This is a genomic window from Raoultibacter timonensis, from assembly GCF_022845715.1.
GTDB lineage: Bacteria > Actinomycetota > Coriobacteriia > Coriobacteriales > Eggerthellaceae > Raoultibacter > Raoultibacter timonensis.
In genome coordinates this window covers 461,374-519,044 of record NZ_AP025564.1, presented here as the reverse complement: position 1 = coordinate 519,044, position 57,671 = coordinate 461,374, and the positions used below count along the sequence as shown (strand labels likewise).

39 protein-coding genes, 1 tRNA gene and 1 riboswitch (2 of these 41 only partly in view) are annotated in these 57,671 nt (G+C 59.0%); of the genes, 11 read left to right on the top strand and 29 right to left on the bottom strand.

What is annotated here, in order from left to right; genetic code table 11:
* Positions 1 to 98 carry the end of a GGDEF domain-containing protein gene (locus MWL89_RS02025; RefSeq protein WP_244411565.1) on the top strand. It extends 1,300 nt beyond the left edge of the window, so only the last 98 of its 1,398 coding nucleotides appear in the window; its start codon lies beyond the left edge, outside the window; the stop codon is at positions 96 to 98.
* Positions 99 to 227: 129 nt separating this feature from the next.
* On the opposite strand, the gene MWL89_RS02020 is transcribed toward MWL89_RS02025, so the two are convergent.
* The 6 genes from MWL89_RS02020 to MWL89_RS01995 form a co-directional block, all read right to left on the bottom strand.
* Positions 228 to 1,541 carry an NCS2 family permease gene (locus MWL89_RS02020; RefSeq protein WP_244411564.1) on the bottom strand — a complete coding sequence of 438 codons (1,314 nt, stop codon included), beginning with the start codon at positions 1,539 to 1,541 and terminating at the stop codon, positions 228 to 230.
* Positions 1,542 to 1,774: 233 nt separating this feature from the next.
* Positions 1,775 to 3,004: an ornithine cyclodeaminase, nickel-pincer nucleotide-dependent gene (locus MWL89_RS02015; RefSeq protein WP_102379261.1), complete on the bottom strand. Its 1,230-nt coding sequence runs from the start codon at positions 3,002 to 3,004 to the stop codon at positions 1,775 to 1,777.
* Between the two features lie 73 nt (positions 3,005 to 3,077).
* A tRNA-Leu gene (locus tag MWL89_RS02010) sits at positions 3,078 to 3,164 on the bottom strand.
* 193 nt (positions 3,165 to 3,357) lie between these two features.
* Positions 3,358 to 4,503, bottom strand: coding sequence for a GGDEF domain-containing protein (locus MWL89_RS02005; RefSeq protein ID WP_244411563.1), 1,146 nt, complete (start codon positions 4,501 to 4,503; stop codon positions 3,358 to 3,360).
* Between the two features lie 273 nt (positions 4,504 to 4,776).
* Entirely contained in the window at positions 4,777 to 7,584 is a 2,808-nt protein-coding gene (locus MWL89_RS02000) for an InlB B-repeat-containing protein (protein ID WP_244411562.1), read from the bottom strand.
* A gap of 744 nt (positions 7,585 to 8,328) precedes the next feature.
* Positions 8,329 to 8,694 (bottom strand): hypothetical protein, encoded by a 366-nt coding sequence (locus MWL89_RS01995; RefSeq protein ID WP_102379264.1) that lies wholly within the window; start codon positions 8,692 to 8,694, stop codon positions 8,329 to 8,331.
* A 198-nt stretch (positions 8,695 to 8,892) separates the two neighbouring features.
* On the opposite strand from MWL89_RS01995, the gene MWL89_RS01990 reads away from it, so the two are divergent.
* The gene (locus tag MWL89_RS01990) at positions 8,893 to 9,327 is read left to right on the top strand and encodes a hypothetical protein (RefSeq protein WP_102379265.1); all 435 of its coding nucleotides are present in this window, start codon (positions 8,893 to 8,895) and stop codon (positions 9,325 to 9,327) included.
* A gap of 90 nt (positions 9,328 to 9,417) precedes the next feature.
* Here the strand turns inward: MWL89_RS01990 and MWL89_RS01985 are convergent, their stop codons facing one another.
* Positions 9,418 to 10,893 (bottom strand): helix-turn-helix transcriptional regulator, encoded by a 1,476-nt coding sequence (locus tag MWL89_RS01985; protein WP_180995159.1) that lies wholly within the window; start codon positions 10,891 to 10,893, stop codon positions 9,418 to 9,420.
* 266 nt (positions 10,894 to 11,159) lie between these two features.
* On the opposite strand from MWL89_RS01985, the gene MWL89_RS01980 reads away from it, so the two are divergent.
* The 6 genes from MWL89_RS01980 to MWL89_RS16280 all read left to right on the top strand — a co-directional run bounded on the left by MWL89_RS01980 (position 11,160) and on the right by MWL89_RS16280 (position 17,951).
* Positions 11,160 to 13,067: an FAD-dependent oxidoreductase gene (locus MWL89_RS01980; RefSeq protein WP_244411561.1), complete on the top strand. Its 1,908-nt coding sequence runs from the start codon at positions 11,160 to 11,162 to the stop codon at positions 13,065 to 13,067.
* Between the two features lie 223 nt (positions 13,068 to 13,290).
* A complete protein-coding gene (locus MWL89_RS01975; RefSeq protein WP_244411560.1) occupies positions 13,291 to 13,767 on the top strand; it encodes a universal stress protein in 477 nt (158 codons plus the stop codon).
* A 24-nt stretch (positions 13,768 to 13,791) separates the two neighbouring features.
* Complete coding sequence (locus MWL89_RS01970) at positions 13,792 to 14,862, top strand: YdcF family protein (protein WP_244411559.1); 1,071 nt, start codon at positions 13,792 to 13,794, stop codon at positions 14,860 to 14,862.
* 211 nt (positions 14,863 to 15,073) lie between these two features.
* Positions 15,074 to 15,427, top strand: coding sequence for a demethoxyubiquinone hydroxylase family protein (locus MWL89_RS01965; RefSeq protein ID WP_102379270.1), 354 nt, complete (start codon positions 15,074 to 15,076; stop codon positions 15,425 to 15,427).
* 21 nt (positions 15,428 to 15,448) lie between these two features.
* The gene (locus MWL89_RS01960) at positions 15,449 to 16,261 is read left to right on the top strand and encodes a family 1 encapsulin nanocompartment shell protein (RefSeq protein ID WP_244411558.1); all 813 of its coding nucleotides are present in this window, start codon (positions 15,449 to 15,451) and stop codon (positions 16,259 to 16,261) included.
* Positions 16,262 to 16,526: 265 nt separating this feature from the next.
* Complete coding sequence (locus tag MWL89_RS16280; protein ID WP_279611950.1) at positions 16,527 to 17,951, top strand: helix-turn-helix transcriptional regulator; 1,425 nt, start codon at positions 16,527 to 16,529, stop codon at positions 17,949 to 17,951.
* Between the two features lie 128 nt (positions 17,952 to 18,079).
* Here the strand turns inward: MWL89_RS16280 and MWL89_RS01950 are convergent, their stop codons facing one another.
* The 3 genes from MWL89_RS01950 to MWL89_RS01940 all read right to left on the bottom strand — a co-directional run bounded on the left by MWL89_RS01950 (position 18,080) and on the right by MWL89_RS01940 (position 22,943).
* Positions 18,080 to 19,972 (bottom strand): FAD-binding protein, encoded by a 1,893-nt coding sequence (locus MWL89_RS01950; RefSeq protein WP_102379272.1) that lies wholly within the window; start codon positions 19,970 to 19,972, stop codon positions 18,080 to 18,082.
* 187 nt (positions 19,973 to 20,159) lie between these two features.
* Entirely contained in the window at positions 20,160 to 20,792 is a 633-nt protein-coding gene (locus MWL89_RS01945; RefSeq protein ID WP_244411557.1) for a TetR/AcrR family transcriptional regulator, read from the bottom strand.
* Positions 20,793 to 21,194: 402 nt separating this feature from the next.
* Positions 21,195 to 22,943 carry an FAD-dependent oxidoreductase gene (locus MWL89_RS01940; RefSeq protein ID WP_244411556.1) on the bottom strand — a complete coding sequence of 583 codons (1,749 nt, stop codon included), beginning with the start codon at positions 22,941 to 22,943 and terminating at the stop codon, positions 21,195 to 21,197.
* A gap of 262 nt (positions 22,944 to 23,205) precedes the next feature.
* Here MWL89_RS01940 and MWL89_RS01935 point away from each other — a divergent pair, with 262 nt between their 5' ends.
* Positions 23,206 to 24,696 (top strand): LuxR family transcriptional regulator, encoded by a 1,491-nt coding sequence (locus MWL89_RS01935; RefSeq protein ID WP_244411555.1) that lies wholly within the window; start codon positions 23,206 to 23,208, stop codon positions 24,694 to 24,696.
* Between the two features lie 45 nt (positions 24,697 to 24,741).
* Here the strand turns inward: MWL89_RS01935 and MWL89_RS01930 are convergent, their stop codons facing one another.
* The 8 genes from MWL89_RS01930 to MWL89_RS01895 all read right to left on the bottom strand — a co-directional run bounded on the left by MWL89_RS01930 (position 24,742) and on the right by MWL89_RS01895 (position 38,239).
* Positions 24,742 to 25,620, bottom strand: coding sequence for a DUF4430 domain-containing protein (locus tag MWL89_RS01930; protein WP_244411554.1), 879 nt, complete (start codon positions 25,618 to 25,620; stop codon positions 24,742 to 24,744).
* Positions 25,621 to 25,625: 5 nt separating this feature from the next.
* Positions 25,626 to 31,094 carry a DUF4430 domain-containing protein gene (locus tag MWL89_RS01925; protein WP_244411553.1) on the bottom strand — a complete coding sequence of 1,823 codons (5,469 nt, stop codon included), beginning with the start codon at positions 31,092 to 31,094 and terminating at the stop codon, positions 25,626 to 25,628.
* A gap of 29 nt (positions 31,095 to 31,123) precedes the next feature.
* Positions 31,124 to 31,253, bottom strand: a riboswitch (adenosylcobalamin-variant (AdoCbl-variant) riboswitch).
* Positions 31,254 to 31,714: 461 nt separating this feature from the next.
* A complete protein-coding gene (locus MWL89_RS01920; RefSeq protein ID WP_244411552.1) occupies positions 31,715 to 32,680 on the bottom strand; it encodes an acyl-CoA dehydratase activase in 966 nt (321 codons plus the stop codon).
* On the bottom strand, positions 32,677 to 34,137 hold the full coding sequence (locus MWL89_RS01915; protein ID WP_244411551.1) for a hypothetical protein: 1,461 nt from the start codon (positions 34,135 to 34,137) through the stop codon (positions 32,677 to 32,679). The genes MWL89_RS01920 and MWL89_RS01915 overlap by 4 nt, the downstream gene beginning before the upstream one ends.
* Positions 34,130 to 35,302: an acyl-CoA dehydratase activase-related protein gene (locus MWL89_RS01910; protein WP_244411550.1), complete on the bottom strand. Its 1,173-nt coding sequence runs from the start codon at positions 35,300 to 35,302 to the stop codon at positions 34,130 to 34,132. The genes MWL89_RS01915 and MWL89_RS01910 overlap by 8 nt, the downstream gene beginning before the upstream one ends.
* Positions 35,303 to 35,998, bottom strand: coding sequence for a TetR/AcrR family transcriptional regulator (locus MWL89_RS01905; RefSeq protein WP_244411549.1), 696 nt, complete (start codon positions 35,996 to 35,998; stop codon positions 35,303 to 35,305).
* Between the two features lie 159 nt (positions 35,999 to 36,157).
* Complete coding sequence (locus MWL89_RS01900; RefSeq protein ID WP_244411548.1) at positions 36,158 to 36,526, bottom strand: cytochrome c3 family protein; 369 nt, start codon at positions 36,524 to 36,526, stop codon at positions 36,158 to 36,160.
* A 3-nt stretch (positions 36,527 to 36,529) separates the two neighbouring features.
* On the bottom strand, positions 36,530 to 38,239 hold the full coding sequence (locus tag MWL89_RS01895; RefSeq protein WP_244411547.1) for an FAD-dependent oxidoreductase: 1,710 nt from the start codon (positions 38,237 to 38,239) through the stop codon (positions 36,530 to 36,532).
* Positions 38,240 to 38,528: 289 nt separating this feature from the next.
* On the opposite strand from MWL89_RS01895, the gene MWL89_RS01890 reads away from it, so the two are divergent.
* A complete protein-coding gene (locus MWL89_RS01890; RefSeq protein ID WP_244411546.1) occupies positions 38,529 to 39,020 on the top strand; it encodes an RrF2 family transcriptional regulator in 492 nt (163 codons plus the stop codon).
* On the opposite strand, the gene MWL89_RS01885 is transcribed toward MWL89_RS01890, so the two are convergent.
* The 7 genes from MWL89_RS01885 to MWL89_RS01855 all read right to left on the bottom strand — a co-directional run bounded on the left by MWL89_RS01885 (position 38,998) and on the right by MWL89_RS01855 (position 51,669).
* A complete protein-coding gene (locus MWL89_RS01885) occupies positions 38,998 to 42,972 on the bottom strand; it encodes a cell wall-binding repeat-containing protein (RefSeq protein WP_244411545.1) in 3,975 nt (1,324 codons plus the stop codon). The two genes, MWL89_RS01890 and MWL89_RS01885, sit on opposite strands and share 23 nt — an antisense overlap.
* Before the next feature lie 406 nt (positions 42,973 to 43,378).
* On the bottom strand, positions 43,379 to 45,031 hold the full coding sequence (locus MWL89_RS01880) for an ABC1 kinase family protein (RefSeq protein WP_244411544.1): 1,653 nt from the start codon (positions 45,029 to 45,031) through the stop codon (positions 43,379 to 43,381).
* Between the two features lie 258 nt (positions 45,032 to 45,289).
* A complete protein-coding gene (locus MWL89_RS01875; protein WP_102379287.1) occupies positions 45,290 to 45,568 on the bottom strand; it encodes a molybdopterin-binding protein in 279 nt (92 codons plus the stop codon).
* Positions 45,569 to 45,577: 9 nt separating this feature from the next.
* Positions 45,578 to 46,390, bottom strand: a complete 813-nt coding sequence (locus tag MWL89_RS01870) for a molybdopterin-dependent oxidoreductase (protein ID WP_244411543.1) — start codon at positions 46,388 to 46,390, stop codon at positions 45,578 to 45,580.
* 11 nt (positions 46,391 to 46,401) lie between these two features.
* Positions 46,402 to 48,060, bottom strand: coding sequence for a molybdopterin-dependent oxidoreductase (locus MWL89_RS01865; RefSeq protein WP_244411542.1), 1,659 nt, complete (start codon positions 48,058 to 48,060; stop codon positions 46,402 to 46,404).
* Positions 48,061 to 48,194: 134 nt separating this feature from the next.
* Entirely contained in the window at positions 48,195 to 49,796 is a 1,602-nt protein-coding gene (locus MWL89_RS01860) for a Fic family protein (RefSeq protein ID WP_244411541.1), read from the bottom strand.
* A 226-nt stretch (positions 49,797 to 50,022) separates the two neighbouring features.
* Positions 50,023 to 51,669: an FAD-dependent oxidoreductase gene (locus MWL89_RS01855; protein ID WP_244411540.1), complete on the bottom strand. Its 1,647-nt coding sequence runs from the start codon at positions 51,667 to 51,669 to the stop codon at positions 50,023 to 50,025.
* A gap of 256 nt (positions 51,670 to 51,925) precedes the next feature.
* On the opposite strand from MWL89_RS01855, the gene MWL89_RS01850 reads away from it, so the two are divergent.
* A complete protein-coding gene (locus MWL89_RS01850; RefSeq protein WP_244411539.1) occupies positions 51,926 to 53,383 on the top strand; it encodes a helix-turn-helix transcriptional regulator in 1,458 nt (485 codons plus the stop codon).
* A gap of 93 nt (positions 53,384 to 53,476) precedes the next feature.
* Here the strand turns inward: MWL89_RS01850 and MWL89_RS01845 are convergent, their stop codons facing one another.
* From MWL89_RS01845 to MWL89_RS01830, 4 genes are all read right to left on the bottom strand, one after another.
* A complete protein-coding gene (locus MWL89_RS01845) occupies positions 53,477 to 54,112 on the bottom strand; it encodes a hypothetical protein (protein WP_244411538.1) in 636 nt (211 codons plus the stop codon).
* A 105-nt stretch (positions 54,113 to 54,217) separates the two neighbouring features.
* Entirely contained in the window at positions 54,218 to 54,568 is a 351-nt protein-coding gene (locus MWL89_RS01840) for a 4Fe-4S dicluster domain-containing protein (protein ID WP_102379294.1), read from the bottom strand.
* Between the two features lie 9 nt (positions 54,569 to 54,577).
* Positions 54,578 to 57,100 carry a molybdopterin-dependent oxidoreductase gene (locus MWL89_RS01835; protein ID WP_244411537.1) on the bottom strand — a complete coding sequence of 841 codons (2,523 nt, stop codon included), beginning with the start codon at positions 57,098 to 57,100 and terminating at the stop codon, positions 54,578 to 54,580.
* Positions 57,101 to 57,239: 139 nt separating this feature from the next.
* On the bottom strand, positions 57,240 to 57,671 hold the 3' end of the coding sequence (locus MWL89_RS01830) for an SLC13 family permease (RefSeq protein ID WP_102379296.1). It continues 966 nt past the right edge of the window; only the last 432 of its 1,398 coding nucleotides appear in the window; the start codon falls outside the window, past its right edge; its stop codon occupies positions 57,240 to 57,242.

Sequence of the window (57,671 nt, the reverse complement as noted above, 5' to 3'; positions counted from 1 at the left end):
CCGTTTGGGACGACGGCAATTGCGCTCCCCGCGATCTCGTCGCGCAGGCGGATGCACTCATGTACGAAGACAAGAGGAATTACCACTTCAGGCGGTAGCGACGCAGAGGGCAAAGCAGCGGTAGCCGCCGGCCGTGTATCCTCTGTTCCGAAAACAGAGGATACAGCAGTGCACCCGGCCGAAGCGACCGGGTGCACACGCATGAGAATGGCAGCGGAGCGAACCGTTTAGGCGAAGATGAACGCCGCCAAGAACGCAAGCGCCGCGACCCACATAAGCGGTTTGACGTCTTTCGGCTTGCCCTGAACCACCTTGATGATGCAGTAGGAGATGAAACCGAACCCGATGCCGTTGGCGATCGAGTAGGTAAAGGGGATGCCGATGATCGTGACGAACGCCGGAAACGCCGAGGCGATATCCGACCAATCGATCTCGCCGATCTCGGTCATCATGAGATACCCGACAACCACGAGCGCGCCGCATGTTGCCGAGCCGCTCACCATGCCGATAACGGGAGCAAGGAACGCGCACACGGCAAACGCGATGCCGATCACGATGTTCGACAAACCGGTACGAGCGCCGGCCGCAGCACCGGAAACCGATTCGACAAACGACGTGATGGAGCTCGCACCCACGAAGCCGCCCACAGCCGCCGCAGCGGAGTCGACCGTAAGGATGGGCTTGATGTCTTCGACATCGCCTTTTTCGTCAACGAATTCGGCGCGGCTGCCAACAGCCACCACGGTGCCCATGGTGTCGAAGAAGTCGCTCATGAGCAAGCTGAACACGAACAGCAGCAAGATGGGCTGCATGAACACTTCCACGATGCCCATAACGCCGTTGGGCGTCATCTGGAACGGTGCCGCGAAAGCAGAGAAGTCCGGTACGAACGTGAAGTCGGTGATCGGGGGCGTCACGCCGAGCGGAATGCCCACAACGGTAGCAACGATGATCGAGATGAGCAGGCCCGCTTTGAACTTGAGTGCTGTGAAGATCACCGCGACGATGAGCGAGACGACGGCGACGATCGCAGCAGGGCTCGTCAGATCGCCGAGCACGATGAACGTCGATTCGTCAGCAGCGATGAATCCGCCGCCCTTGAGGCCGATAAAGGCGATGAACAGACCGATGCCGATGCCAATCGCCCGACGCAGCGAAACGGGGATGGCATCCATGACCGCTTGGCGCAAACCGCAGAGCACCAGAACGAGGATGAGGATACCCTCGAGGAAAATAACGCCCATCGCCACGCGCCAGTCGACGCCAAGACCCAAGCAGAGCGTGTAGGCCACGATCGCGTTGATTCCCATACCTGAAGCGAGCGCGATGGGCCGGTTGGCAAACAGGCCCATCGCGACCGTCATGATAGCAGCGCCGAAGCATGTTGCAGTCAAACCGGCGTTGAACGGAATTCCCGCCGCCTCCATCATTGCCGGATTCACGGCGATGATGTACGACATGGCGAGAAACGTCGTCAAGCCACCGATGATCTCCGTGGAGACCGTGCTACCCCTCTCTGAAATCTTGAAAAACTTATCCACCCAGAATCACCCACCAATCCTTCGTCCCGCCTGCGACAGCGGGAATAAGCCAACAATGCGAAAATGATAGCACCGAAAGCAAAATTTGGGCCGACAAAGAGGTAAGGGAATGCCTTTTTCTGCCGACCCCCGCATCGGAAAGGCGGCGGCGTGCGATTCCATGTGTTTCTGCAGGCTACCGCCTCCTTTGCCCATGCAGGCACCACGGGCGGCAGCTCTGCGTGGCGAGAGCCTCAGCAGCCCAGCTCGTCGGCGAGCTGCTTCAGGAACAACCCGACATCGGTTACCACGCCGATCGTCTGCAAGCTGCCCCGATCGGCGAGCTTGGTGACGACCGCGGGGTTGATGTCCACGCACACGGTAGTAACCGAAGCGGGCAGGAGGTTGCCGGTGGCGATGGAGTGGAGCATGGTAGAAAGCATGATGCACGCACCCGCTTCGCGACACCAGGCACGCATCGCATCCTGCGCCTCGATAACATCGGTGATAACGTCGGGTAAGGGACCGTCGTCGCGGATGGACCCCGCGAGGATATAGGGGGTGCCGGTCTTCACGAGCGTGTACATGAGCCCGCTTGCGAGCACGCCCTTCTCAACCGCATCGCGAATGCCTCCCGCAGCCCTGATCCGGTTGATGGCGCGCAGATGATGCTCGTGACCACCGGGGACGGGAACTCCGCTCTTCATGTCGATGCCGAGCGAGGTGCCGAAAAGAGCGACCTCGATATCGTGCGTCGCAACAGCGTTACCGCCGAACAGGACGCTCACGTACCCCGCGTTCACCAAACGCGCAAGGTGCTCGGCCGCACCCGTATGGATCACCGCAGGGCCTGCCACGGCAATGGTCTTGCGCCCATCGTCGCGCACCTCCCGAATGAGCGATGCCACTTGCTTGATGGTCTGCGCTTTGGGCTTTTCGCTGCTCACCGTTGAATTCATGAACTCGAACGCCGTTTTCTCACGGGGCCGCTCCTGCGAGATCACGCGGAGCCCCGCCTGGCCGACCACATAGCGGTCGCCCGCACGCACCTGAGAGATCGGCACGCCGCAGGCCGTCTGCGTCACTTCGTCGACGCGGATACCCAGATCCATTTCGGTGCCCTCGACGTGCACCCAATGTCCGCCGATGCGGATATACGTTTCGAGGTTGGTGGTGGAATAGAAGCCTTCGGGAAACACGCCGTCAGCCGGGGCGGGCTCCACGTGGGCGTTCTCAAGGTGGACGGGCACGACACCGTGTTCGTGAATGCTTCTCAATATCTCGTAGAGGTGCTGCTCGTCGCGCCCGAACACGCGCATCGTCAGCTTGGAGGGATTTTCGTTGCCGCGTCCGATATCGAGCGAAAGCACCTCGAACTCGCCGTCGAGCTCGACGATCCCGTTCATGATGCTCGACAGGATGTTAGAATCGATCAGATGCCCTTGGGCGGTCACGTCTTCGTACAGGCGTCGTTGTTCTGGCATAGCTCATCCCTCCCGCAACGGTTGCGAACCGTACAGAAAAAGCCAGGTACGAGACCTGGCTTTTATCCTTGAATGGTGCGGGTGAAAGGACTTGAACCTTCACGGGGTTGCCCCCATACGGACCTGAACCGTACGCGTCTGCCAATTCCGCCACACCCGCATGCGCTCTCCGGCCTCAGCCGAAAGCAAGTGAAAATGATACCCCAGTTGACCTTCGCTGGCAAGCGGAAACAACGATGCAATTCCAGATGCGATTCCGATCGGTCCGTCCTCTGCAAGATTCGAATCGCCGCCAAATTTTCCCTCTCAAGCAGCAAGCCATCGGAAAACCGCCTGAAACCGCGAAAAACGTCTCACGCCCCATCCCGCGTCTCCATGCCCGTCTTCTTTCGCCGCTTCTCCTCGTACATGCTTTCATCGAGCTGTCTGAGAAAACTATCGGCCCCGTCGCAGTCGAAGGCCGCACACTCGATCGCACCTATGCTGAAGTCGATACTCCCCCACGGCGCAGGATGTTCGTTCGCCTTGGCCTTGCCCGCCTCCAAGCGGGCGATCACCTCAGACGCCATCGGCCCATCCCCCGCATTCCAAGCAATGATGAACTCGTCTCCGCCGTAGCGCGCCGAAACGGCCTCCTTCGGTTCGCTTGCGCGGATGATCGCCGATAAGGTCTTCAGCGCCTCGTCGCCGCACGCATGGCCGAACGTGTCGTTGATGCGCTTCAAATCGTCGAGGTCGATCATAACGCCGCGCAACGTCGCATGCCGCGCGCCTGAAAACCACTTGTCCAGCCGATCCGCGAGAGCACGGCGAGTAGCCAGTCCGGTCAGTTCATCCGTGTACATCAGATCGCTCTGCGAAACCTGATAGATCATGAGCGCCGATACCGCATATGCGCAGGCAAGCGAGACGCTCCGATCAAACAGCTGCACCACTTCGGCGACAAACGGAACCAGCGGGAACAAAGCGAACGGCACGATGATTCCACGCTTAACCCGTTTGCGCTGCGAGAAGAGCACCGCGATTACGGCGAGCGCACTCAGGTAGTTGAGCAGCGTGAACACCCACATGAGCGCAAATCCCACAACAAAGCTGCCGTCTTGGCCGATAAAAAACATGTCTTTCGAGGCCAGATTCACCAGCACGATGCCCTCGTTTATCACCAGCACGCACGTGTAGAATGCCCTGAACGCACGATTGCCGCCTCGCCCGAACAGCGTGCAATCGACATAGCGCGCCCATATCCAAACGATTGCGGCATTTACGGCAAAGTACGCGCTTTTCGCCGCGAATGCGACATCCCTCGAAAGACCTTCGGACGACCCCGAAAAAACAAGATAGAGCATATCGAGCAAGAGAAACGCCATAACGAATACGACCAGCCCGAAGTACAGGCGGCCCGACGTTTTCCTGGTACGCGAAGCTTTCAGACCTCCCATCGTCACAAGCATGAAGACGATGGAAAGAAGATCGAGCGCTATGCTGCTATCGATATTCACGAGCGGCGTTTCACCCCTTGCTACGCAGGCTCTCATCGCGCGGGAGAACCGTACCATCGGATCCGCCCAGAAGAAACGCGCACAGCCGAACTCCGAGAAGCCGCAAGCGAACGCGCTTCCTTCCGAATTCTACACCCATGCCGCATTGAATATATCTTAACCGGTCATCTTTACGGTAAACGCAAGGGCTTTCGCACTTAGCAATGCAGCGAGCACGCCGAATGCCCGAGCAATCAAAGCAGCCCCGATCGCATCGGTCGGGGCTGCTTGCGGCTACCTGTTCATGCGACCTGCCCTTTTGGAGTTCGCTGCAAGGGCGAGAGCAACGCCGCCCGCACCAAGCAGCACGGCACCTGCAACGATCGGCAGAACAGGGCTATCCCCCGTACGCGCCAGGGTCTTGCCGGTCGACGCGGGCTTCGCATCAACCGGTTTCGGGTCGATCGGCTTCGGGTCTTCGGGATCGGGATCCTCCGGCCCCGGAGGCACGGGCACATCGTTTTCGATCCACTTGGCATGCAGCGTCATATCGTCCATGACCGCTTCGGCAAAACTCCATTTCGTCGTCAACGCCTGATCGGTATACCAGCCTTCGAGCGTGTACCCCTCGAGCTCCGGCTTTTCGGCTCCGGTCGGCTCGACGGCTACCGAACCACGCGCAACCGTCTGGTCGGCTGGCTTCGGCGCACCCCCGTTCGGCTCGAACCGCACGAGGTACTTCACCGTATCCTGGGGCTTGATGTCGCCGAGCAAAACCACGTTGTGCGCCGAACCCTGCGGGCCGAGCACCACCTTCTCACCTGTTTCAGGCGCGGTCCTCGTAGCGGTCAGCGAAAGGCCGGTTTCGGCATTGCCCGTCCCCGACGTCGTATACACGCCACTCTCGTTCGATGCCAGCAGTACGGCGGGATGGTCGGCTGTCCACGAATAATGCGCAGGGCTCGCCATGTGCCATGCCCCGGCATAGGGGTTGAAGGCATCGGCCTCGTTGTCGGCTATCGCTTCGCTCACCGGAACAACGTAGCGCTCGGTCACCGTGCCGCCGTCGGCCTTGATCTCGTTTTTACCCGCCTTGTAGTTCGAGATCGCGATGGCTGCAACATCGTTTGCTTCCGGCTCGTAGGGGTCGGTCAGACGGGCGGTTCCCGTAACGCTCGCGGCCGATGTGGCTGCGAGAGAGCCCGCTAGCGCAATGCCCGCGATATCGCCTTCCGCATTCACGCGAGAACCGTTGTGCACAAAGATGCGCGTATTGCCCCAGTCCCACTCGTCGTCGCCGTCTTCGTCGCCGACATCGTAAGGATCGTAGGGAATTTCGGGCTGCGTGTAGTTTATGCCGAGCCACCCATAATAGGTGCCCAGGGCGTCGACCGTCGTATTGGAGAGGTCGATCTGCCCCTCGCTGCTGCGAATGGCGGCAGACGGGTAGGTCGCCGGGGTCGCCAGCGGCGCAACAAGACCCTCGAGGGCGTCGCCCGAGGCGACCGCTTCGATATCGGTGTCGGAGATCAGGAATCGCTCTCCTTCGGTTTCCAAACCAACCTCGGTCCCATGTGCGATAATCGTCGAGTTATCGATGGTCACCGTCGGTATTTCAGGCTCGGGTTCGGCTTCATCGCGCAAATCGATGCCTGCGGTGGCCATCGTTGGAATTATCTGCCTATTGCACGAAATCAGCAGGCCAACCGCCTCTTTCGAAACGATACTGGACGATATTTTCGTATCGGCGATGCGAGCGCCCCGCAATATGCCGCCGATCCAACCGTACTCTTCAGGATCGCCCGCCGCAACGGTAATCGACGTGTGCTCCTTGCCTGCGCCGAATATCTCCGTCGATTCGGTAACTTCCAGACCCGTTCCGATAGAACTCACTGAAATGGTCCCCCTGCTCGGAGCATCCTCGGCACCGATCTGGAGAGTGGCGAGGGCAATGCCGCTATACCCGGCAGTCACTTCAACCGATGCTTCCGTGCCGAGGACCATATCGTAAAGGGAAGCGCCGCTCCCGTTCGGAACATCGATGTTCACGCTCCCACCGTCGACGGTAAGCTTGCTGCTGTATCCGCCGATACCGCTCATATTCGAGCTGTCCGAAGCCGCCAGAGAAAGGGAGCCGTTCTCGATCAGAAGATCGGCATTGTTCAAAGAAAGGAGATTGCCCCATCCTTCGCCTTCCATATTCGCGACCGAAAGACTGCCGCCGTTCGCAATACGAGACTGGGGGACAACGGGCTCGTCGTAATCGAGCCCGTATCCCGAATCGACGCTCACAACCGGATCGACGTTGACCGAACCCTGCTTAACCGCCACGTCGATCGATCCGCCATCGATCACCAAAGCCCCGTAGCACCCAACGGCGTACCAGCGATGATCGTCACCCGAAAACGACCATTGGGATCTCAGCGTTCCGTATACGGTCAGGTTCATGCATTCCACCACGTCGCCGAAGGCAACCGACGCGCCCGCCGCAACGACGAGGTTGAACCCGGCAGGCTCCCATCCCATGTTGGGCCACTCCATCAAGGTTGCGCTCGCAAGCGAGCCCGTACCCTTGAGGGTCACGGTTCCCGCCGAATCGGAAGCCATTGCAAGGACGGTCGATGCGTCGTACGAACCCGACCCCGTAACCGCTCCCGTCAGCTCGTACGTTCCGTCGTCTTTGAGCTCGAGCATCGTATCCCCCGAAGCATCGATCGAAATAACGGCATCGGGCTGCTCGCGAAGATCGGCAGCCTGCGAGGAATCGTCGGTCTTTTCACCCTGGGTCGAAAGGGAGTCGGCGGGCATCGCATCGCTCGCCTCCGCACCGCTTTCGCCGTTCGGTGCTCCGGTATCGCTCTGCGCGCCCTCGCCGGACGCCCCGCCCTCAGCATCTGCTCCGCTTTCGCTACCGTTCGGCTCGCCTGCCTGCGGCGCCACATCGGAGCCGTCACCTGATTCGGCCTGAGCACCTTCGGCTCGCTGCCCTCGTGCGGAATCAGCAATTCCCTCCGCAGCGGCAGCCAGAGGCAAAGCCGCCACGAGAAGCAACGCCAGCAATGCCGCCACCAGGGCATTCGATATGCCTCTCATCGTTCGCATACGCAATCCTTTTTCTCGCATAACCGTTCTACACCCGTGCTTTGGCGCATCAGGTATGTAATAAGTTCTCATAATACGTGACCAAACTAGTACTGTAATATATTCCACAATTATTATGTAATATATTCCTTTATGATACCGACAAGATCGCAATTTGAGAGCTTGTTATTTGGTTATTTGGTTATTTGGTTGTTGGATTGATCGCAAAGCCGGATTGAGCCACCGCAAGGAGGAACTGGGCGAATACCGCCTGCCGCAAGCGAAGGAAGCCGAAGATGCCGCGCCGCTGCGAGTGCGAAGACCGACGGTACTGCGCTCTTGCGAGCATACTCCAGAAGCCGCCCTTTCGCTGCCAAAGCAAAACCGACAAGGCTCCCGCTGCCTCACCGGAACACGCACAACGGGGGTTTTCGGTAAAACCACTCGAGTTTGGCAGAGATTTTCGATTTTTTCCTCGCAACGCGTCCATGCCAGCAGCGGTGCGAAAGCCGATTCTCGGCCTGCAGGGTTTGGTAGCGGCACCGTACCGCTCGGCGGGTTTGCCTTCGACCCGAACGAGTGCTGCATCCCAACCGACCTCGGGTCGAGTTGCCTCTTCTGCTCGACCTCATGGCAATCCGACCGACAGGGTCGTAGGTGAGACGGGCCTCTGGCAACATCAAACCCGCGACCCCAACTCCGATCGAATGCCGCACGCCCACCTGCCAACCAGCAAGCGCGCGGACGCCGTCAACAGCCTCGAAGCTATCCCATCTTCATGAAACCGAGCGAGTACGACACGATCCAGAACACGAGAGCGATAGCCGCGTAGATGCGCATCGGGCTCGACGCCTTGCCATCTGCGCGATGGCGTATCACGAACACGAGATCGACCACCATGAGCGCGAGCGCGGTATAGCCGATCCATCCGTGGAAATCCGCCGGAATAAGACCTTGCGCCTGGATCATCATGCAGACCGTCGCAATCGCATCGCATACGACGGCGATGGTCTGCATGATGACGTTGCGTTTCTTCACCTTCCCGGTTATCACCGTCATCAAGATGCCGACGGTGTACAGGATAAGCGCTGTCGTGGCAAGCAGCGCTCCGATCATTACGGGTACGGGCATGTTCGATTTCTCCTCGCTTCTCGATATGCAAGCGCAAAGATCATGTTTGCGCGACGAAGCACTCTACCCCCATGACGTTACGTCATGGCAAGGGTAAATCCCGATGAATGATGTGTTTTTCGCGGATATCAGACGAGCGGCGCATGGAACAAAGCCGAAAAAGGGTATATCTTCTCTGATCGACAAGAAAGGGATGACATGGCCGATTTACCACGCACCACGAACACAGGCCTTGCGCTGTTCGCACTTGCCGCGCTGCTCACGTTCGGTTTCATTACCTTGCTCCAGTTTACGCCCATGCCCTGGTTCTTCGGTGCGCTTATCGCCATGCATTGCGGTATCGCGCTGTTCATTATCAGCAAACGCCTGTTCAAGAACTGCACCTACATCGTAGCCCGGTACTACCGGTTCGAATACCTGCTGCTGGTTCCCTATCTGCTGATCATGGCGTACGCCTTCGCCAGCAAGGCGAACATCGTCCCGCTGTTCGAAACAGAGAAGAGCATCGTCACCCTCGCCTATACTTTTACGTGCCTGGTGCTGACGATCTGGAACTTCCAGCGCATGCGCAAAGATGTGCTGAACCAGCAAGACGAAGTGCTCGCATCTCGCAAAGCGCTCGGAGCTTTCTAGCCCGATCCGCTCCCCCCGGCCTTGGGGCCGAACTGGGAATTCAAGCCATCACAACGCATCGGACCTACGGACCTACGGGCTTACGGGCCGTCAAACCTGCGCGGCATCGCTTTTGCCCGCAGGCTTTTTGCTGCCGTCGACCGCACCGTCATAGGCCTCGACCTCGATCAAATCCATCATCTCCTGACGGCTGTGCACATCGAGCTTCTGATAGATGCGACGCGTATGAGATTTGAGCGTACCCGTTGCAATGTAGAGTTCTTTCGCTATTTCGGGAAGCGTCTTCTCGGAAGTGAGCAGCCAGAACACTTCCTTCTCGCGCGGCGAAAGCCGATAGCGGTCGGCGATCTCGGCGCAGCGCAGCGCAAAGCGGCTCGCCTCGTCGCCGTCTTCGGCGATCTTATCGGCGCCGAAGAACGCGAGGCCCCATTCCTCCGATGCCTTCCGCTCGAACAGGAGCGCTACCGTTGCAATGACCACGAGGATCGTCAGCACCACGATTACGATGGTGTCATCGGCGCGCACGGGCAGAAGCCCTGCGTTCATCGAGCTTTCGAGCAGATCTCCCCCCACCACGGTTACCGTCGCAACCTCCTGGATGCCGCACAGAACGAGCACCGATATGCCGTAGCGATGCGATATGTCGCACAGGAGAATCGTGATTACCAAGAACATCGACGTGTAGGCTGTCGATATGAAAAGGCTTCCCACCACATTGCTTTTCGAGAAGGCGAGCAGGGTTATGAGCAGACCGCACGTCATGAGAACGAACGGCGTACGGTAGATGAACGTGAAGTCGAAGCGATGAGACAAGAGGTACGTGGCCAGAAACAGCGCGCCCGCCGCGATGATAGTGCCCCATACCGAGGGGCTCACCATCGAGATATCGTCGGCCGCATGGAATCCGAAGATGAACTGGTAGATGCCGAGCACGACGATAAGGCCCCACGGGAAGCGCATCTTGCCCCACGTCCGCTTCGGCAGATCGGCCTTCGGGATCTTCGCAAACCCGATCTTCAGGCAAACGAGCGAGAGCAGCGGGAGTACAACCAGCACGAACGATAGCCGCTCAAGGCCCATCCCCACGAAGAGCCACCCCATGATGGCGCCGAGGAAGAACGCACCCGACACGTAGATCACCACACGGAACGGGTTGAAGCAGCTCTGGAGCTCCGCCCACATAAGAATGGAGAGCGACGCGCCCGCACCCGCGCATACGATCGAGGCGATCATGAGCGCGAATCCCGCATCGCCGCCAACGCCGCTTGCAACCCAAAGCACCGTCGACGCAATGAGCGCAGCCGTTGCCGTAGGCATAGACCACGGCTTCTCGTAGAGCGGTGCGACCTTGCGCGCGAAAACGGCCAGCGGCGCGAACACGGCGATCATCGCGAGGAGAAACAGATCCTGCCCGATCCACGCCTGACCGGGCACCAGCGCTGAAAATCGGTAGAACGCCATATCGTCCCATGCGCGGATGAAAGCGAATCCGAAAAAGCACAGCGACAAGTGCTTGAGATCGCCGAGCTTTCGCCCGGTAGCGAAAGGCCGATCATCATTGTTCACCGCTCTATCGTCTTGCACTGTCTCGGTTCGCACGCTCCCACCCCCGCAAGCATTATATACAGAGGGATGGGTTTTCGAGCAGCGGTTTACATGCGGGTTACAAAAATACACCCCACGCTGTGCCATGGGGAGATGTGCGCAATTCGATTTGTCTGCATACTGCGGCTTGCCGATGCCGGCCGTTCGGCTGAGGCAGGAATTGCACCGCATCAACTTGGGAGGACATTATGGAATCAAACCATTCATCAGCTTCAAACGGAACGCCGATGAGCCGTCGCACGTTCATGAAAACAGCAACGATAGCCGGCGTATCGATAGCCGTGTTCGGGCTTTCCGGCTGTGCGCCCGCCGCAACGAGCGAGCAGCAGACGAGTTTCACGGCGGGCACCTACACCGCTTCGGCCCAGGGCAAATTTGCACCCGTTACCGTCGAGATGACGTTCGAGAGCGACAGCATCGCAAGCGCCAAGGTAGCCAAGCACGAAGAAACCGAGTACATCTCGGATCGCGCCATCGAGGAAATCCCCGCACTCATCGCCGAACACCAAACGCTCAACCTCGACACCATCACCGGCGCAACGCTCACGAGTATGGCGATTCTGACCGCCGCCGAAGACTGCGTGAAGCAAGCGGGCGGCGATGCGAAGGCCCTCAAGGCCAACTACGAAGCCCCCGCGAAGTCGACCGAGGTCGTCGATCTCGAAGCCGACGTCGTCGTTGCCGGCGCCGGCGCCTCGGGCATGGCGGCAGCAGTCTGTTGCGCGCAACGGGGCGCCAAGGTGATCGTCGTGGAGAAGAGCTGCAACATCGGCGGCAACGGCCTCGTCTGCGGCGGCTACCTCGAGTACCCTGAAACGCCCGTCGAGTTGCGTCCGACCATGACCGACGCGCAGAAAGCCGAGGTCGACGCGAAGATCGCAGCCGCCGAGCAATCGGCCATTCCCGCGACCTACCTCGACGAGCTCAAGCAGCAGTGGGCCGACTGGTTAGCATCCGGTGAAACGCGGTGCTTCGATTCGACGATCCTCGAATCCGTCGAATACAACCTTCCCGACTGCGAAGATTTCGACAACTCCCATCAGGTGACGGTGCGCGAGAAGGAGTTCGGCGATTGGCTCGTCGATTCGGGCTTCAAGTTCAAAGAAGCTGTCGGCATCGTCGGGTACCCGTGGCCTCGCTGGGCGGTTCCCGCCGAAGGTCGCTGCGGACAGAGCTACTTCCAGTTCTACGATAAGGCCATCCAAAACGGCTGCGACGTGCAAGTCATGCTGACCACGCCCGCCACCGAGCTCATCACCGAAGGCGATGCGGTCGTCGGTTTGGTAGCCGTCGGCGAAGACGGAACCACCTACAACATCCGCACCTCGCAGGGGGTCGTCCTGGCAACCGGCGGATTCTCGGGCAACCCCGATATGCTGCGCGAGTACAACCAGATCTGGAACTGGTCGGACACCCAAGCCATCCCCACGACCAACTGCTACGGCCACGACGGCGACGGCATCACCATGGGCCTTTCGGTTGGATGCGGGCTTGCGCTCATGCACCTGCAGATGCCCTTCCCGTTCGCCGACTGCCAGAACGCCACCGATGAGACCACGGTCGGCGATGACATTGATTGCGTGATCGTCAACAAAGAAGGTAAGCGCTTCATGGACGAAGTGCTCGACCGCTACACCATGACCGAGAACATCATGGCCCAACCCGACCAGATGATGTTCATGATATCGGACGCCGACACGAGCCGCGTCGAGGGCGACAAGAACCGCTACGGCCGCGACATGCAGAATCTTATCGATCAGAAGCAGCTCTACGTGGCCGACACCATCGAGGAACTCGCCGAACAGATCGGCTGCGACCCGCAAACGCTTAAGGCGACGATCGACCGCTACAACGAGATCGCGCGCGCAAAGGAGGATCCCGATTTCGGAAGAACGGTCTTCTCGGACCTGAGCCCGATCGAGAATGCTCCTTTCTACGCTTCGCCGCGCACCTGGGCCATGCACATCACCACAGGCGGCATCACCACCGACGTCGTAGGCGGTTACCGTGCGCTGCGTGAAGACGGCACGGTAATCGAGGGACTGCGCGCACTCGGCGAATGCGCATGCGGGATGGCCGGCGTGGCCGTCATGTCACAGGGCCTCGCCCTTGCCAAGGACATGTTCGGCGAATAGAGCCATCGCCGACGCTTCGCACGAGCGCACAACGCAAAGAAGGCCGAGCACGTCATCGGCCTTCTTTGCGTATCGGCCGCCGAGGTGATCGGCCTTCCGCGCACCTCGGCCTTCCGCGCACCTCGGTCCTCGTTTCGAGTCGGTAACCGAGCACGACCGCGAACTCCGATGGCATTCCGTTCGCTATAATGAACCCATCGGCCTACGCGGGAAGAGGAAACGCATGCTGTACAAGACCATCGTCGTCCCCTACGACAACTCGGAATCGGCCCACGCGGCCCTGATCGAAGCCATGAAGATCGCGACGCTCGATTCCGACTCGACCGTTCGCATCCTGCACATCGTCGACACCGAGCAGCGGGTGATCGACAAACTCGAAGCGAAAAGCGGAACGCCCGATGCTCCGAAACCCTCATCCGTTGCCCTGCGGGCCCTCTTCGACGAAGTGATCCACGAAGCCGATACTGAACTCCATGAACATATCGATCCGGTGATCGCCGTCGGCGGCAGCCGTGTGGGTATCGATATCGTGGAGGAAACGCTTCCCGGCGACCAGATCGTCGCCTACGCCAAAGATCACGAAGCAGGGCTCATCGTCATGGGATCGCGCGGCCTCGGTGCGCTGCGCGGCATTCTCGGCAGCGTAAGCAGCCATGTGCTCCGCACGGCCCCCATGCCGGTTATGATCGTCAAGCAATAAGACCGCAGCCGCCGACTCGCCGCCATGGAAGTAATCGCCGCATCCTGCATAGTCACAGCCGTGCTGTTCGGCGTCTTCTTTCTCATATACCGCACGAATAAGACCAGCCTTATGTCGGGATTCACCTTCGGCATGTTTTTGTTTGCACTCGTAGCAACGTATACGATTGCCGTCGGCCAGCATCCCGCAAACCCGTTTTTGCTGTATCCGCTTATCGCGCTAGCAGGCATTGCGCTCATCGTTCCCCTGTTCGGAATATATATCCTCGTCGGCTATCTTCTCCACAACGCACGCGTCGTATTCCGCAAAGAAGGCAGGTCTCTGTCTAACTCGCTTACGCTTATCGCAGCCATCGGCATCATCGCACTCGTCATCGTGTCATGGTTCGTCGCGTCGGAATCCATCCCCATCTGGCTTCAAGCCATCTGGGCTGGCATCACGTCCATCGTGGCGATCTACACCTTCGTCGTCTTCGTGTTCCTCGTTACAACGGCTCTGTGCTCGATAGCCCGCCCGAAGAGAGATAAAGACTACATCGTAGTGCTGGGAAGCGGGCTCATCGAGGGTCGCGTGACACCGCTGTTAGCCGGCAGGATACGCCGCGCCATCCAGTTCGCCCGCAAGCAGCGCGACAAAACCGAGAAGCTTCCCGTACTCGTTATGTCAGGGGGGCAAGGCCCCGACGAGCCTCTGGCAGAGGCTCGGGCCATGGCGCAGTTCGCGATCGACGCAGGATACGATCCCGCCCACGTGCTCGTCGAAGACAAATCGACCAACACCGCCGAGAACATGGCTTTTTCAAAATCCCTGATGGACGCTCGCTCGCCCGGGGGATACAAAGCGATTTTCTCCACAAGCAGCTACCATGTGATGAGAGCGGGCATCTACGCGCGCAAAGCGGGGCTGAGGATCGACGGCATCGGTGCGCCCACCGCACTGTACTACCTTCCAAACGCGCTTCTTCGCGAGTTCATCGCGCTCGTCGTGATGCGCAAGAAACGATTCATCATCGTTGTCGTAATCGTGTTTCTGCTGACCGCAACCTCCTACGGCCTTCCCTATTACCTCGCTCAAATGATCTCTTCCACCCTGTAGGAAAAATCTGCCGTCCAGCGACCCTGGCGCTTTCGCCGCCCACCGCCTATAGCACACGCATATGCACATCAGATCACAAAACGGTATCGATGTGCGCACTGTTTGACAACGGTCTTCGCACACCCGTCTTCACGGGCGTATGATTGCGAAACGACAACAGAACCCGGAGCTTCGAAGCCGTACGCCCGAAGCGGGAAAGAAGGAGATCACCATGCCGTCATTCGCAAACCCCTTTGCAGGCAATGTCGATCGCAAGATGTCGAACGCCGAGCTCATGCAAGCGCTTCGCCTCGATATCGCAGGAGAACTCGAAGCAATCTATCTGTACGAATCGCACTACCTCGCAACCGATGATCCCGCAGCCAAGAAGGTCCTCGCCGACATCCGCGATGAAGAGAAGGCCCACATGGGCGAGCTTATCACCCTCATGCGCTATCTGGATCCGAAGGAGACCGAGCTGTTCTTGGACGGCGAAGGCGAAGTGAACGAGATGCTTGAAGACCTGCGCATCGACGCAACTCCGAAGCCCGCTTCGGGCCCGACCGTCGGCGATCTATCCGAATAACCCGAACAGGAAGTGATCATCATGGATTACCTGGCACGCGAAAGCGCCGATCTATCCGACGAACTGTGGCGGCAGATCGACGGCACCGTCATCGGCGCCATCAAAGAGCAGATCGTCTGCCGCCGCTTCTTGAAGCTGTTCGGCCCCATCGGCCCCGGCTCCACCTCGGTCGCGGTTGACGGCGTGGGCAAAGAGGAGATTCTCGAGGACGGCATCGGCCGCATAGCCGGACGCACGCAGCTCGAACTGCCCATGCTGTTCGAGGATTTCACCATCCTCGGCCGCGATCTCGAATACTCCAAGCAGACCGGCTACCCGCTCGACCTCGCCAACGCCGCGCGCGCAGCCAAGCAGGCAGCACGTCGCGAGGACGAGCTCATCCTGCTCGGCAACGCAACGCTCGGCACGCAGGGCCTGGCCAACGCCAAGGGCGCGACAAAGATAAAGAAGACCGACTGGAAGAGGGATGAGAACGGTTACTCAGACGTGGCGAAAGCAGTAGCCGAGCTGGCAAAGAACGGCTACCTCGGGCGCTACGCACTCGTGGTGAGCCCCGATGTCTACCTCGACCTCCAGCGCCTGCAACCCTCCCTCGGCATGCTCGAGATTGACCGCGTGAGGAAGCTCATCGGCGACAACGTGTACATGTACGGCAGCTTTGGTGCAAGCAAAGCCGTACTCGTGTGCGCTGAGCCCGAGTACCTCGACCTCGCGGTAGGACTCGACTTCTCGGTGGGCTATGCCGAGCTCGTGGACTTCAACCACCACTTCCGCATCATGGAGACCGCAGCGCTGCGCATCAAGGACCCCGGCGCCATCGTCGTGTTCTCGTAGGTGCACGGAGCGCTTTCGGTACAGAAACGTCGAAAGCGCTCGAATAAGGCGATCTGGAAATGAAAAACGAAACGGTCATGTACCTATCGAGTGCACGGCCGTTTCGTTTTTCATTTCCAGGTGCTGTGCGGATGCGATCATCGCAAACAACAAGCACAGCCAATCAACCAGGTGTCGCCCACGCTGCGGAATGGAGCATTGCCCGTATAATAAGCACATCGCGCGAAGCCGCTCGAACGGATTTACCTTGTCATCTGGAGGAACGATGGAAAAGAATCGGAAGCTCGTCGTCGAGCCGATATACCTGGGGTTTTCTACCGTTATAGCCACCCTGCTCATCTACGAGCCCGCCTTGCATTCCTTTGTGAATTTCGGATACTTCGAAACGTTTATCATGCCGTTCTCCCTGACGGCGTTCGCTTCGTGCGCCATTTATGCCATCGTCTGCATTACGCTTGCCCAAAAAGCCCCCCGAAACGTCACTGGAAAACAAGCGATCGAGAAGGTGCTGCGATTCGGCTCCACGGCCCTTGGGGCGGGAGGCTTCTTGCTGCTTGTCGCATTCGAGGGAACGTTACCCCTTCAGATTGCCTCCGGCTTTTTTGCGGGGATATCGGCAGCCTCGGTTCTTCTCGCCTGGGGGGAAACCTACGCTGGATGTTCTATGCAGAAATCCCTGCTCCACATCGCCCTTTCATGCGTCATCGCCGTGCTTTTGATGAACACGATGGGCACGCTTCCTTTTCCCATCACCGCAGTGCTTTTCTGCCTCCTTACGGCAGCCAGTGCTATTCTGCCCACGTTCTGGAACGAGCGTCACGTCACAGATCGGCCATCGAGAGAAACGGAACCGAGCGTCAAAGCCTCTCTCCGCCCCGTCCGGCGCATGCTGGGAAACCTCGCCGAACCGCTCATCGGCATATTCTTGTTCTCGCTCGTTTTCGCCACCTTAGGTGATCACCGCGTGTATTTGTTCTACCTGAGCTTCCTTATGGGAACGCTGCTCTCGGGGCTTTGCATCATCCCCCTTCTGTACATCAACAGTACACGACCCATCCTTTCGCTCATCTACCAGGTAATCCTCCCCGTGCTAGGACTCGTCTTGATCGTTGTCACCATGATCGCCCCCGACAGTCCGCAGGGCATCGTCGCCCGCAATGGATCAATGCTGTTCTACGCGTTCGCCTCCATGCTCTTTATCGCGTCGATTATCGGCTTCACGACAGCGGATGAATTCGAGCCCGAACTCATCCTCGGAAGCGCCGTTGCCACATTCGCCATCGGAGGCTTTCTCGGCACAGCCCTTGTTGCAATCGTCGGACGCAACGATTACGTAACTGGTGTCTTTTTAGCACTTACCTGCATATACGTTATCTTTCTCGCCATACGACCCAGCGTATTGGCGTGGATGGGAAAGGAAGCGAGCCCTTTTGGCGCTCCCCCGCATGACGATGCAGGAGACCGAGAGGCGACATGTTTCGCCTTAGCCGAAACATACGGGCTCACCGATCGAGAAACGGAGATTCTCGGCTATGTGGTGGCCGATCACACGTCGTCCTACATCGCGCGGACGCTCTTCATATCCGAAAGCACCGTACGCGGTCACATTCACCACATCTATCAGAAGCTCGGCATATCCTCCCGAGAAGAGATGATCGCGCTCTTCAAGCAAAGTGCCGCAATACGTTAAGGCGGGATGCCGATAACCGACATCCCGCCAGAGCAGATGCACGTCCATGCGAAATCGAAATCGCGCGACCCTCATGGATCTTCGAATGGAATCGATGCCGTCCAAGCACACCGCTCAGCACGCCGCTCTTATGAGATTTCTTGACCCGTTAGCAGCTTGCCGCATACGCGACCGAGCGTTACCGCAGATCCAATGTTCTTGCCGGCCCAAGGATTCGGATTCGAGAAACCGAACGTCCCACCCAGACAACGCCCTATTGCATAGAGACCCTCGATAGGATTGCCGTCCCTATCGACAACGTTCATGGCGTCGTCGGTTTCCAGGCCGCCCATAGTGCCCAGCCCGACACCGAGCCAACGCTGGTTTTCTGCAGTCGAAGCATAGAAGGGGCCGTTCTTGATCGGGATCATGCATTCGGAGTCTTTACCGAAATCGGAATCGACACCCGCGTGGCAAAGCTCGTTGTAATGATCGATCGTGGCGAGCGCGTTCTTAAGTGCCTCGCCTTCATACCCTAGAATACCGAGCAAGCCCTCGAGCGTTTTCGAACCGTACACGATTTTATGCGTACGCTCGGCAATGCACATCGTACGGCATTCGGTTCCCTCGGGGTTTTCAAGCTCGACTTTCGCCATATCTTCCTGCAGCTCGGTAAAGTACTCCGGACGCCCGAAGTTCGGCGAACCGTGATCGGGTGCGCCGTTCTTCACGCTTTCCGCCCAGTTCGAATCCGTTATGGCTGCGATCAAACCCTTGGGCTGCCGAAGGATTTCAGGGAAATTCTGCTGAACGGATGCTTCATTCATGAAACGATCGCCTTTGGAATTGATCCACAGCATGGGGCAGACACCCCACGGACCGTTCGCCCCACTGCCGTTTTGGTTGGTTGCACGGGGTGACGCCTCCATGTATCCGCCCGCCCAACAGGCCATCTTGATACCCTCGCCCATGTTAGGAGACATGCCGACGAGATCTTCCTTCGTTTTACCGGCGCGCATCGCCCATTCGACGAGCTCATCTTGCAGACCCCAGAGCATATCGGCATTCTGGCAGTAGTCGCCCGTCGCAAGCACCACAGCTTTCGATGCGTTGTATTTAACGTAGCCATCAGGACCTTTTGTAATGGCTCCGGTTACCTTGCCGTTCTCATCCTGCACAAGTACGGTTGCGCTTTCCTCGAAATGCCACGTTGCGCCAAGCTCTTGGCCTCTGAGAATCGAAAACTGCTGAACCTCGTCAAGGCGGGAAAACGCTCCGACGCCGTTGCCGTTCTCCTTATCCACATCATGACGTATGGTCCCCATAAACATGGCAGTACCTGGCCAACTGCGATAGCCTCCGCGCTTCATAGGCCAATCGGTAAACCCTTCGAGCGCGATGCCGGGTACTTGACAGATTACTTGGCTCGGGTCGCAGGGGCTTATATCGGGATCGATGGTCGTAACCGCCAGTTTGATGCGATCGTCAGGCCATTGGACAAGATCCATCATATGGTCGACTGCCTCACCTGAATTGGCAACGTACTTGCGCACGATTTCGGGACGCACGCGGCCTCCGCAGCGGATACAAAACTCCTCGACAATCTCACCGACATCAAAAGGGCCGTACCCTTGGTCGATAAGGAACTTCGAATTGCAGTGCCCGATGTCCTCACCCTTTACCTTGCGGTTTTCCTCGCTCGTCTTCTCAACCACATCGACCTTTGCGCCACCTTCCGCCGCGGCGAGCGCGCATTGAATGCCCGCGTTGCCGCCGCCGAGCACCAACACCTCCGTATCAACGGTTTCGACGATTTCATCATCCGATATCTCGGGTTTGCTGCCGAGCCAGTCGATCACGCTCGAGTAGCCATCGACCGTCCCTATCGACGGTGCCGCACCGGTTCCCGCAGCGTCCGCCTCCGATGGCTGCGCAGCAGGGGCGCACCCGAACATCGCGCTTGCAGCGGCAAGCGCACCCGTTGCCGCTGCACCAGTCAGAAACGCACGGCGATTGATCGTTGTCTTCTCTTCGATACCCATGTTCACTCCTTGTCTCTAGCGATTCCCTCGCAATGACGGAGTATCCCCATGGGATGCGCGTTGAGCCATAAACGCAACGTTTGTTTTTGGCGTTACCGCATAAACGCTCTTTGTTTTTCCTGATCAGAAAAAAGCTTTGCTATGATTACACGAAAACATGCAGCGTTTTTTACCGCCTGCTTTGCGCCTACTGCGCACAAACTAGCACGGGATCGAGCACCGCCATGGCTTTTCGCTCAAGCGACAAAGCATCGCCTTCCTCGTCGTATCCGAGCAGAGCAGAATCGTAGTGCTGGAAAAACACCGAGACGAGAGCATCGGCGACGGCGAACGTATCGGCGCCCGAAACCACTTCCCCGCTTTCGACGCCCCCTTTGAGCACCCGCTCGAACGCGCTTCTCATCGCAGCGCGATTCTTCGATACGCGGGCAAACGACTCCGGCGAAGCGTATACGGCCGACCGATAGGCAAGGTACAGCTCGGCGGAACGATTCGCAGAGCCCCCGCCGTCGATCGCCGCGAAAAGCTTCATGCCGTTTTCCATGCCCCTCGCGAAGAGGGCTACGATCCTGTCCCGACAGCCCATGCTGGCAGGCAGCTCGCTTGCCGCCTTCTCGAGCCCGGACACGCTCTCGTCTGCCGAGCAGAGGAGCAAAGAGCTCTTCGATGGGTAATGCCGATAGAGGGTACCTGTCGATACGTGGGCTCTTTTCGCGATATCGATCAACGATGTTTCACCGTACCCCTTTTCGGCAAACAGCTCCTGCGCGATATCGTAGATCTTTCTCCTTGTTTTCGCGCTGCATTTGTACTCGCCCATCGTATCCCTTCCTTGCGCACACGCGCATCGCGTAAGCTCAAGCATGCGATGCGGATAACCGATCCCGTTCGCATTGTACCAATCCCCATACCACAATAAACGCAGAACAGAAGCCTTTTATGACTATTTCACTAACGGTTACAGGCCTTCGAGGCAAACCTGTACCGCTTCAGGTTTCTGCCGAAAACCCGCAGCCGGCAAAAGCTTGCGCCCTGCAGGATACCGACGGCAGGGCGGGGCGAGACGCGGCAACCCCCGCTTTGCGCGGGGGTTGCCGCATGCGGTCTCTTGAGAGCCGCCTCTATACGCGAGCGATCCGACGAGGGAGGGAAAAGGGCTGTCGAACCCGCTCGGTACGCGGATGAGCCGAATAATCGGGCACGCGCACGGCAACAAGCCGGGCTACTCCCCTGCCGCGGCTTTCGTACCGGCGAGGCGACCGAACACGAGCGCCGTCGCCAAGCTGATGCCCGCCTCGGTTACGGGGTACTCGACCTTGTAGCGGTTGCCCATCGTGTTGCCGGCAACGTAGAGGCCGGGGATCGGCTCCATGTTGTCGTCAAGCGCATGGCACTCGGCATCGGTATCGAGGCCGCCCATGCACACGAGCATGCCGGCATCGCCGAACTCGCACGCATAGAACGGACCGGTCTCGACGGGGAACAGACGACGCGGATCTTTTCCGAAATCCTCATCGACGCCCTTCGCGCACAGCTCGTTGTAGCGATTGATCGACGCGATAGCGGTTTCCTTCGGCAGGCCCATCATCTCGACAAGCTCCTCGATCGTATCGGCTTTATGCGTGATGGCCGCTTCGAACATGCTGTCGGTCGTATAACCCGAGAAGCTCGCGCTCATCTCCTCGCCCACAACCGCCGGCCACTGATCGGCTTCGCTTTCGGGAATGTAGTAGTTCACATAGCCGTGACCGGTTCCCTGCACCGAAAGCTGCTCGGGCCACTTCGAGTCGATGATCTGCCATGCGCGCATTTCGGGCTGGGTGCTCAACTGGTCCATGATGTTCTGTCCGGGGATATCCTCGTTCATGAAGCGCTCGCCGCGCACGTTGAGCTGCAAAAACGCATCAACGCCGAGCGCCGCGCCCATATGATGGGTCATCGGAGCGAGCGGACCCTTCTCCATATGCCCGCCGGCCCACATGCCCATGCGATGGCCGTCGCCGGTGTTGGCAACATCGCCCTTTACGTCGAGGTTGGGATAGAACGGCGCGATGCCCTCGACCCACGGCACGTAGTAGTCGAGCATTTCGGGGTTGCCGGAAATGTCGCCGCAGCACAGGATTACGCCCTTGGAGGCATCGATCTGCGTATAGTCGCCGCCCTTGTCGTGTACGTAGGCGCCCGTCACGCGACCGGAATCGTCGGTGATGAGCTGCTCGGCGAACATGCCGAACAGAAGCTCGGCACCGTTAGCCTCGGCGATCTGCTGGCACGACTCGAGGCACCAGCCCACGCTCGGCTCGGTGGTCACCGAACCGTTGAAGAACGGGAACAGCTCTTTGGAGCGGTCGTAGCCTTCGAGAACCGGATAGCACTTCGGCCGGATGACGTTCTCCTTTTCGCCGCTTGCGGGCGTTGCCGACGTAGGTACGACTTCGTAGTCGGATTCAGAGATAAGCCAGTCGAAATCCTCGCCCGAATGATCGTACCAATACGACAGAAGCGATGCATGCGGACGGAACGTCATATCCTTCATAAGCTGGTTGACGACTTCTTCTTTGCTCGCAAGCTCCATGCCGAGATCCTGCTGTATCTTCGAGCCGTAGATGCCGAAATCGCCCGAAAGCCCGATGGTTCCGATCTGCGCCTGCTTCTCGATGCCGATCACTTTGGCGCCGGCCTCGGAAGCCGCACGCGCAGCGACGATTCCCGATATGCCCAAGCCGATCACGAGCACATCGCAGCTCTTGGTTTCCAAGACATCGGAGGGAACCTCGGGCTTGGCCATGAACGCCGGCTCGCCCGACGGCGACGAAGTCGCTTGGCCAGCCGACTGACCGGAAGGCTCCTTCGTTTCGGCACCCGAACCCGGCGCGCAGCCGACGAGGCCCGCAGCCCCCGCCGCTACCGCAGCGGTCGCTCCCAAGCCCAAAAACGCACGACGGCTCAAACCCTGCTTGATTTCGTTCATTGCATTCCTCTCTCCTTCAATGCCGAGCTTTTCCCTTGATCGTGATCTGCGCCGATGCGATCCTCCCGATCGACAGCGCACTCGGCAAACTCCAATGCTCAAGCAATCCTATGGGCAGAGAAATACCGACGCCACACCCGCGAATGATGAAATCGAGGGGAAAGTAAGCTATCATCATTCTCACCCGTGACGGGTGGGATGAGCCCACCATGGATTTCAACGGGAACTTTGCCGTACGGTTTGGGAGCTGCCGCATAACACGATGGGTTCGATAGCCGGTCATATACGCGATTCTATCAAGGGCACGAAGCCATTCCATATCGGCTTTGCGCTGTACCTGGCGTTCAGCTTCTCCTATCTGCATGACGTCATGCCGCTCATGGGCGAAGCTCATCTGTCCGGCTTTGCCCCCGCAAGCTATCTCGGGGTGTTCTTCGCCGTGAAGGTTCTCGTCTTTGCCGGATGCGCCGTCCTCGTCTACAGAAACCCGCGCTTTACGGCAACCAGCACGCTTTCGATATGCGCAGCACTGCTCCTCGTGATCGGAATCGCCCTCTCGACCATCATCCTCAGGATGAGCGGATTCAGCTTCGGACCGTCGGAAAGCACGCTTTTGCTCGCCATCGCCGCCTGTCTGCTCGGCGTCGGCGATGCGCTCATGCTCTTGCTGTGGGGTCGATTCTGCGGAACGCTTTCGCTGCGCGCCGCATACCTGTTCGTGCTTTCCTCCTACATCGTATCGCTTTTGTTTTACGCGCTCTTCGTCGAGCTTCCCCCGCTTGCGATACTCGTCATCGCCATCGTCGGAATAGCCGTCGTGCCGATCATGCTCAAAAAGAGCATGGATGCCCGCACCGTCGAAACCGCCGATGCGGACCGGCCCTCTCTTCGCAAGGCGCTGGGATCCCTCTGGCGCCCGGTGTTCATCACGGCCACCTTCGCGTTCATGAGCAATCTCACGCTGTTCGTTTCGGGACAGCAATCGGTCAACGTCGACGAAGCGCGACTGACCTCGACCATCGTTACGCTGCTCGTCGTGATCGCCATGATCCTGCCGGCAATCCTGTTCCCCCGACGCGTGAACATCGCCATCGCCTACCGCATCGCCCTGCCCATTGCCGCAGGCGGGTTTCTCCTACTCGCGTTCTTCTGGAACAGCGGCGGTGGCGTTGCCAACTCCATGGTTGCAATGGGATGGCTCATCTCGGACGTTATTTCATGGTGCATCATCGCAAACGTCGTGCACCAGACGAAGCTTCCGGCATTCGTCCTTTACGGCGCGAGCGAAGCGGCGATAGCGCTCGCCTCGCTTCTCGGTGTGGCGATCGGCTATACGTTTTCGGGATTCATCGAAACGGGCGGCGTTGCCATCATGGCGCTTGCCCTCGTAGCCGTGTACCTGCTTTCCACCGTCGTGCTGTTCGTACTCAAAGATCGAAGCATCGCCGATTATTCGGCGGGCACCGCCGGGGACGACGCGAAAACCGGGAAGGCCTTGGAGCCGACGATGCCCAACGGCGACGATCGATTCGAGCGGCGATGCAGAAACCTCGCGGAGCAAGCGCAGCTCACGCCCCGGGAAAGCGATATCCTCGCATGTCTGGCGCAAGGGCGCTCGACTCAGTACATGGCCGAGAAGTTCACCCTTTCGGAAAATACCGTGAAATCGCACGTGAGGAACGTCTACCAGAAGCTCGGTGTCCACTCGAAGCAAGACGTCATCGATATCATCAACGAAGATCCGAAGCCTTAAAGCGCGAGACGCGTCCGGCAAAGAGCATCATTGCCCGAAGCGCATTTACACCACGTAGATCCATCGCACCGCATCGCCGTCATCGAGGACGTATTCGGTGCAGGCAACGCTCGGAAACGACCCGTTGACCGAGTACGTCCATCCGCTTGATGGGCCGTAGCGGGAATCGCGCTCCGACAGTCCGCCTATGGACGAAACGTAACCGCCCGAAGCGGCAACCGGAAGCCCCGTTGCGCAAAGCGCATCGTAGGCGGTCGCCCCCTGCGGAAACGTGGGGTTCGCGCCGCCAAAAACAGACCCGTCGGCATTTGCGCTCGATACCGATACCGAAACCGTTACGGTTGCAGGTGCTTGGTTTTGCGCTGCGCTCTGCCCGGAACCGCCACCCGGGCCGTCGCTCGCGGACTCGGCGGACGATTCCCCCAAGCAGTCCACCGAGCCGGCGGAGCCCGCCGCGGGCGGCGAACCATACCCCGCTTCGCCGCCGAGCCCGTCCGGAACCGAAGCGGAATCGTTTGGCTCCGCTTCGGCTTCGTCGGCACCGTCGAAAGCCGCACCGCCCTCGCCCCGGTCCGGCCCATCATCTCCCCCGGATGACAGCGAACCCGACTGCGACGAGCCTGCCGTCGTCTGTAAAAAAACGTCGGTATCGATGCCGCCACTGAGATGCAGCGCAGAAAACCCGATGAGGCACACCGCCATAATCGCAACGGCGGCGGCCACCGCTTTCTGCCGCCGCGTACGTGCAGCAAGCGGTCGAGCGCCCGCCCGCTCCGCATCGACCGACCCCCCGTGAGCGTTGCTGCTCCCTTCGGGCTCGGCATCCGCTCGTTCGGGCAGATCCGCTTGAGGTTCTTCAGGTGCGGGATGAGGAGCAACCGTTACCGCACGGCGCTCCTCGACTCGCGTGCCGTCAACAGCCATGATGACTACCGCAGCATCTGCCTGCGGCGGGGCCATAGCGAGTAGACGAGGACGCCGCCGAGAACCGCAAGCCCCACGGCAACGCCTACGACGGCCAACCAGTTCAGTCCGCTGTCGGGGAAGGTCGCCTCATCGGCCCGCTCATCCGGCCCGCCTTCTACCGTCGTCGTACCGTTCGTCGGGTTCTTCTCCGAAGCGGGCCCGACAGGCTTCTCCTTGTCCGCAGGTTCCCCAGAAAAAGACGATCCGAACGGTAGCGCCGCCCCAGCCTCGAGCAAGGCGTTGAAACCGATCGCACCGCTTTCGTTGCCCGAACCGCCCTGGTTACCGCCGGAGCCGTTCGGAACGGTCGGCTCTGCGGGGTCGGTCGGCTTCGGATCGCCCGAATCGCCCGAAGCCGACCTCAACGCGAAAAGCGTCCCCGAATCGTTCGTGTAGTACAGCGTTCCGTCGGGACCGCATACGATCGAAGAAATGCAGTAATCCTGGCTGCCCTCATCGGGAACGAAGAATTCGCGCCACGTTTCATCGCCGACCTTGTACAGATACACGCCGCCTGGCTTGCGATTGCTCGTGAAGTACACGTACGTGCCGTCATCGCGCACCGAGACGAGCGGTGCGCACTGCACCGACGGATCCGTCGAGCCCGAGGTTGCCGTCAACCCCGATATGGTCGAGAGAACCGACCATTCATCCAAGCCGATAACCGAAAGCGAACCGGTTCCATCATCGGCCAGCCCGCCGACAAACAGCATGCCGTTGCCGATCGTCGGCGTCGATGTGCTGCTCTGCGCAAACCGCAGGCCCTCGCCCGCTTGAACCAACTGCACCGCAAAATCCTCGCCGACAGAACGCGCGGAAGCGCCCGCGTCTCTGAGGACAAGGCGGTAGAGAACGCCGCCCTTCGACACGGCGTATATCGTATCCCCATCGACGATCAGCGAAGATCGGATGCCGGCCGCATCGACGTGAACCGAGGACACCTGCTGTTTCAGATCCGCCGTGTAAGCCGTCACGTTGCCGGCATCGTCGGGCACGATAAAGTAATCGCCCACCTTGACGCCGCCCGTCCAGTAATATCCCGCCGACTCGTTCACCGCTTTGCCGATTCGGTCGCCCGTATACAGATCGTAGCAGTACAGCGTGCCTTTGGTCGCTCGATCATCCCCCGAGGAAAGCTCGTCGACCGTTGATGCGTACACGCACCCGTCGGCTATCGTCAGCGTGGATACCGACTGGGAACCCTGCGTGGGAACCGTCACCCACATCGTGTTGCGCGTAGCGGCAGACAGCGCCTGCAGGTACCCGCCGGAAAGCGGGATCACGATGATGCCGTCGGCATAGGCAGGGCGGCAGGTCGTATCCATGGTGGTTGCAAGCTCGACGGTATCGACCGCATTGTTCGTTGCGGGGTCGATAACCGATAAGCGCGCCTTGCCCCAGCGGGCCTTCCCCGTGTTCGGATCGATGGTCTTCGACCCCGATACGATGTAGAGCATGCCGCCGATAATGAGAGGATCGGAGGCGAACGCCTCGGCACCCGCCCTGCGCTCCGCTTCGGTCAAGAGCGAATGCGATTTTGATTCCACGGCCCCAACCGGCGTCTCGACGTTTTCGACAAGCGCGCCCGAACCGCCGTTGGCGTGGCCCGACCACGCCGATTCGAGATCGGGATGCGCTGCATTCGGATCTGCATCGACGGCATCGGGATCGGCTTCGTACGAACCGGTACTGTCGAGATAGCGAAGCTCGACGAGGTCGCCGTCGCGCACCTCGTAGGCCCGCGTGCCGACATCCGCATACACGCCGTTGACGAAGAACGCCCAATAGCTGTTCTTCACGCTTCCTTGGCGCACCGTCGTGAGCGTCCGGCCTTCGGGCGTGGTAATGCTATACGGGTTGAGCCCGCTTCCCGTCGCATAGTCGAAGCCGTTTTCGTCGAGCAGACGGGCAAAGCAATCCCAAGCAGTTATGTTCTGGCCCTTTTCGACGGTAACCCTGCTGCGAGGTACCCACGTTTCCGACAGGTACGATCCGTCGGCATCGTGCCCTGTCGCCCCGGTTATGGAAGCGGAAACGTTCAGCGTATCCTTGTCGCCCGCAGGATCATCCTGCCCGCTCGCACCAAGAACGGTGAACGTATGCGATACCGGCTGCCGATACAAACTCGCGAGCTTCGCCTTGAGCTCATCGGAAACAGAGGGGTCGTCTTTGTAAAGCTCGTAGTATTTACCGTATTCCTCGCTCGTCAGCACACTCGCGACGGTAACTTCGGTATTGTACGCAGGCTGCGAAACAAGCAGGTTCTCATGGGAAACGATCGATGCGTCCGACGAGCGGAAGCATCGCCACATCTGCGAGTCGTACCAGCCGTCAAGCTCGTCGGGGACGATGCCGTGATCGGCGGTATCGGCACGATCGCGTACCCAAACCAGATCGCCCGTCGCTTCGTCGCGATAAACCTCCTGGAACGATTCCATGTTCTTCGCGATGGAGCCGATGCTCGTATTCTCGCCCTTGATCCCATCCGCATACGATGCTTTCACGTCTTCCATAAGCGCGATCTCGGCGTCGATGTCGGCAAGGTCGAGCGCCCTTACCGTCAAATCGATCGTGATAGACGCCTTTACGGTAGCTTTATCTTTGCGGGCAAGCGTAACCGTAAGCGTTGCGTCGCGATCTTGCCCGTCAATCGGGCGGTAAACGTATGCCCGGTAGCCGTTTACCCTGACAACGTTCTCATCCGAGCTCGCCACCGATACCGACAGCTCATGCGCCTCGACAAACAGATCGCGTGGAATCGGCAGCTGGACATCACCGTCCACCGTCGCAGGGTCGATCGGCTCGCCGGTGGCGAAATCGGTGAGCTTGCCGATGGTGTAGCTCTTCTCGAGCAACAACTTGAGGTCGTTCGAGGTAAGGCCGCTGACATCGATGAACTTTTTGACGATGCAATCAAACGATTTCTCGGACGTAATGAGCGAGCCGTCGGCATCGGCGAACGCAGGCGCAAAAACCGCCGTGATGGTTACAGGAGCATCCTCGGCGAGCTTTTTGCGCTCCAGCTGATTCACCAAAGCATAGGGATCTTCGGTGATCTCAACGAGCGATTCGTCCGATGATTCCCAGGAAACGTTTGCCCAACCCGCCGACGTCGGCAGATCCTGCGTGAACTTCGTCATCTCATCGAGTCCCGAATCGACCTTGTTCAGGTAATCTGCCAGCTCGACTTGAGGTTGGATGTCTTGCGCGATGGCATCGCGCACACGCGCACGATCCCAGCCGATCTTCACCTCGCCATTGCCTCCGGGGGCAAACGCGATCGAGTCACCGTCTTTCGACAGAGAGAACGACACGACCGCGCTGCTGTAGCGCTGATCGCCTTTCCCTACCGAAGACGGGTCGGCATAGTACCACCCGGTTATGACGCCATCGGCTGCAACGATATTCTCGTCGCTAGTCGAGGTAAGCGAAACGGATACGCCCTCGAAGCCCAGATCGGCGATCTTCTTCTCGATCATAACCGCAAGGCTGGTATCCTCATCGGAGTTAGGCACGGGAACGTATCCGATGAGTGCGTTCGCCACTGCTTCGAGCGAATCGGGCGCATGGATCGCAAACGTCCGCTCAACGGCGTTGCCCTCGCCTATCCCCGCCACCGTCAGGCGAACGTAGCTGCCCGCCGCATCTTCGGGAACCGCGTAGCTCGCGCCGGCTGCACCAGCGATAGGCGCGAAGGGGCCGTCCTCGGATGAGGAGCTCTCCCACGTATAGGTGAGATTATCGGCGACGGCGCGGCCATCCTCGTCGAGCACCGTTGCCGCAACCGCATCGCCTGCAACAGCGTAGTCGATCGCCTTGCCGTTAGCCGCAAGATCGATCGATGCAAGCTGTGGAATCGCCTTGATGGGGCCGAACGCGCTTGACGCTTTGACCCAACTTTCGATATTGGCGTCAGCTCGCACGCGAATGTACTTGCCGGCATAGGCTTCATCGACCGTATACGAATCCAACCCGCGACCCGACGCCCCGGGAATGTCTGACCATGTCGCTCCGTATCCATCCGAATCGGCATACTGCCACGTGAATACTGCATCATCTTTGCCGACGGCGATTTTCGAAACGTTTTCGGCATTGCGCCCGTAAGCTTGGGCCGTCAACGTCGTGCCAGCATATGCACCGATCGTATCGGTGAGCCTTACCTCGTCGATAAGCCATGAACCCCGAGGAGCGACGGCATAGCCGGTTGTTTTCTGCTTCGAAGTCGAGCCGGTTGCCGCCGTTACACGAAGAAAGTATCCCACCAGGTCTTCAGTGAGTTCGAGCGTCGCATCCGTCGCCCCGTCGATAACTTCGAACGGGCCTGTTTTCGAGGTTGATTTTTCCCAAGTATAGATCGGTTCTGCCGTACTCGGATAGACGCGCGCTTCAAGAGTCGAGCCTCCCATAAGGTATTGGACGCCGCCGTTCGTAAAATCTACCGAAGCGACCTTCACCGTACCGGCAACCTGCGCCAGGTAATAGGCGCTTGTTGGACCGGTGAGCGTCGTCTTGCCGTCGCTCACTTGGACGAGCAAGTACTCTCCATCATGCGCTTTTGCAAAATCCGAATCGATGGTGAGGCTCTGGGACGTCGCCCCGTCGATGGGTGCGTAGTCGGCAAGCTTGACGCTTTTCGTCGCACCCGAATACCACTGATAGGTAAACGCAGCGTCCACGCAGTACTCATCGTAGTCGTAGTGATTCGCCCAGAGAGTGGTTCCCGCCTGCACATCGCCTTTCGCCTGATCAGACTCATAACCCCATCCGCTGCCCTTGCTTTTTTCGATCCAGATGCACCCATCGGAATCCAGCGCAGACGCCGCCCGCACATGCATAGCATTCGCATCCGACGCGCTTGCTTCAACGTCAGGAGTCGCCGAGGGCGCTAAAGGTGCTGAAGGTGCCACGCTATCGTCGGAACTTCCGCCTGCCAACCCCTCTTCGCTGTCGAGACCCGCCCGATTATCGGAATCGGGCGCAAAGCCTGCGTTTTCCTCGGCATCCGATTGACTGGCACCCGCCTGGCTGGCACCCGCCTGGCTGGCGCCCGCCCCCAAATCGGCGGAGAATCCTTGTCCGCTCGCGTCGCCAGAGACGCCGCCCCCCGAACCGCTTTCCGAGGTCGAAGGATCCCCCGATGAAGACCCGTCTTCGCTTACGCTTGCGCCCTCGCCGCCATGGTTTGAAGCAGCCGCTGGGTCAGCAGCCGCAAATCCCGAAAGCGCATCATCCGCCGACGCCCTCTCGCCATCTTCGGCCCACGCCGCACCCGGCGCGAGCGACAGCGTTAAAACGCAGGCTAAAAACAGATTGAACATTTTTTTGAACAGGGTTTTTTCTCGCTGCAGCGCCGAAGCGCCGGCAGGCGATCCGCTGACGCTCTGCAAGCTGTCAGCATGCGCGCGAAAGCACGCAGAAATGGGGCCGATCATAGTCGGTACCTCTCTTCCAGGGCTCAATGCGATGGATGGGTATTCCGACTTCGCCTCATCTGAGCGGACCGCATGCCTGCAGTTCATCCGCTCATCAGCGTTTACGGTTACTGGTATAGCGCAGGATTCTCACCCGCATTTCCCCAAGTGCATCCCTCTCGAGGGCACTCGCGCCGCGCCCGGCGCAACCATCAATGCCAATATAATTGTTAGGCGCATGGTACCACGTTTTGTGCGAGGGACGGCTCCGCATGCCCTCAAAGACCGCTTCCGCAGCCTAAGTCCCGATCGGAACGCCGTCGGACCGGCGAAGACCGAAGCTGGAAGCAATCCGATGTCCGCGAAGGCCCTCCGTGCGACGTTTTTTTATCGCATTCGTTATCGTTCTTGATTGCGACCTGCGGTTTTGCAGGTAGAAACGATGCAGACACGTTGTTTTTTGTCGCACGAAGGCGGTTGGCGGACATCGCATCTGCCCGAAGACTCGCCCGACAAGCGCGGCAACCTTAGCAGCTGGCGATTGGCGGTTCGCGCTTGGCGGCTGGCAATCAGCAGTCAACGGTTGGCGGCTCGCGGTTGGCAAGCAAAGCGAGGCGCGACCAGCGAGAGCGAACACCGGCTTACCGTGCTGTTTTAACCGCGCCCTTCTCGCAGCGGTTGCCCCAAGCATCGATGATCTCGCCATCGCGGTACACGCAGATGATCTCGCAGTGGTTCGTGCATTTGCCGCACTCGATCTCGCGCGTCTTGAACTCGAATTCGGCCACATCGAAATCGAACGGTTTCGTCGCCGCCGTCGGAGCAGCGTCGGCGGCGAGCAGTGCGGCTCCGAACGCGCCCATGAGGTGGCCGTCCGCATCCACGAGCACCTCCATGCCGAGCGCGTCCTCGAACGCCCGCACCACGCCGGCGTTTTTACTCACACCGCCCTGGAACACCACGGGCGCTGCAACCTTCTTCCCCTTGCCGACGTTGTTGAGGTAGTTCGATGCGACCGCTTTGCACAGCCCCGCAACGATATCCTCGCGCGAGTACCCCATCTGGATCTTGTGCACCAAGTCCGATTCCGCGAACACCGTACAGCGCGCAGCGATGTTGGCCGGGCGCTTCGATGCGAGCGCGATGTCGCCGAACTGTTCGACCTCGAGGCCGAGGCGATGGGCTTGGCTTGAAAGGAAGGCACCCGTTCCCGCAGCGCACAGCGTGTTCATCGCGTAGTCCACCGCGATGCCGCCCTCGACGCAGATGATCTTGGAATCCTGTCCACCGATCTCGAAGATGGTACGCACGTCGGGATGGAGATAGGTCGTGCCTACCGCATGCGTGGTGATCTCGTTTTTCACCACGGCGGCATCGGTCATGGCACCGACGAGCCGCCGGGCGCTGCCCGTGGTCCCCACCGCCTGAACCTGCACCGTCCCATGGTCGATTTGGCTTCCCAGATCCTCGATCACGCGGCGCGCGGCCTGCATGGGATTGCCTTCGGTCCACAGGTACGATCGGGCGACGATCGTTCGATCTTCATCGATGACGACGCCTTTCGTAGAAATCGAGCCGGTATCGATACCGAGATACGCTTCGGTCACAGGAGAACCTTCTTCCTTCGTGCAATCATGTCGTAAAACGCCTCGAGACGCGTATCGAGCCCCGTATCGCTCGTTTGAGAGTCGTAGCTCAAAAACAGCATAGGAACCGAAGCTTCGCGGCTGATGCGCTGCAATACGGGAACGCAGTCGATCTCGGGCGTGCACCCCGACGATTTCAGGTGAACGACGCCGTCGAACCCCCCGTCAACGTAGCGCTTCGCCGCAGCGATGGTCATGCTGGACGTCGGCCCCATGTCGAACTTCACATAGTCGGAAATGCCGGCGCGCAGGTTCTTCTCGTTGTAGCGGAGATTGCGGTTGGTCATGTTGAGCATGCGGTGCAACTCGACCCCCATGGTCAGAAGCTTGCGCTCTACACCGAGGTTGCTCGTCGCATCGGCTGCCGTAAAATACTCTCCGACGATGCCCACCCGCACAGGATCGACGGGTTTCGCGGTCGGCAGCGCCTTCATAGCCTCGAGGCCGTTTCGCTGCGCATCGGCGATATCGCGCTCGGTTACCGCGGCTCGCATTGCGCCATGATAGGCTGAAAGAGCCCGATCGAACGACCCCGCCTCGACCTCGAATCCCGCATTGGCCAGGTAGTAGTCGTTCGCTTCGTCAAGGCATTCGATCATCTTGAATACCGCAAGCATGCCGCGCACACCGTGCGGAACCGACAGGTCGGGGTTGACCTTCTTCTTGCACACGCCGATGTAGTCGGCCAAAGGCTTGCCCGTCAACGTGGCGAAGTTGAGCATCTCGAACTCGTAGCCCATATCGCGCAGGATCGATTCTTGCAACTCGCCGTAGTATCCGAGCCTGCAAGGCCCTGCGAACTGCACGATCACATCGGCGCCCGATTCAAGCGCATCGATGAAATCGCCGAGGATGTGCTTGAAGGGTGCGCAGACGAAATCGTTGCTGTTGAGCGTACCCCGTTCGAGGGTGCGCTTGGTCGGCTCGGGCAGTGAGACGAAATCGGCATCGAGCACCTGTTCGACGAAGTACTTGAACGCGATATCGTAGTAACTGTAGCGGAAGAACGCGACGCGCGTGCGCGCATGGCGATCCTTCTTCTTGCGCTTGCGCGGCTCGACGAGCTTCGGTGGGCGCAGCTTATCGAGCTGCAGCCAGATGCGCGCATTGCGGACGTCGGCGTCGCCGTCGCGCACCGATCCGACGGCATCCTCGCGCGATTCGCGGCGACCGCCAGACGCAAACGAAGCGCCTCCTTGTCGGCCATCGTCCAAGCCGATGCCGCCCTTTTCGCCATCGGCCGCCGAGGAGTCGCCTTCCGTGTCGGCTATAGGGGTGCCTCCCAGGTCGCCTTCCGCGTCGGCCATAAGGACATCGCCTCTCGCGTCGCCTTTCGTGCCGCACCCCGTCCCGCCTTCCGTATCGGCTATGCTGGCCGCAAGGTCTGAGGAAGCGCCGCTTTGCTCGTCGTCAGCCATGGAGATACCCTCCCCTCTGCTGATAGCGCAAAATATCGATGAAGCTCTCGATGCGCGTTTCGAGTCCGGCGGTACCGCTTTGCGCATCGACGATAAGCGAAAGGATCGGCTTTCCCTGAATGCAACGGGCTACGGCATCGTTGGTCATGGAGTCGGGTCCGCAGGGAAACGCGCTCACAAGGACGATCCCGTCCACATGGGCATGCAAAAGCGTGACCGATCCCACCAGCTCGCGGTTGACGATCCACGGAAGCGTTTCGGAGAATTCGAAGCTTTCGTGCAGCGCCTTCCCGTGATCGGTTTGATCGGCATACAGAACGCTCGCGCCCATGCTTTCGAGCAAATCGACAACGCCGCCGTTCACAAACGGGTCATGGGCAACGTATGGATGGGCGACGAGCAGAATCGCAAGCGGTGCCTCTTGGCTCGGCCACCGCAACGCCCCGGCCTCGCCCGTCGGATCGGAAGCAGAACGCTCACCCGCCCCTGCGGCCGCAGCCTGCCTGCGACGCTGATCGATGTCGGCAACCAGACGCTCTTGAGCTCGCGCGGCCACGCGATCGGCCCGCTGCTGTGCGGCGTAGGCGGCTCGATACGCCCGCTTCGCATCGGCAGCGCTCGATCCGAATCGCTGACCGAGTGCAATGAACGCGCTTTTCTCGTCGGCCTTTTCCTCGGTCTCGTTGACCAGCAATGAGACGATTCGCAGCCCCGTATCGAAAAACGTATTCGCCACCAGATCGGGGAGCGCCTGGTATTTGGTGCAGAATCCTTTTCGATGTCCCCTGTTCGCCAAGCTGGGAACGAACACCGCATCGCACGATCCGATCAGGCTCTGCACGTGCCCAAGGTAAAGCTTCGAAGCCAGGCAGCATTCGTCGACCGAAACGCGCTCCCCCGCATCGAACACGTCTTTGTCGGACGCGTCGCTTACCACGACCTCGCGGCCGAGCTGCTCGAAGAACGTCGTCCACAAAACGCCGTAGCGGTAGTACAAAAGCGCCCGGGGGATGCCGATGCGCTCGATATCGGCGCAATCGGTACGCGACCTCAGAGCGGCAGCCGTAGACGCTGCGGCTTTTCGAGCAGCTTCGAGCGGAGCTGCAAGCAGAGCCTGATCCTCTCCTGCAGAAATCGTTTTGGTTTTCCCGTTGTCCAGCGCCACTTAGCCGTCGACCTCTTTCCCGCCGCCATCGAAATCGGCAGAATCGACGCCTTCTTCGCTCGGCGTGTACCATTTGCATGGATCGGGGGCGGCAATGCTCTTCACGCCCTCGATGATGATCTCGATACCGTTGGAGAACGATTCGTCGGTATAGGCCGAGCGAACGATCTGCTGCCACTTCGGAAGAACGTCGGCGTCCTCGCCAACGAGCGCATCGCCGCGGATCATCGCCACTTCGTTTCCCGTGAAACCCGTGAGGAAGGCATCGACCATGGCCCATGCCTTTCGGAAGATGTCTTCGGGCATGCCCTGCGCCAAGTGAAGGTTCACGATCTTTTCGGTATGCTTTGCCAGCCCGAGCCATGCAACCGAATCGTCCAAGCTGATTTCCGCAATGTTCGGATGGTCGAGAAACCCTTTTCGGAGCGAAGGCATCGTGCGCCTGAGCGTATCGTCCCAGCGTTCCCCTGGCACAGGATCGGTGTCGAGCGACTCCATGAGCCTGGAGCAAACAGCCGCGAGCATCTCCTCGCGCGACGTGAAGTGCGCGTAAAACGCCATCGCGGACACGCCCAGCTCGGTGCCAAGCGCACGCATGGTGAAGGCGCGATATCCCTTTTCGTCAATCATACGGAAAGCCGTGTCGACGATCAAATCACGGCTCAGAGCTTGTTTCTGTTGTTTCTTCTCGGGCATGCGATCAGCTTTCGGCAGCGGAATGATTCGTCCGTTATCTCGTACAGAGTATAGGCGAGTCGTCCGCCCGCAGCGCCTGAACCACACGAAATCCAGCAGGAGCCGACAGAGCGCCGGCGCACCTCTTGCGGTGCGCCGGCTCCGGTGACGCGTATTTTGCTACGCCACTTGATCGGGTGCGTAGGTATGGCAATGCTCGCAGTAGTTGTTCGTGATCTCTTTGTCTTTCGCATGGCAATTCTGGCACGAATTGTAGCCGCCGTGGATGGGATCGTGGGGGTTCCAATCGCCCAGGCTCGATGTGGTTTCAGCAAGCGCTTCGTAGCTGCCGCCGTGGCAGCTCAGACATTGTTCGTCGGACACATACTCGCCCGCAGCCCCCGTAGCGGTGGCGGCAGCTGTAGAAGAAGGCGAGGGGTCGGCGGACTCGGTCGCCTGAGGGGCGCATGCAGCGAGTCCGATGCACAGGCACAACGCCACCATCGCCGATACAGGGGCGATGAGGGGGAATCGTTTGACGTTTTGCATGGGTTAAGCTCCTTTCACAGCATGCTCGGCTGCAACGAAACCGAAGGTGATTGCACGACCGATCGACGTTCCTGGAATATGGCGCGGGTAGTTCCCCGCGAAAAAGCTCCCCGACACGTTTCCGACGGCATACAGGCCCTCGATCACCGCATCGTCGGTGTCGAGCACGCGACAAGCGCCGTCGATGGTCAGGCCGCCGCCCGTAGCAAGAATGCAGCTGTTCGTCGTAAGAGCGTAGATCGTCTCCCCGGCAAACGGAGCCGTCGACTCCATGAACCGATTGAAGTCCCTGTCCTTCTTGTCGTTCCAATACGCGTTCCAGGTGGTAACGGTTTGCTCGAGCCCATCGGGATCGATGCCGCATTTTTCTGCAAGCTCGCGCGGGCTTGAAGCCGAAAAAGCCCAGCCCTTTTCGATGAACTCGTCCATAGCGGCTTTCGCGCCCGCAACCTCTTCTTCGGACGCACCAAGCATGCCGTCGTCGAAGATCTGCCAGCAATTCGCACCGAATCCCGGTTGGGCATTCTGAGCATTGGATACCGACTGGAACGGAAGATCCTCGTTCACGTAACGGTTGCCCTGCGCATTGACGTTGATGGCAAGCCAGATGGCCGTCCATACGCGGGCATCGTAGAACGAATCGGGATTGCCCCAGCGGAAGTTCATAACGGGATGCGGAAGCGAATCCATGCCCGCGCCGATTTTCAAACCCATCATATGCCCGTCGCCCGTAGTCCCCCAACCGGGGTTCCACCAGCTCGATGTGGCATAGTCTTCGGGACGCACCCAAGCTTCCATCATCTCGGGGTTGGCGTCGTAGCTGCCCGTCGCGAGGATCACGCCCTTCGAGGCGTTGATCCGGATGTACTCTTCGCCGCTCTTGGCAACAACGCCGGTAACGCGTCCTTCCCCATCACGCACGAGCTGAACGCCCGGTGTACTGTAGCGAATGTCGAGGGCGTCGTACTGCTTCGCGATTTCGGCCATCTCGCGACACACGTATATGCCCGAAAGACCCGAGCGAACACCCGCATCGGGCGGCAGCGAGGGGCTGTCGTAGAAGCCGAGCTCCGAATCGATCATGGGCATGCCGTTGGTATTGGGAGCCTGCTCCACCTTCGTTATGACGAAGCCGTTTTCGCCCTTGTCGAGCATCTGCTGCCAGAAATCGGTTGCCTCGCCGGAACGGAACACGTAGGTACGCGCCGGTTCGGGACGCGTGCGCCAATACGCTGAACGATAGATTTCATCGAGCAGCTGGGCGGGATCGACCTGCACACCTGCGTCCTTCTGGCACTGGGCATCGTAGGCGCCGAAGCATTCGAAGCAGCCGCGGCCTTTGGTCATCTTCTCGATGCAGATGACGCTCGCCCCCTCTTCGGCCGCCTTCAAACTCGCCGTCAGTCCGGCGATGCCCGCACCGATGACAAGCACGTCGCACTCCTCCGTCGAGGCAATCTCGGACGGTGCGATTTCGCGATCCTCGAATGCGATCGGGCCGCGCGGACCCGGACAAGCCACTTTCTTCGGCGAAAGAAGGCTTGTCTCATCGGGTACGATAGCCTGATAGGCATTCACCGCCTCCTCGGATGCCGCCGTATCGTCGGCAAACGCCAGCCCAGCGCCTCCGAAGATGCCGAAAGCCCCCGATGCGAGGCCCACTGCACCTGCCCCCCTCAGGAAGTCTCGTCTGGAAAAATCCATTCCTCCCATTGCTCCTCCTCGTTGCATTCCTTGTTACTTTACAATGTAAAGTAGATGGTAGCGCCTTTTCTTTACGTTGTAAAGTAACTAAATCGGGGGGAGGAATGAGGGCTGTTCGGGAAGACACCGCTGCCTCGTTCGAGAGGTTTTAGCGGTCAATTCAATAATATATGCGCTATTTGGTTCTAATTTAAGTTAAGAACACGTACACTTTTCGAGGAATTTTAAGATGCGAAAACGGCACCGAGGCAGCGCAGCGAAGAAGCTCGATGAAGCGGGTGCGCGGGCAGGAGAGCACATGAAAAACAACGCCACCACGGATTACGCAATGCGCATGGTGCTCTATATAGCCGTCAAAGGGGGGCTGCGCCCCTCGAGGGAAATATCACGCGAGATGGGCATACCGCAGAACCTCCTCGTTCAGCTGGGGACGCAGCTGAGGGAAGCATCGATCCTGCAGGCGAAGCTCGGGAAGCACGGCGGCTACATGCTTGCCAAAAGCGCCTTCGAGATCAGCATATACGATGTCGTATGCGCAATAGAGAATAGGCCCCAGCCTCCTAATACGGCGGGAATCTCCGAGAAAGCCATGGCCGATTCCATATTGGACTTGTATCAGACGACCATGGAGCGAATCGTATCGCTGCTTTCCGACATCACGATCGAACAAGTCGCAGACATGGCAAGGGGTTCGGAAACCGTCGCTCCCGAACCCCTTACAGTGAAGCAGATGCGCACGGCACTTGGAGCCGTGCCGGAATCAACGCCTAGGCAAGAGCCTTCTCGATGATTTCGTATAGCGGTTTGGACACGCTCTTCTCGTCGCCAATGACGTAGGCTTTCTCGATATCAGCCTTATTCGGCTCAAGCACTTTTTCGATCTGCAAATTCATCGCTTCACCCTCGTTGATAAGTAGAAGCGGAGACTCGTTCTTGCCGCCGAGCGACGATGCAACGAGTGCGTCGGTGAACTTGCCGTCCCATCCGATCGTGAGAACAGGATTCTTGCACACGAGACCGTTTTCGAGAGCCCATTCCGCCGTGAGCTGCGATGTTTCGTAGCGATCGGCACCGTCGAAGCGAACGGTTTTCGCTACCCCCTCAAGCGCTTTCTCGGCTGCAGCGGAGACGGAGTTTTCCGAACCCATGACAAGCACGGTCTTGAAGCCACCGGCCTTTATGGCTTCAAGCGTGTCGGACGTAAGATCGCCGTTGGCAGTTGCAAGGAAAATAGGAGCACCCTTTGCGTAGGCGATCGGCGATGCCGAAAGCGCATCCGACGGCTTGGAGCCGAGTGCCACGATAGCCACATCGCCCCATGCATCGCCGCCGGCCTTGTAGATCTTCAGCGCCGTATCATAGCGATCAGAACCGCCGATACGAGTCGCCCCGTTCGGCACAAGCCCATCAATCTCGTCAAACGCCTTTTCAGAAACAGCGTTTTCATCACCAAGCACGATGGCGTCTTTTGCTCCGAGACGCTCGATCTCGGCTTTTGTGACATCGGTGAGATACGCGGTGTTGGTAAGAAGCACCTGAGCGTTTTCTAAACCAGCAAGACCAGCAGCAGCAAGCGCATCGGGGAAATCGTCCCCACGCGCTACGATCACGGTCTCGCAGGAACCGTCCTCAGGGAACGCCGCCTTCGATACGAGTCCCATAGTCGTATAGCGATCGGAGCCGCCGAGACGAGTCGTCTTCGCAGGAACGTCGGGCGTGGCCTTTTGAGCCCATTTCGCGTAGAGGGTCATGCTGTCCGTCACGCGATCGGAATCGAAGTTCCACGCGGTTGCAAGAGTTTCATCGGTATACCAACCACCGAAATCATAGCCATCGCGCGTGGGAGCTTCGGGCTCGGCGACGAGATCGCCTTTGGCAACCTCGGCCTTCTCGACAACGGAACCGCCCTTGGAATCGAAGGTCACCGTAACCTGCGAATCGGCAAGTGCGACCGCATAGGTGGAGAACTTATCGCCGTGGAACGTCACAACGCCCGTAGCATAATCAACGGAGACATCCTCTTCGGCAAGAAGCTCCGCCTTGCCGTCATGGTAGCGGGCGACCTTGACGTCTTTACCGACCAGCTCGTCGAACTTGATCTTAAACGGAATCGGTGCAGCGGTCTCGGCAACCGCAGCTTCGACCGAATCATTGCCGGAACCATCTGCGCTCTTCTTCTCGACGACAACCTTTACGCCGAGGTCGAAGAAGGAGACGGCGCTATTGTCGCCGACAACCGCCTTGATCTCATCTGCGCCGGCGGCCGACGTCTCGTCAACGGGCATCGACGAGACGACCATGGTCGCAGATACAGCGCTTCCGTCTTGCTTCGCCTGAGCGACGAGCTCGTTGATGGCAGTACCCTTATCGGTACCGACCTTGTTGCCGCCGATGACGCCTTCTTGCGCTGGGTCGTCATCGCCACTCAGGGCATCTCCGAGAGATCCCGCAATCGTTCCGAGGGATTCCTCGTCGGACACGCCGGGCTTATCGGCGGGAATGTTGTCTTCGGAAACGATCGGGGCCTGAACCTCGACGTTGCCTCCCTCGTCCACGATTTTCTTCTGGATCTGGTACACGCCATCGGCGATCTTCGAGCATGCGAGGCCTTCGGCAACGTAAGCGGATACATCGCTCGAATAGGTGCCGCCCGCAATCGAGATGTTCTCGGCTGCTTCAGCCCAATCCGATGATTGCCCCTTAGACCACGTGTAGGCAAGAACGGCCTCGTTGTGGGCAGAAGAGAATTCCCCGCCGTTTATCGTGATAGACGGCGCTCCGCCAGGGTAGCTACGGTTGACAAGGGAAATAGCCGCACCGTCGCTTACGAGGCCGTCGCCTGTTTTGCCAGGACGCTCATCCTCTCCGACGCCTTTGACTACGCCGCCGTTGAAATCGAAGCTCGTGTTAACGGTGCCCTCGCCAGAGCAGAATTGGATGCCCGTCGTACCCTCGAGCGTACCGCCGTTCAGAACCAGAGTTCCTGCTTGCGGATGATAGACCGCCGCCGAAGCGGTGCTCGTAAGATTGCCGCCGTTGATTACGATATCGGTTCCATGATACGTTCCGTTACCGGCGATGGCGTAACCCATGGTGTCGATGGAAACGCCTTCGGCAACCGTCAGCGAAACCCTGTTGGCAACGGCAGAAGCGTTCGTTGTCGTTCCGATGAGGGAAACGCCAACCGCTCCGTACGTCGTATTCCCGCTCGACGAATTTTTAAGATTCTCAATCTTCGTACCCGCGCCGAGAGCAATCGCCTTCGCCGCACTATCGTCTTTGCCGCCGACGTAAACGATGTAGTTATAGTTTGTATCGGTGTCAGGGTTGTACGCCTGAATGGAAACATCTTCCGTCACAAGGTTGGCCGACCCGGAGACGTGAACCGTCTTCCAGCCAGCAGTTTGGTTCCCGTTGCTGCGAGCATCGAGAACGGTGCCGTTTTTGAGCGCGTTATCGCCAGAGCCCGTAAACAGCAAGCCATCGACTGTTTTGGCATCGTCGCTCACGATTTTGAGCGTTTTCGCCCCAAGGTCAACCGTCACATTGTCCGCGAAAGAGACCGGTTCGCTTTCGGTATCGGCCAAAAGCTCGATGACGTCGCCGGCAACCGCATGCCCGGCAGCATCTTTCAGGCTCGCATACTCGACATCGCCAATCTTGGCAACAACGGGTGCGGGAGTCTCGCCGACAACGTACGCGCCGTCAACGAGCGTACAGGAGAAGCCCTCTTCGCAGAAGTCATCCACGTTAGCCGAGAAAGACCCCCCGGTGATTGCGATCGTCCCAATGGCCGAGCTACCGCCCATCTGGGAGATTACAGCCTTGCCAGACGCAGCCGTGAAGATGCCCCCGGAGATAGTCAACTGGCCTTTATTGATTTCGCCCGGGTTCATGCCGTTGAGAATGACGCCATGACTGCTTTCGGTAGCCGCGAACGAGCCTCCCGAGACTTTTGCGACGTTCCAGTTGAGAAGCACCGCCTGGCTCACATTCTCGAACGTACCACCCGTGATTTCAAGAACACCGCAATCGTCGTTCTTGATGGTATTAAGCCCACCAGCAAACGTACCGCCAGTAATGGTCAAGGAAGGTATGCTCTCAGAATCCTTCTTCTCGGTCGAAGCGTTCTGGTAGCCGTTTTCAACCATGCTGGAATAATGTCCGTTTTGGGAAATCTCGACGCCATCGTTAATAGTCAGCGCACCATGGTTGCGGACAACGTAAAACGAGTTTCCACCCGCGTCAGTTGAGCTCTGCCCGTTCTCCATGCTTCGCGTATAGATGCCGCCGTTAAGAACCGCGGTAGCTCCTTCGACGTTTTCGAGAGCAGCCTTCGCGTGAGACACATTGTCGACGGTACCTGACCCCTTAACAGTCAGCTTACCGCTATTGGTGATGGTGTGCTTACCGTCAACATTTGTCAACTTGTGGGCACCAAGATCGATCGTCACATCCTTGTTGACAGCAATCGTCACACTTTCGGTCGCATCAGCCATAAGAACAATTTCTGCGCCCGATGCCGCATCGTCGATTGCGGCCTGCAGCGTGGCGTACTCCTTGTCGCCGATCTTTGCAACGTTCGTTGCCGTCCCCGGGCCACCGTCTCCCTCTTCCTCAGCCCATGCAACCTGAGGGATCATCAACGTAGTCGCCAAAACGAACGTCAAGATGACAGAAAGCAGTTTTCTCGATCTCGCCTCCTTTGCAACGTTCGAGGCTTGTTTGGATACAGTATCCATCCTTGCTCCTTTCTGGGGTTCATCGCCCGCAGCCGCCACCCGTATATGGCAAGCGGCCGGAAGAATATTCCGGCCGCTTTGCGCCACAACGAGATGACCACACATGCGCATGGCTCCCCGCAATATCTGAAACCACCCGCGGAGCAGTTTCGTGCTTTTTGTCTTCTATATAACCCGATCGGTTATGTCTGCAATGATACCCCCCCCCGTGGGATGTCAAGTTTTTCTCGGTAAAACGAGCTTGTTTTACCTGATAGGGAATACATTCCTAAAATAGAATCGCATACGTCATGGTATAAACAGCGGGGTCCTGTCGACCGCAAGCGAAGCGTCGGGAAAGCCTCTGGGAAGCAGTACGAAAGACGGCGGCGCACGGGGCTCCGCCCGGCATTGCCTTAGCTATCTCCTACCTGATCTTCTCGTCGTTCACCTGTCGATGACGGATCGAAACGGCACGCACGATCACGTACACGCCGAGCACGAACGCGCCCAGGTAGCCGAGGGCCCCGAGCAGCGGCACACCGAAGATCTGGGGCTGCATGGGCGTCGTGCACACGATGCTCGAACCCACAAACAGGCCAGCCGATATCAGCGAGAGGGCAAGAAGGCTTGCCACCTGGTAGATTGCACCTTTGATATCCCGCGGCAGATCCATGTCCATAGAAACCTTCAGCTGACCGCGATCGAGCATATCGAGCGTATGCGACAGCTGTGTCGGCAGCGTGGTCATAGCCTCAGCCGACTCCGCCGCGTTCAAAAGCAGATCCTGGGCTTTCCCCTCAATGTAGGACAGCGTCTTCATCTGCTTTTTCACGTGAACCGATACGATGTCGACGATGTTGATCGACGGTGCTATATCGGTAAGCACGCCCTCGAGCGTCAAGAACCCGCGCGCGAGCATCGTAAACGAAGGCGGAAGCGTCAGGTTCTGCGTCCTCAGGATCTCGATCACATCGACGAACGCCGTACCGATGTTGATATCGGACAGATCGGTCGACGCATACGAGGCAAGCATGGTGCTCATCTGCTCGAGCAGCATGCTGTGATCGACGGGCCCGTCGGCTTTCGCCAAGCTCAGAAGCGCATCCTTGAGCGCGTACGGATCGCCTGTGGCCACCCCGCGAAAGACCTTGCTGACGATGGCGCGCTCATTCGCCGTAAGCGAACCGGTCATGCCGAGGTCGATCCATACGATCCCGCCGTCGTTGATGACGATGTTTCCCGGATGGGGGTCGGCATGGAAAAACCCGTCGTCGACCACTTGCGTCACGTAGCTTTGGGCCAGTCGCTCGCCGATCGCCGCCAGGTCTTTCCCCTGAGCTTCGAGGGCGCTCTTGTCATCGAGAAGCGTTCCCGAAACGAACTCCATCACGAGCATGGAATCGGAGCTGTATTCGGGAAAAGGAAGCGGGCTCGTCACCCCTCGCTGGTCTTCGATTTCCTCATGGAACCGCTTCAGGTTCTCCAGCTCGATGGAGAAGTCGACCTCCTCGGCGGTCGTCCGTTCCAGCTCGGAAACCAGATCGTCAGCCGTGAGCACGAGTCCGTTCGGAGCGATATTCGAGAATTCCGCCAAGGCGAGCAGGTGCTTCATGAGCGTAATATCCTCGGCCATCTGCTGTGCAATGCCCGGCCTACGCACCTTGACGGCGACGACCGTGCCGTCGTGGGTGGTCGCCTTGTGAACCTGCGCGATCGATGCCGACCCGAGCGGCTCTTTCGCAATCGACGAGAACGCTGCCTGCCAGGGCGCATCGAGAGAAGCCTCAATGCGCTCGATCACGGTGTCGAACGGCATCGGGGGCACATCGGCACGCAGCTTTTCGAAGGCGTCGCAGTACCCCTTCGGAAGCAGGTCGCTGCGATTCGAGGCGATCTGGCCGATCTTCACGTACGTCGGCCCGAGATCCTCAAGAATGGCCACGGCTTTTTCGGGAGTCAACCCCGACATGGCGTGATGCTTCAGCAGAATCTGCCGAATCTCCTTCATGCGTTTGCCCGACGTTTTGTCCTTTACCGTTATCTCGGCAACGCGTAGGAACTCCTTGAATGTGGCCATGACGCACCTTTCGCTCGTTTCTCGAAATGGTAGCATGTGCCAAACCCGCCCATGAGATTCGTTTCCGACAGTTTGATTTGGGGCCGGAACGACACGCTCGCCTGCGATGCACCGCACCGACCGGCTCGCTCAGAACGAGTGATCGGCTGGGCAGGCGCTTCGCGCAAGGAGGACCCCTTCCATAGAAGGGGTCCTCGCAAACCACAGCGAAACCGAGCAGCGGCAACGAAGGCACCGGAGCCTGCATTGCCGCCCGTCCTACGCAGCGGTGAATTCCGCCACATCCGCAAGGGGGCTCTCGTCCCCATCGCTGTTCACCGAGCGAACAAGCAAGCGATAGAACCCGGGCTTTTCGGGCGTATATGCAAACGTCCAATGAACCCATAGCTCCGAAGCAGACTCGGAAACATCATAGGAAGTCCAGTGTTCACCGTTGTCAAGAGAAAACTGCACCGCCACGATCTGTTTGCCGTAATCCTCGGCGTATCCGGAAAACGTCACCGGCTTCCCTACTTCGACCTGCATGGGGGCGATCATATCGGCTCCTTATTCCTGGATTCCCGCAAGCACGCCCGCGTTGGGACTGTTGGGGTGCTCGTCGTTGACTCCGGGAGCCTCAGGTGCGACCTCCTCGGTCGACACCACCACCTCGACGACGTCACGCACGAAATAGTTCGCGGGCGTTTTCATCATCCAGAGCTGGTTGTTACCGCCAACCGAAGCGGAAAGGTCCTCGTCGTTGATCTCGTAGCTGAGCACCGCATGCCGCCCGATCACGTAGGCGAGCGGCAGCGTCATCTCGGTGCCGTCGGCGGAGACGAACGTCAGCGCGTTGGCACCCGGCTCGGCGCCTGCGCGCGAAAGCAGGGCCTCGATCGGAATGCCCTTCACGTCGGCCGTGATGATGGCACGGCCGCCCGCGGGGTTGCCGCCGCACGTGCACGTCATCACCTTGTTGACCGATTCCTCGTTGGCGAGATCGCCCACGGTAGCCGTGAACGCGTTTTGCACGTCGCCGGAAACCGATAGCCGCCAGCCGAGCGGGTTGTCGGCTGCGATGCTCGTCGAAGCGCCGCAGATCGCCTGCGTCGCCTTCTGGAAGAAGGTCTTGATCACCGCGTTAGGGGTGATGGTGGTCTGGTCGAAGGCGAATTCGCCCGCAACCTCGGCCTCGGTAACCTGCGCACTCCCGACCGTTGCGCTGTTCGCCTGGACCTCGGTACCGCCCACCGGCTCCGCCGCGCCCTGCGCCGCATCGTCGGCCATAGCAACGGCCGGGGTGGCGACCATGGATACGACCATGGTGATTCCCGCGACGGCAGAGAGAGTGGTACGACCGTATTGCGTCGTTTTCTTCATAGTGGTTCCCCCTACTCTACCGTAAACATGAACTGGGTGTTGTACTGGCAGACCCGATCCGCGCCTTCGGGCGTGATGGAGGTGGTGCGGATATCGAGCAGGTAAGCGCCAGCCGCAGGCGGCGTGAAGTCCATGCGCCAATACGTCCAATTGTCGGCATTGTTGTCGGGCGTGTCGAGCACGGTCCACGTGGCACCGTGATCGAAGGAGTACTCGATCTTCTTGATCGGCTCGTCCCATGCGTCGGCGAATCCTTCGAGATGCACGGTCTTGGCCTCATCGCCTGAAAGCACGACGCCGGTGGGATAGTTCAGGATGCCGGAGTTGGGCTTGGAGTAGATCTCGCCGGTCTTATCGTCGGTGAACTGGCCGATGTAGAGCTGGTTGTCGAGGTCTTCCTCGGCCTTCGTCATGAAGGTCAAGTTGGAAATGCGTTTCGTGAAATTGCCGCCCGAAGTCTTGTTCACCCAGATCATGCATGGATAGCCCTGCGTGTTGGGCAGCATCTCGCCGTCCATCTTGGTCACGATAATCGCGTCGTTTTCGAGCAGCCAGTCGATACTCATCTGGGCGTAGTCGTAGCCGTCCGATCCGATGGGGCTCACCGTGTTGGCTCCGGCCTTCGGCTTCGCGAAGTCGATGATGGCCGACAGCGGAATGCCCTCCACTTCGCTCTGCATGATGGTTGCCTGACCGACGCCGTTGATGGTGCAATCCATCTTCATGACCTGCTTCACGGTACCGAACTGCTCGACCATTTCGGGAAGCGTCATCTCGGCAGGGTTCTCGCAATCGCCGTCGATGGAGATGACCCAGTTGTCGAAGATCGACTGGTCGACCTTCGAATCGTCGGTAAGCCACTCGCTCGGCTCGTCCTTGACCGTCTTGAAGATGCGGTTCTCGGCCGGGGTGATGGTGGTCTGATCGTAGGTGATGTCGGCTTCGAGATCGTCGGCGGTCACATCGGTGATGCCCTTGTACAGGTTGTACTTCACTTCGTCCCACCGGTCGAAGTTGCCGGTATCGGGGTTGATGTAGTGGCACGACTGGCAATCGCCGTTATCGTCGGCGAACATCTGGCTGCCGAAGTGGGTCGTGTGGATGATGTCGGCCAGCTTGATGCCCGAATAGGAATCGGAGTGGCACGCGATGCAGTTCTGATAGCTCTGCTCCGTCGGATAGCCGAAGAAGATCAGGCGATGGTACGTCGGCAGGCTCATGAGAGCGTTCTCCAGCGTATGGCACGACGTGCACCCGCGGGCGTCCGCGTTCAAGTACGTGTTGTTCCAGCTCACCGGATCCGAAGGAACCGGCTGCACCGTAAAGCCGTTGCGATCGGTGTAGCGACGCGGTGCCTCGGCCTTTGCGTTCGCCTCGTTCTTCTCGGCATTCTTGTAGAAATCGGGAAGCGAAGCCACTCCGTCTACGAAGCGGCCTTCCGTGGGAAAACCGCTGTACGCGGCAAGCTCGTCCACGGCGGAATCGTCGGCTTTGGCGCCTGAGGCGCTCTCTGTTTTGGTGTCGGTAGACTTCGGCTCGTCGGTCGACGCCTGGGGACTGCATCCCCAAACTGCAGCCGCGGCGACCAACGCAACCGACAGCAGAACGATAATTGCTTTCGCTTTGCTACGCGAGCGCACGTCCGGCCGCTCTTGTTCGTTGTCTTTCATTGATCCTCCTTTTGTGTGAAAAGCGAAACCCCCGATCCTCCTTTCTCTTTCGTTGTTCCTTCCTCTATCGCCTCGATGTTCTCTCGCGGCGCCCGACGCTACCCCAACCGTCGTACGCCGCGGCGAAACCGCCGCTAGCCGTTCAAGCTGCTGCGCCTTCGCGGTCCATCGCAGTCGGCAATGGGAGCACGGCGAAAGTCGTAGTGCTCGATGTAGGTTTTATCCAACAGCGACTTCTCGTAAAAACCTATGTCTTTGTTGTATTCGCAAGCAGCCGCATCAGCACTCTTGAACTCGTCGCGCAAGCGCCCGTCTTCGTCGTAGTACCGATGGAACGCCTGCGAGCAATGCTGCTTCAGATACGCGAGAAACGTCTGGCCGAAGCTATCGGATGCAACGAAGAAATGCCGGATTCCGTCGTCGTGTTGCCTGAGAAAGCCCATATCGAGAAGGCGTGCGAAATCGCTGCGGGCACAGGGGTAAGAGACGTCGTAGCGCTGCTCGTGAATCGCGTACGTGAACTCGGCGTTGCTGTGCAGCGAGGCCTCGAGCAGCACCTCCTTTTGCCTGAAGTTCATGGTCTCATCGGAATCGATGATAATGCGAAACCGCTCGCGCCGACGCCCCATGCCATCGAGCTTGGTGATGGTCCAACCTTGCTCATCGACGATCGCCTCCACCGCACGCTCGAAGAACCGCGTCCAGTCGCTGTACCCGTCGCACTCGACGGAAAGCTCTTCCGGTTCGCGGGAAAGCCCTCGCACTCCCGCAGAATGCTCGTCGCGTGCGTACAGCAGTTTGATAACGGGAACGTGGGCGGAAAAGTGGTAACCCGCACGGTGCAGGATGAGAAAGTACATCAGGTAAGCGAGCACATTATTGCCTGCGGGAAACAGACGGAAGGTCTTGAAATAATGCAACGCGATGAGCGCATTGATCAGAGCATGGTTGCCGCAATCGACGTTGCCGCAAAATCCGCCCGCAACATGGCCCTGGGTCTTGTACTCGGCGTTGTCGTACGATCCGTTTTCAACCATAGCTCGTTCGTTCTCACTCGGCCAAAGGTGCGCACAGAACGCCTTGAGCGCTCTTTTGCGCAGCTCCTCAACGGTGTTGGCTTCGTGGCCCTCCGCTTCGCGCACCTCCTTGATGGAGATGCCTTCGACGAGCTTCGCATACAGCGATTCGATAAACGAAGCGGTTATCCGCTTTTCACGATATTCCTCGACGCTCAAAAGGACTTTCCCTGCATTCGAAACGAGGAGCTCGATGCCGTTGGCAGGCTCGCACGCGTGAACGCAGACCCGCTTCATTTGCTCCACATCGTGCGAAACGTTTTCCAGGCAAACCGCTGAAACGACTTCGCTTGCAGCGAGGTTAAGCTCGTAGTGCCCGCCCTCGGGGTCGGTGAGGATGCTCGTGTAATGAACCGCAAGGCCTTCGTTCACCTGAAATTTCTCCAGAAGCTTACCAAGCCTCCACGTCAGGGAATACCAGTTGTCCGAAGAGCACGGGGCTCCGCTGCCGCCCTCGCCAATAACCGCATCGAACGGAACCGGCAGATAATGGCCCTGGGATCTGCGCAGCTTGTTAGCTACGAACCAGTAAATGGAAGCGTCTTCGACCGTCTCCCCTAAAGCGCAAGACAGGGATTCGAGCGTTTGCGCCTGCTCGGAAGACAACGATAGAGCACGCTCCAACAGCGAATAGTCACCTGGCATGGCCTTGCTTTCCATGAATCCCTCTTCCCTTGCATACCCCTGAAATGTTCGCAGATGCGGTTAACTTCCTTCAAGGGTTTGGAGAATGACTAGAAAGTATTTACTACCCGCACCATGCGAGTTCGGCACGCAAAATCGCCCGGCAGCACAAGCCGCCGGGCGATCGTTTTACAGGAAGCGCCGCGCATGAGGGAAGGAGGGAGGATATGCGCGCGCTTCATCGGGATAATCGGATGTGCGTTTACGCCTCGATCTCTTCGACCGCGTACATGCCGGCCATGCGACCGCCGCAATAGGCGCACATGAGGGAGTAGCCTTCGTAATCGCAGTACGGAGCACTCATGAGCGTGCCGTTATCGGCGCCGGCCACGTACAGGCCCGCGATCGGCAGGCCTTCGGAATCGATTGCCTGGAGACGGTCGTTGGTGCGGATGCCGCCGATGGTCACCCATGCGCTCGGCTCGTACTGCATCGCGTAGAAGGGACCGGTCGCAATCGGCTGCAAGAAGCAAGCGGGCTTGTAGAACTGCTCGTCAACGCCGTTTTCGCAGTAGCCGTTGTAAGTCTCGACAGTCTGCGCCAGATCGGGCGCGCCGATAGCCTCTGCCAACGCCTCGATCGTGTCGGCCTTGAACACCCAGCCTTCGCCCATTCCCGCTTCGATGCCCTCTTCGACCTTCTCGAGCGGCTTGTCCTTGAGCGTCATCATACCCGTGCGCCAATTGATCTCGTCGGAACCGCACAACGTCCATGCATCGGTGCCGGAGGCAAGCCCGTCGATGTAGGCTTGGTCGACCACGGCGTAGTATTTACCGCCCACAAGCGAGATCGCCCCACCGAGCGCCAACGGCAGATTCGCGAATTTGCCCTCGTTCGAGAAACGGCGACCCTGGTTGTTCACCAGCATCGTTCCGTAGATGCCGATCGTGAACGCCGCGTTGTTGCGCTCGTAGAGGCCGTTGGCCTTCTGGTTGGAACCGGTGAACTCGTTGCCGGCAATGCCCCACTGGGTGGAAAGCTGGCCGCCGGCCGCCTGCACCATGTCGATGCCCTCTCCTACGGAAAGCACGTTGCCGAGCGGGTTCACGAACGTACCGAAGTGCTCGAGCATCTTCTCGGTGCTGCCGAGGAAGCCGCCCGTCGCGACGATGACGGCCTTGGCCTTCACATCGATGACCGAATCGCCCTCGCACTGCACGCCGGTGCAGATACCGTTCTCCACGATAAGGTGCTTGCCCGCCGTGTTGAAGATGAACTCGCCACCGTTGCCCTCGATGAACTCCTGCAACGGCTTCATGCGATCCTCGCCGCGCACCTGCTTTTCGGTATCGCCCTGGAAGTTAGCGCGCACCGATGCGTGACCGGCGCCGTAGTTGTCGGGGCGAAGACCCGTCGGCACACCGAAATCATCGGTAAACTGATCGACCGTCTCGCCCGACAGCTCGACAGCGCGCTTGATGGCCGCGGCGTTCGTTGACCAGTGGCCGTATTCCATAATATGGTTGAAAGCCTCTTCGACCGTGAATTCGATGCCCGCTTCCTGCTGCAGTTTCGAACCGACCATGAACGGGCCGCCGGCAAGCGAGCCGTTCGCAACGCCTACGTTGCCGCCCTTCTCGACCACGATGACGCTCTTGCCCGCACGGACCGCCTCCACGGCCGCCCACATGCCTGCGCCACCGGCGCCTACAATCGCGATATCGCATTCCTTCGTCTCATCGGCGGTTGCGAGCCCCGCCGCGTCGGACGGCTCGTCGGCCGTTGCCTTGCCATCGGACGAAGAGGCGCCTGGGGCGCATCCCGCCAAGGCGGCCGTTCCCGCCAAAGCGGCAACCGAACCGAGTGCCAAGAAGCTCCTGCGTGATAATCCTTTGTTTTCTTTCGTCATGTCGATCCCTCCGAAAAGATTCCCTTTGAATCAAACCGCATCGCTTTTGAACCGTGCGGCGTGCACCTTCCTTCGGTGCGTTGCCATCATGTCGCAGGCGCGCGGGCTTGTCGCGGGTGAACGTGGCGCGCTCGGGGTGAATTGCGGTTCACCCCTTGGATCACCCCGCATTCTTCCAGTTCAAAAGCCTTGTACCGATGCGATGCCACACAGTGGGGTACAATAAACCGATTGCACCCGTCGGAAGGAGGCGCGCGTGAAACCAAGCGATGTGGCGCGAGCGCTTGCGCCCGAAGATCAATCCACCGAAGACGAAGCCATCGGCGCTCGACCCCTACCCGCCCGCTATCTCGGCATGGGCGTTCTCATCGCATGGCTGTGCTGCACCCACGTTGTCAGCATCTTTCCCGGAAGCGTTGACGAGCCCGTACTCCGCAATACCTTCGACACGGGGATGCGATTCGGCGATATCGCAACGTTTCTCGTCCTTGCGCTCATCGCTTCGAGGATCGGGCCGCTCGGCAAACGGCTTGCTCTCTGCACGCTCGCCGTAGCGCTCACCACCATCGGAACGGCGGCAATCGGGCTCTGGCTCATACCCGGACAAGCGTCCGAGACGATCGTCTCCGCCATATCGTTCGCGACCGCTATCGGCGGCGCCGTACTGTTCTGCCTCTGGGCCGAAACCTACTGCCAGATGAGCGGTATGCAAACCATCGTCTACGGCGCGCTGTCCTGCATCACTGCGGCCGTCGTCTCGTTCGTCATCGGCACCATGGAGGAACCCTACGCCATCATCGCAACATCACTGCTTCCCGCTGTGTCGTTCGGCTGCGTTGTCCTGAGCCTCAAAAGCGTTCCCCGTGAAAAATCCCGGCCGACCGGAATTCGCTTTCCTTTGCCGTGGAAGCTCCTTTTACTCATGGCTCTCGCTGGATTCATGTCGGGTCTTGCAGGCTCTCTGTTGCCGAGCGCCGAAGGCACCGGAGCGATCCACCGCGTCATGGCGACGGGGCTCGCAGGCATCGTGATCCTCGTCATGGTGTTTGTTCGCCGCGAGCGGTGCGACGTGCGCTTCCTGGCGAAAATAGGCTTGCCCGTCGGCATCGTCGCCCTTGCGTTCATCCCCTTTGCGGGACCGGTGTGGGCCTATGCCGTTTCGTTTCTGATCAAGCTCGCCTACGTATGGTTCACCTTCTTCGTGCTGCTCATGCTCGCCCACATCGCCTACCGCTTCGAAGTGCCGAGTCTGCGCCTGTTCGCCATCGCCCGCGCCACGAGCGAGGCGGCGATGTTCATCGGCGTATCGCTTCGCCGAGAGATTCAACGGACCGAATTGGCTTCCAGCGACCTGTTCCTCTATGCGATCGCCATCGGGGGAATCGTTTTGCTGCTCATCTGCACGCTCATATGGATGAGCGAACGTTCGGTTAACGCCGACTGGGGAGCCTCGGGCATCAGCCTCGAGGACAGCGTTCACGTTCCCGGTCCGCGCGAGCAGCTCATCACGCGCTGCGAGCAGCTTGCTCGGGAGTACGGGCTCACCGCACGGGAGGCGGAAATCCTCGGCCTCATCGCGCAGGGAAAAAGCCGTATGGAGATCGAGCAGGAGCTATTCCTGTCGCAGAATACCGTGAAGACCCACGCACGGCATCTGTACGCCAAGCTCGGCGTGCACTCCAAGGAAGACGTGTGCGAGCTGTTCGAAGGGTAACCGCCTGCAGACAAGATCCCGCGAAAACGAAGACGAACGTTGACAACACCCGATCACGTCCGACAAGGATCCAAAACTCGAGGCACGACACGCTTATATCGCCCGACCCGTCCAATCGTGGTATCGATCCAGGCATTTTTCCTCAAGAAGAGCGCATACCCGCCGGAAGCCTTCATCTTCCATCTGGAAACGAGCCATCCACGTCAGCCCCTTGACGAACACAAGCTCGTCGGTCGCGTAAACGCCTGCTATCTCTTCATAGCGCTTGGTTCTCGTTTGTTTTATAGCTGTTTGCGCACCGAAGTTCACCGTAACATCGGAATCGGTAAACCGAACTTCGAACACGCGCTTGGTCACCGAACGAGTCGCCGCAAACTCATCTCCCATAAGCTTATCGAAATTTCGAATGCAGCGCTGTCGCACCGTAGCCATCCGATATATCGAAAACAGACCTGCCGCCAAAAGAAGGCACCCCATGCTCAGAAGAATGACTGCAAAAATCGACGAGGGGTTGACGAACATTGGTAGAGTAAGAAGCAGTGCGCCTACGATGAAGGCGATGGCGAAAATCCGATAACGCGAACGCTCCCTGGTTTCCAGCTTAGCGAGCGCTTCGTCTTTGAAGTTCTTCGCATAAAATACCTCGAACGCATCGACATCGCGGTTAACCGCATCGCTCGCTCCATACGCCAGCGCAAGCAGAATCGAGGCTTTTTTGGTTTCGGTCATATGAGCTCCTTAGCGGTCGGGATGGGCTGCGCTTCGTCGAAGCGCAGCCCCCGTTCGCACCCATTACCGAGCGATTCCGCTCGTCATATCATTATCGCAGAACACTTATCGGGCCAGCCGCGGCGTGAGCAGCGCCCAGCGCGTCTCGCCGTCCATCTTCCTTGCGAGCTCGCCCACCTCGCCGTGGTACATGCACCACGCCTGGCAGTGCTGCACGCACATGGGCATCTTGCCCGCATCCGTGCGGTCGGCGCACAGGTCGCAGGCCTTGGTGAGCACGGGGACCCACGACCACTCCCACCTGTCCTCGCCGGACTTCCCCGCGTACTCCCAGGGACCCGTCTCGGTGAGCCTGATGCCGAACTCCCCCTCGGGAAGGCCCAGGCGCTTCTTGCAGGCGACCTCGCAGGAGTGGCAGCCCGTGCAGTACTCGTAGTTGATCAGAATGCCGTTCATTGATCCTCCTTAGCTTACGCCGCACGGCGGAATCTCGCGGAAACCGCCTTTCTCCAGAATCTGAACGCTTGGGAGCGTGTCGCCATCCTTAACCTTGTAGATGCGGCCGACGATGCTCTTGTACGGCGCTCCAATCCCGCCTTCACCGGTTTCAAAGGAATAGGTGAGGTTGTTGATGTTGCAGTCAAACGACCCGAACAAGCTGGGGGCGTTGCCATCCCCCTCAGGGAACCACCAACCGTGTTCGGCCACGATGTAGTGAGGCTGGAGCGCTGGGTTGATCTTCACGCACTGCTTGCAGCGACCAACATGGTTCTCGATCCATATCCATTCGCCCTCAGCCAAGCCGTACTCTTCGGCAGTCTGCTTTGAAACCTGTACGTACGGAACCGGATGGAATTCCCTCATGGTTTTCTGCTGACGGTTCTCAGAGTGGAAGAACTCGTAGGAGCGATTGCCGTTGATGATGGTGAACGGATACTCCTTACGGTACTCTTCGTCGGTCGTCCACATGGATTGAGCCACACTCTCGTAGTGCTTCGGCCACGGATCGATGCCCCACGCCTGGAAGGTGGGTGAGATGAGTTCGATACGACCGGAGGGAGTGGCAAAACCAGGCGTTCCATCTGAACGCAGCATGCCTTTTGCATACTTTTCGTACTCATCGTTGAACTCGTCGTACTCATAGCCGCCTTGCTGAACCAGATCCATAAACGTACCTGTGCCACCGTGCTTGCGGTAAAACTCGGTATGGGCATCGGCCACCACATCGGCGCCGGCCTTGTTCCGCCCCGCAGTCTTCAGGCCCGACCCGTCTTCGTTGATAAGGTTGAAGCCGGTGTCCAGGTAGTCCTGAATGAAGTGATCGATGTCGGGCCAACGCTTGTTGAACAGCTCGGGATTCAGACGGTTGCCAAGCCAAACGATGATCTCTTCATCCGACTTGCACTCGCCAAACGTCGTGACCGCCTTCATGGCTCGCAGAGGCTGCCACCATACGCGCATCGAATCGCGTTCGATGCTCATCTTCAAAGGCAGCAGGATATCGGCGAACGCCGCCGCAGTGGGAGTCATGTACGGATCAGCTACCACAATGAACTCGAAATTCATGATGTTGCGGTATATGCGGGCAGTGTCCAACCCATTGCACGTGTACGTATTCGACCCTTGCACCCAGAGCATCTTCATCGGATAAGGCTGCTGCGTTTCCATCGCGTAGCACATGGCGTCGCAGTCGGCCATGCCGATGAACGGCTCGGCCTTGGGTTCTTTGCCTTGCAGCTGCTGTAGCGTTTTGTACGTGCATTTTTTGGCGGCAGCCTCGGGATCGGCGTACATGCTTGCAGTTGCGTAACCAGGATTGATTTCAAAGGCGTTGCGCACCAGCAGATTGGTGCCGGGGCGGTCGATGTTGCCGCATACGGCCATCAAATCGGAGACGGCCAAACATGCATGCATGGAATCGACCTGGGTATCGAACGGCAAGCCCCATTGGATGGCGCCACGCGGAGCGTTGGCGTACATGCGGGCAGAAGCGACGATGGTTTCTTCGTCTACACCGGTTACCCTCGATGCCCACTCGGGCGTATACCCCAAACCATCGTTATTCTCGCTCGGAGTGGCAAGATAGGTTTTCAGTTCGTCATAGTATGCGCACCAGCAATCGACGAACTCGTGGTCGATGAGATCCTCTTGGGTAATGACGTACAGCCAGGCCAACGCTATGCACAGATCGGTGCCAGGACGAAGGTCGAGCCAATGGGTAGCGCGTGCCCCCCACCAGGTGAGAATCGGGTCGATCGAGATTATCTTGGTACCCATCTGCACGCACTGCACAAGCCAGTGGCCGATATAGCCGTCTGCGTTGGAACGCAGAGGTTCGCACCCCCATACCACCAGAACATCGGGATGCACCCATTCGGGATTATTGTACCGATCGGGATGGCCCATCGATGCATCGACAATAGGGAAATCGCCCATAGGAGCCGCAGTACCGCACACTCGGGGCAGATAGCACGAATAGCCGGAAAACCCGATCGCGCCCACATTGGACGTGCGCAGACATGCACCGCCCAAAAACGGAACCTGATAGTTGATGTTACGTCCTGTCCCATGGTTCACCATAATGGACTCCCTGCCAAGACCAGCCTCGTCGATATTGGTCTTGATCCAGTCCTCGATGATATCGAGCGCTTCGTCCCACGAAATGCGCTCAAAGGCGTCCACGTTGCCGCGGTCTTCCCTCTTGCGCTTCATCGGGTACTTCAAACGATCGGGATAGTTGGTTGCCTCCGGCAAATTGAGGCATCGCATGCACAGCTTCCCATTTGTGCAGGGGTCGAGCGGATCGCCCTCCACTTTCACAAGTTTGTTGTCTTTGGTGTAGGCGAGGATGCCGCACGAATCATGGCATCCCGGGGCAGAGTAGTTATACGTGCGCGTCACGGTATATCCGTCTTCTTCCCACTGCCACTCGCCCTCGTGGTAAGCCGCACGATCAATGGTATCCAAGAACTCCTGGTAATCGGCCATTCGCTCCACTTCCTTTCGTCTTGTTGAATTCCCGTTCGAACCGCGCACGGTCACGGATCCTTGCTGCCGCCCTTATGCGTTTTCAACACGGAAGAACCCCCTTGGTCATGTGCCTCGCTCGGCGCAGTATCGGCGCCGGCTATATGCCTAGAACGCCCACGATGAACGGCGTCCAGAACGCGTCGAGCACAATAAGGAACAGCGCGGGAACAATACCCGCCTTAAACAAGTCGCCGAATTTGAAATACCCGTAAGCAAATGCATACATGTTAAGCGGATTGATAGGCAGCAGAAAATTGCCCCCGAATGCGAACAGGATAGCGAAGGGTGCTATCGTAGGAGACATGCCCGATTGGGCGCAAAACCCGACCAGTACAGGAACGAACAAGGCTTCCCAAACTCCCCCAACAGGACACAGGGTAAAAACTCCGTACGCAAACAGCAGGTACACGAGCAAGGCAAGCGGAAACGCCAAGGCGAACATTCCCGTAGCCGAAACGACCGATCCGATAAAATCGATAACGCCCGTGCTGACCATAAGACCGCTCATGGAGAAGATGGATCCCACCAT

What these genes read in the sequence shown, in the direction of transcription:
- MWL89_RS02015 (WP_102379261.1), bottom strand. Translation starts at nt 3,004, where the DNA reads ATGCCAGAACAACGACGCCTGTACGAAGACGTGACCGCCCAAGGGCAT.
- MWL89_RS02000 (WP_244411562.1), bottom strand. Translation starts at nt 7,584, where the DNA reads ATGCGAACGATGAGAGGCATATCGAATGCCCTGGTGGCGGCATTGCTG.
- MWL89_RS01995 (WP_102379264.1), bottom strand. Translation starts at nt 8,694, where the DNA reads ATGCCCGTACCCGTAATGATCGGAGCGCTGCTTGCCACGACAGCGCTT.
- MWL89_RS01990 (WP_102379265.1), top strand. Translation starts at nt 8,893, where the DNA reads ATGGCCGATTTACCACGCACCACGAACACAGGCCTTGCGCTGTTCGCA.
- MWL89_RS01980 (WP_244411561.1), top strand. Translation starts at nt 11,160, where the DNA reads ATGAGCCGTCGCACGTTCATGAAAACAGCAACGATAGCCGGCGTATCG.
- MWL89_RS01975 (WP_244411560.1), top strand. Translation starts at nt 13,291, where the DNA reads ATGCTGTACAAGACCATCGTCGTCCCCTACGACAACTCGGAATCGGCC.
- MWL89_RS01970 (WP_244411559.1), top strand. Translation starts at nt 13,792, where the DNA reads ATGGAAGTAATCGCCGCATCCTGCATAGTCACAGCCGTGCTGTTCGGC.
- MWL89_RS01965 (WP_102379270.1), top strand. Translation starts at nt 15,074, where the DNA reads ATGCCGTCATTCGCAAACCCCTTTGCAGGCAATGTCGATCGCAAGATG.
- MWL89_RS01960 (WP_244411558.1), top strand. Translation starts at nt 15,449, where the DNA reads ATGGATTACCTGGCACGCGAAAGCGCCGATCTATCCGACGAACTGTGG.
- MWL89_RS16280 (WP_279611950.1), top strand. Translation starts at nt 16,527, where the DNA reads ATGGAAAAGAATCGGAAGCTCGTCGTCGAGCCGATATACCTGGGGTTT.
- MWL89_RS01950 (WP_102379272.1), bottom strand. Translation starts at nt 19,972, where the DNA reads ATGGGTATCGAAGAGAAGACAACGATCAATCGCCGTGCGTTTCTGACT.
- MWL89_RS01945 (WP_244411557.1), bottom strand. Translation starts at nt 20,792, where the DNA reads ATGGGCGAGTACAAATGCAGCGCGAAAACAAGGAGAAAGATCTACGAT.
- MWL89_RS01940 (WP_244411556.1), bottom strand. Translation starts at nt 22,943, where the DNA reads ATGAACGAAATCAAGCAGGGTTTGAGCCGTCGTGCGTTTTTGGGCTTG.
- MWL89_RS01935 (WP_244411555.1), top strand. Translation starts at nt 23,206, where the DNA reads ATGGGTTCGATAGCCGGTCATATACGCGATTCTATCAAGGGCACGAAG.
- MWL89_RS01930 (WP_244411554.1), bottom strand. Translation starts at nt 25,620, where the DNA reads ATGGCTGTTGACGGCACGCGAGTCGAGGAGCGCCGTGCGGTAACGGTT.
- MWL89_RS01925 (WP_244411553.1), bottom strand. Translation starts at nt 31,094, where the DNA reads ATGATCGGCCCCATTTCTGCGTGCTTTCGCGCGCATGCTGACAGCTTG.
- MWL89_RS01915 (WP_244411551.1), bottom strand. Translation starts at nt 34,137, where the DNA reads ATGGCTGACGACGAGCAAAGCGGCGCTTCCTCAGACCTTGCGGCCAGC.
- MWL89_RS01905 (WP_244411549.1), bottom strand. Translation starts at nt 35,998, where the DNA reads ATGCCCGAGAAGAAACAACAGAAACAAGCTCTGAGCCGTGATTTGATC.
- MWL89_RS01900 (WP_244411548.1), bottom strand. Translation starts at nt 36,526, where the DNA reads ATGCAAAACGTCAAACGATTCCCCCTCATCGCCCCTGTATCGGCGATG.
- MWL89_RS01895 (WP_244411547.1), bottom strand. Translation starts at nt 38,239, where the DNA reads ATGGGAGGAATGGATTTTTCCAGACGAGACTTCCTGAGGGGGGCAGGT.
- MWL89_RS01890 (WP_244411546.1), top strand. Translation starts at nt 38,529, where the DNA reads ATGAAAAACAACGCCACCACGGATTACGCAATGCGCATGGTGCTCTAT.
- MWL89_RS01885 (WP_244411545.1), bottom strand. Translation starts at nt 42,972, where the DNA reads ATGGATACTGTATCCAAACAAGCCTCGAACGTTGCAAAGGAGGCGAGA.
- MWL89_RS01880 (WP_244411544.1), bottom strand. Translation starts at nt 45,031, where the DNA reads ATGGCCACATTCAAGGAGTTCCTACGCGTTGCCGAGATAACGGTAAAG.
- MWL89_RS01875 (WP_102379287.1), bottom strand. Translation starts at nt 45,568, where the DNA reads ATGATCGCCCCCATGCAGGTCGAAGTAGGGAAGCCGGTGACGTTTTCC.
- MWL89_RS01870 (WP_244411543.1), bottom strand. Translation starts at nt 46,390, where the DNA reads ATGAAGAAAACGACGCAATACGGTCGTACCACTCTCTCTGCCGTCGCG.
- MWL89_RS01865 (WP_244411542.1), bottom strand. Translation starts at nt 48,060, where the DNA reads ATGAAAGACAACGAACAAGAGCGGCCGGACGTGCGCTCGCGTAGCAAA.
- MWL89_RS01860 (WP_244411541.1), bottom strand. Translation starts at nt 49,796, where the DNA reads ATGGAAAGCAAGGCCATGCCAGGTGACTATTCGCTGTTGGAGCGTGCT.
- MWL89_RS01855 (WP_244411540.1), bottom strand. Translation starts at nt 51,669, where the DNA reads ATGACGAAAGAAAACAAAGGATTATCACGCAGGAGCTTCTTGGCACTC.
- MWL89_RS01845 (WP_244411538.1), bottom strand. Translation starts at nt 54,112, where the DNA reads ATGACCGAAACCAAAAAAGCCTCGATTCTGCTTGCGCTGGCGTATGGA.
- MWL89_RS01840 (WP_102379294.1), bottom strand. Translation starts at nt 54,568, where the DNA reads ATGAACGGCATTCTGATCAACTACGAGTACTGCACGGGCTGCCACTCC.
- MWL89_RS01835 (WP_244411537.1), bottom strand. Translation starts at nt 57,100, where the DNA reads ATGGCCGATTACCAGGAGTTCTTGGATACCATTGATCGTGCGGCTTAC.